The 57,671-nt window shown below is 61.0% G+C and carries 44 protein-coding genes and 2 pseudogenes (1 of these 46 running past the window's edge); 21 read left to right on the top strand and 25 right to left on the bottom strand.

Going from position 1 to position 57,671, the window contains the following annotated elements; genetic code table 11:
* The 7 genes from murG to lpxC form a co-directional block, all read left to right on the top strand.
* On the top strand, nucleotides 1–682 hold the 3' portion of the coding sequence (gene murG, locus SNL23_RS22125; protein WP_318303518.1) for an undecaprenyldiphospho-muramoylpentapeptide beta-N-acetylglucosaminyltransferase. 389 nt of this gene lie to the left of the window's left edge; 682 of the gene's 1,071 nt are visible here — the last part of the coding sequence; its start codon lies beyond the left edge, outside the window; the stop codon is at nucleotides 680–682.
* Entirely contained in the window at nucleotides 675–2,120 is a 1,446-nt protein-coding gene (murC, locus tag SNL23_RS22120; RefSeq protein ID WP_003216219.1) for a UDP-N-acetylmuramate--L-alanine ligase, read from the top strand. Before murG ends, murC begins: the two co-directional genes overlap by 8 nt.
* The gene (locus tag SNL23_RS22115) at nucleotides 2,117–3,073 is read left to right on the top strand and encodes a D-alanine--D-alanine ligase (RefSeq protein ID WP_076014383.1); all 957 of its coding nucleotides are present in this window, start codon (nucleotides 2,117–2,119) and stop codon (nucleotides 3,071–3,073) included. The genes murC and SNL23_RS22115 overlap by 4 nt, the downstream gene beginning before the upstream one ends.
* 4 nt (nucleotides 3,074–3,077) lie before the next feature.
* Nucleotides 3,078–3,944, top strand: coding sequence for a cell division protein FtsQ/DivIB (locus SNL23_RS22110; RefSeq protein WP_029615882.1), 867 nt, complete (start codon nucleotides 3,078–3,080; stop codon nucleotides 3,942–3,944).
* 15 nt (nucleotides 3,945–3,959) lie between these two features.
* Nucleotides 3,960–5,222 (top strand): cell division protein FtsA, encoded by a 1,263-nt coding sequence (gene ftsA / locus SNL23_RS22105; protein ID WP_003216224.1) that lies wholly within the window; start codon nucleotides 3,960–3,962, stop codon nucleotides 5,220–5,222.
* Between the two features lie 65 nt (nucleotides 5,223–5,287).
* Nucleotides 5,288–6,484 carry a cell division protein FtsZ gene (gene ftsZ / locus SNL23_RS22100; protein WP_003216225.1) on the top strand — a complete coding sequence of 399 codons (1,197 nt, stop codon included), beginning with the start codon at nucleotides 5,288–5,290 and terminating at the stop codon, nucleotides 6,482–6,484.
* Between the two features lie 112 nt (nucleotides 6,485–6,596).
* Complete coding sequence (lpxC, locus tag SNL23_RS22095) at nucleotides 6,597–7,508, top strand: UDP-3-O-acyl-N-acetylglucosamine deacetylase (protein WP_003171886.1); 912 nt, start codon at nucleotides 6,597–6,599, stop codon at nucleotides 7,506–7,508.
* 155 nt (nucleotides 7,509–7,663) lie between these two features.
* On the opposite strand, the gene SNL23_RS22090 is transcribed toward lpxC, so the two are convergent.
* The 3 genes from SNL23_RS22090 to SNL23_RS22080 all read right to left on the bottom strand — a co-directional run bounded on the left by SNL23_RS22090 (nucleotide 7,664) and on the right by SNL23_RS22080 (nucleotide 12,117).
* Nucleotides 7,664–9,163, bottom strand: a complete 1,500-nt coding sequence (locus tag SNL23_RS22090) for a GGDEF domain-containing protein (RefSeq protein ID WP_318303514.1) — start codon at nucleotides 9,161–9,163, stop codon at nucleotides 7,664–7,666.
* A gap of 51 nt (nucleotides 9,164–9,214) precedes the next feature.
* On the bottom strand, nucleotides 9,215–10,708 hold the full coding sequence (locus SNL23_RS22085) for a sensor domain-containing diguanylate cyclase (protein WP_318303512.1): 1,494 nt from the start codon (nucleotides 10,706–10,708) through the stop codon (nucleotides 9,215–9,217).
* Between the two features lie 86 nt (nucleotides 10,709–10,794).
* Nucleotides 10,795–12,117 (bottom strand): OprD family porin, encoded by a 1,323-nt coding sequence (locus SNL23_RS22080; RefSeq protein WP_076014380.1) that lies wholly within the window; start codon nucleotides 12,115–12,117, stop codon nucleotides 10,795–10,797.
* Between the two features lie 348 nt (nucleotides 12,118–12,465).
* On the opposite strand from SNL23_RS22080, the gene SNL23_RS22075 reads away from it, so the two are divergent.
* The 4 genes from SNL23_RS22075 to SNL23_RS22060 all read left to right on the top strand — a co-directional run bounded on the left by SNL23_RS22075 (nucleotide 12,466) and on the right by SNL23_RS22060 (nucleotide 15,859).
* Nucleotides 12,466–13,440: a 2-hydroxyacid dehydrogenase gene (locus tag SNL23_RS22075; RefSeq protein WP_076014379.1), complete on the top strand. Its 975-nt coding sequence runs from the start codon at nucleotides 12,466–12,468 to the stop codon at nucleotides 13,438–13,440.
* Between the two features lie 178 nt (nucleotides 13,441–13,618).
* Entirely contained in the window at nucleotides 13,619–14,521 is a 903-nt protein-coding gene (locus SNL23_RS22070) for a chemotaxis protein CheV (protein ID WP_063027220.1), read from the top strand.
* A 3-nt stretch (nucleotides 14,522–14,524) separates the two neighbouring features.
* Nucleotides 14,525–15,007 (top strand): GNAT family N-acetyltransferase, encoded by a 483-nt coding sequence (locus SNL23_RS22065; RefSeq protein WP_076014378.1) that lies wholly within the window; start codon nucleotides 14,525–14,527, stop codon nucleotides 15,005–15,007.
* Between the two features lie 108 nt (nucleotides 15,008–15,115).
* Nucleotides 15,116–15,859, top strand: coding sequence for a YkgJ family cysteine cluster protein (locus tag SNL23_RS22060; RefSeq protein WP_076014377.1), 744 nt, complete (start codon nucleotides 15,116–15,118; stop codon nucleotides 15,857–15,859).
* 166 nt (nucleotides 15,860–16,025) lie between these two features.
* On the opposite strand, the pseudogene SNL23_RS31645 reads toward SNL23_RS22060, so the two are convergent.
* From SNL23_RS31645 to SNL23_RS22045, 4 genes and pseudogenes are all read right to left on the bottom strand, one after another.
* Nucleotides 16,026–16,631: pseudogene (locus SNL23_RS31645) on the bottom strand (methyl-accepting chemotaxis protein); the annotation flags it as partial.
* 285 nt (nucleotides 16,632–16,916) lie between these two features.
* Nucleotides 16,917–17,600 (bottom strand): annotated as a pseudogene (locus SNL23_RS31640) (PAS domain-containing protein); the annotation flags it as partial.
* A 107-nt stretch (nucleotides 17,601–17,707) separates the two neighbouring features.
* Nucleotides 17,708–18,499 carry a transporter substrate-binding domain-containing protein gene (locus SNL23_RS22050; protein ID WP_076014375.1) on the bottom strand — a complete coding sequence of 264 codons (792 nt, stop codon included), beginning with the start codon at nucleotides 18,497–18,499 and terminating at the stop codon, nucleotides 17,708–17,710.
* A 167-nt stretch (nucleotides 18,500–18,666) separates the two neighbouring features.
* A complete protein-coding gene (locus SNL23_RS22045) occupies nucleotides 18,667–18,909 on the bottom strand; it encodes a hypothetical protein (RefSeq protein WP_003216247.1) in 243 nt (80 codons plus the stop codon).
* 214 nt (nucleotides 18,910–19,123) lie between these two features.
* Here SNL23_RS22045 and SNL23_RS22040 point away from each other — a divergent pair, with 214 nt between their 5' ends.
* The 4 genes from SNL23_RS22040 to SNL23_RS22025 are packed head-to-tail and all read left to right on the top strand — an operon-like array spanning nucleotide 19,124 to nucleotide 25,445.
* Nucleotides 19,124–20,290 carry an efflux RND transporter periplasmic adaptor subunit gene (locus SNL23_RS22040; protein ID WP_318303508.1) on the top strand — a complete coding sequence of 389 codons (1,167 nt, stop codon included), beginning with the start codon at nucleotides 19,124–19,126 and terminating at the stop codon, nucleotides 20,288–20,290.
* The gene (locus SNL23_RS22035) at nucleotides 20,287–23,382 is read left to right on the top strand and encodes a multidrug efflux RND transporter permease subunit (RefSeq protein ID WP_318303507.1); all 3,096 of its coding nucleotides are present in this window, start codon (nucleotides 20,287–20,289) and stop codon (nucleotides 23,380–23,382) included. The genes SNL23_RS22040 and SNL23_RS22035 overlap by 4 nt, the downstream gene beginning before the upstream one ends.
* A 31-nt stretch (nucleotides 23,383–23,413) precedes the next feature.
* Complete coding sequence (locus SNL23_RS22030) at nucleotides 23,414–24,091, top strand: heavy metal response regulator transcription factor (protein ID WP_003216255.1); 678 nt, start codon at nucleotides 23,414–23,416, stop codon at nucleotides 24,089–24,091.
* On the top strand, nucleotides 24,081–25,445 hold the full coding sequence (locus SNL23_RS22025) for a heavy metal sensor histidine kinase (protein ID WP_318303505.1): 1,365 nt from the start codon (nucleotides 24,081–24,083) through the stop codon (nucleotides 25,443–25,445). The genes SNL23_RS22030 and SNL23_RS22025 overlap by 11 nt, the downstream gene beginning before the upstream one ends.
* Nucleotides 25,446–25,458: 13 nt before the next feature.
* On the opposite strand, the gene SNL23_RS22020 is transcribed toward SNL23_RS22025, so the two are convergent.
* The gene (locus tag SNL23_RS22020; RefSeq protein ID WP_003216257.1) at nucleotides 25,459–26,427 is read right to left on the bottom strand and encodes a LysR family transcriptional regulator; all 969 of its coding nucleotides are present in this window, start codon (nucleotides 26,425–26,427) and stop codon (nucleotides 25,459–25,461) included.
* Between the two features lie 191 nt (nucleotides 26,428–26,618).
* Here SNL23_RS22020 and SNL23_RS22015 point away from each other — a divergent pair, with 191 nt between their 5' ends.
* The 4 genes from SNL23_RS22015 to SNL23_RS22000 are packed head-to-tail and all read left to right on the top strand — an operon-like array spanning nucleotide 26,619 to nucleotide 31,382.
* Nucleotides 26,619–28,130 (top strand): efflux transporter outer membrane subunit, encoded by a 1,512-nt coding sequence (locus tag SNL23_RS22015; RefSeq protein WP_318303504.1) that lies wholly within the window; start codon nucleotides 26,619–26,621, stop codon nucleotides 28,128–28,130.
* Between the two features lie 10 nt (nucleotides 28,131–28,140).
* The gene (locus tag SNL23_RS22010) at nucleotides 28,141–30,324 is read left to right on the top strand and encodes an FUSC family protein (RefSeq protein ID WP_318303503.1); all 2,184 of its coding nucleotides are present in this window, start codon (nucleotides 28,141–28,143) and stop codon (nucleotides 30,322–30,324) included.
* Nucleotides 30,314–30,514, top strand: a complete 201-nt coding sequence (locus tag SNL23_RS22005) for a DUF1656 domain-containing protein (protein ID WP_076014369.1) — start codon at nucleotides 30,314–30,316, stop codon at nucleotides 30,512–30,514. Before SNL23_RS22010 ends, SNL23_RS22005 begins: the two co-directional genes overlap by 11 nt.
* Before the next feature lie 10 nt (nucleotides 30,515–30,524).
* Nucleotides 30,525–31,382, top strand: coding sequence for an HlyD family secretion protein (locus SNL23_RS22000; RefSeq protein ID WP_318303502.1), 858 nt, complete (start codon nucleotides 30,525–30,527; stop codon nucleotides 31,380–31,382).
* A 198-nt stretch (nucleotides 31,383–31,580) separates the two neighbouring features.
* On the opposite strand, the gene SNL23_RS21995 is transcribed toward SNL23_RS22000, so the two are convergent.
* Complete coding sequence (locus SNL23_RS21995) at nucleotides 31,581–31,982, bottom strand: DUF4440 domain-containing protein (RefSeq protein WP_076014367.1); 402 nt, start codon at nucleotides 31,980–31,982, stop codon at nucleotides 31,581–31,583.
* Nucleotides 31,979–33,169 (bottom strand): MFS transporter, encoded by a 1,191-nt coding sequence (locus SNL23_RS21990; protein ID WP_318303501.1) that lies wholly within the window; start codon nucleotides 33,167–33,169, stop codon nucleotides 31,979–31,981. The genes SNL23_RS21995 and SNL23_RS21990 overlap by 4 nt, the downstream gene beginning before the upstream one ends.
* Before the next feature lie 111 nt (nucleotides 33,170–33,280).
* Here SNL23_RS21990 and SNL23_RS21985 point away from each other — a divergent pair, with 111 nt between their 5' ends.
* Nucleotides 33,281–34,144 (top strand): LysR family transcriptional regulator, encoded by an 864-nt coding sequence (locus SNL23_RS21985; protein ID WP_076014365.1) that lies wholly within the window; start codon nucleotides 33,281–33,283, stop codon nucleotides 34,142–34,144.
* 164 nt (nucleotides 34,145–34,308) lie between these two features.
* On the opposite strand, the gene SNL23_RS21980 is transcribed toward SNL23_RS21985, so the two are convergent.
* Nucleotides 34,309–35,121, bottom strand: a complete 813-nt coding sequence (locus SNL23_RS21980; RefSeq protein WP_167662868.1) for an SDR family oxidoreductase — start codon at nucleotides 35,119–35,121, stop codon at nucleotides 34,309–34,311.
* 17 nt (nucleotides 35,122–35,138) lie between these two features.
* Nucleotides 35,139–35,603 (bottom strand): multidrug transporter, encoded by a 465-nt coding sequence (locus SNL23_RS21975; RefSeq protein WP_167663427.1) that lies wholly within the window; start codon nucleotides 35,601–35,603, stop codon nucleotides 35,139–35,141.
* Between the two features lie 197 nt (nucleotides 35,604–35,800).
* Here SNL23_RS21975 and SNL23_RS21970 point away from each other — a divergent pair, with 197 nt between their 5' ends.
* The gene (locus SNL23_RS21970) at nucleotides 35,801–39,181 is read left to right on the top strand and encodes a dermonecrotic toxin domain-containing protein (protein WP_318303500.1); all 3,381 of its coding nucleotides are present in this window, start codon (nucleotides 35,801–35,803) and stop codon (nucleotides 39,179–39,181) included.
* A 103-nt stretch (nucleotides 39,182–39,284) separates the two neighbouring features.
* Here SNL23_RS21970 and SNL23_RS21965 read toward each other — a convergent pair whose 3' ends face one another.
* The 13 genes from SNL23_RS21965 to yaaA all read right to left on the bottom strand — a co-directional run bounded on the left by SNL23_RS21965 (nucleotide 39,285) and on the right by yaaA (nucleotide 57,514).
* Nucleotides 39,285–40,736: a mannose-1-phosphate guanylyltransferase/mannose-6-phosphate isomerase gene (locus tag SNL23_RS21965; protein ID WP_076014362.1), complete on the bottom strand. Its 1,452-nt coding sequence runs from the start codon at nucleotides 40,734–40,736 to the stop codon at nucleotides 39,285–39,287.
* A gap of 217 nt (nucleotides 40,737–40,953) precedes the next feature.
* Nucleotides 40,954–41,610 carry an alginate O-acetyltransferase AlgF gene (locus tag SNL23_RS21960; RefSeq protein WP_318303498.1) on the bottom strand — a complete coding sequence of 219 codons (657 nt, stop codon included), beginning with the start codon at nucleotides 41,608–41,610 and terminating at the stop codon, nucleotides 40,954–40,956.
* A gap of 16 nt (nucleotides 41,611–41,626) precedes the next feature.
* Nucleotides 41,627–42,814: an alginate O-acetyltransferase gene (locus SNL23_RS21955; RefSeq protein WP_076014360.1), complete on the bottom strand. Its 1,188-nt coding sequence runs from the start codon at nucleotides 42,812–42,814 to the stop codon at nucleotides 41,627–41,629.
* A gap of 11 nt (nucleotides 42,815–42,825) precedes the next feature.
* Nucleotides 42,826–44,391: an MBOAT family O-acyltransferase gene (locus tag SNL23_RS21950; RefSeq protein WP_076014359.1), complete on the bottom strand. Its 1,566-nt coding sequence runs from the start codon at nucleotides 44,389–44,391 to the stop codon at nucleotides 42,826–42,828.
* 217 nt (nucleotides 44,392–44,608) lie between these two features.
* A complete protein-coding gene (locus SNL23_RS21945; protein ID WP_318303497.1) occupies nucleotides 44,609–45,718 on the bottom strand; it encodes a mannuronate-specific alginate lyase in 1,110 nt (369 codons plus the stop codon).
* A gap of 8 nt (nucleotides 45,719–45,726) precedes the next feature.
* Nucleotides 45,727–47,175 carry an alginate O-acetyltransferase gene (locus SNL23_RS21940; RefSeq protein ID WP_318303566.1) on the bottom strand — a complete coding sequence of 483 codons (1,449 nt, stop codon included), beginning with the start codon at nucleotides 47,173–47,175 and terminating at the stop codon, nucleotides 45,727–45,729.
* 11 nt (nucleotides 47,176–47,186) lie between these two features.
* Nucleotides 47,187–48,779 carry a mannuronan 5-epimerase AlgG gene (gene algG, locus SNL23_RS21935; protein ID WP_076014357.1) on the bottom strand — a complete coding sequence of 531 codons (1,593 nt, stop codon included), beginning with the start codon at nucleotides 48,777–48,779 and terminating at the stop codon, nucleotides 47,187–47,189.
* Entirely contained in the window at nucleotides 48,779–50,266 is a 1,488-nt protein-coding gene (locus tag SNL23_RS21930) for an alginate export family protein (RefSeq protein WP_318303495.1), read from the bottom strand. Before SNL23_RS21930 ends, algG begins: the two co-directional genes overlap by 1 nt.
* Complete coding sequence (gene algK / locus SNL23_RS21925) at nucleotides 50,263–51,687, bottom strand: alginate biosynthesis TPR repeat lipoprotein AlgK (protein ID WP_412104254.1); 1,425 nt, start codon at nucleotides 51,685–51,687, stop codon at nucleotides 50,263–50,265. The genes SNL23_RS21930 and algK overlap by 4 nt, the downstream gene beginning before the upstream one ends.
* Before the next feature lie 90 nt (nucleotides 51,688–51,777).
* Complete coding sequence (locus tag SNL23_RS21920) at nucleotides 51,778–52,947, bottom strand: alginate biosynthesis protein Alg44 (protein ID WP_167662864.1); 1,170 nt, start codon at nucleotides 52,945–52,947, stop codon at nucleotides 51,778–51,780.
* Between the two features lie 36 nt (nucleotides 52,948–52,983).
* Complete coding sequence (alg8, locus tag SNL23_RS21915) at nucleotides 52,984–54,465, bottom strand: mannuronan synthase (RefSeq protein ID WP_167662863.1); 1,482 nt, start codon at nucleotides 54,463–54,465, stop codon at nucleotides 52,984–52,986.
* Nucleotides 54,466–54,549: 84 nt separating this feature from the next.
* Nucleotides 54,550–55,866, bottom strand: coding sequence for a nucleotide sugar dehydrogenase (locus tag SNL23_RS21910; protein WP_076014352.1), 1,317 nt, complete (start codon nucleotides 55,864–55,866; stop codon nucleotides 54,550–54,552).
* An 868-nt stretch (nucleotides 55,867–56,734) separates the two neighbouring features.
* A complete protein-coding gene (gene yaaA / locus SNL23_RS21905) occupies nucleotides 56,735–57,514 on the bottom strand; it encodes a peroxide stress protein YaaA (RefSeq protein ID WP_318303494.1) in 780 nt (259 codons plus the stop codon).
* Nucleotides 57,515–57,671 lie beyond the last annotated feature (157 nt).

Below are 57,671 nucleotides of genomic sequence, written 5' to 3'. Positions count from 1 at the left end.
CAACCGCCTGCTGGTGCCTTTGGCTGCCCGGGTGTGCGAGGCCTTCCCGAAGACCTTTGGTGCTGCGGACAAGCTGCGCACTACCGGCAACCCGGTGCGTACCGAGCTGTTCATTGACATTGCCCGCCAGCCGTTGGCCGGCCGCAAGGCGCACCTGTTGATCCTGGGCGGAAGCCTGGGCGCCGAACCCTTGAACAAATTGCTGCCTGAAGCGGTGTCGCAACTCCCTGAAGAATTGCGCCCCGAGATCTTTCATCAGGCCGGCAAGAACCACGATGAAGTGACCGCCACGCGCTATCGCGAAGCGGGTGTGGAGGCGAATGTGCAGCCCTTCATCAAAGACATGGCCCAAGCCTATGGCTGGGCCGACCTGGTGGTCTGTCGCGCAGGTGCGTTGACCGTCAGTGAACTGGCCGCCGCCGGTCTGCCGTCCTTGCTGGTGCCTTTGCCCCACGCGATCGACGATCACCAGACCCGCAACGCCGAATATTTGGCCGGGGAGGGCGCTGCCTTCCTGCTGCCGCAAAGAACGACTGGCGCCGCCGATTTGGCCGCACGCCTGACCGAGGTTTTGATGCAACCGGAACGACTGAACAGCATGGCGAGCACCGCAAGCCGCCTGGCCAAACCTGACGCAACCCGCACCGTGGTCGATATCTGCCTGGAGGTGGCCCATGGTTGAGAATCAGAAAGCCATGCCACAGCCGGAAATGCGCCGCATCCGTCGCATCCACTTCGTCGGTATCGGCGGCGTGGGCATGTGCGGAATCGCCGAAGTGTTGCTGAACCTGGGTTACCAGGTGTCCGGCTCCGACCTGAAAATGTCGCCGGTCACCGAGCGCCTGGAATCGTTTGGCGCGAAAATCTTTATCGGCCACCGCGCCGAGAACGCTGCCGAAGCCGATGTGCTGGTGGTCTCCAGCGCTGTGAACACCTCCAACCCGGAAGTGGCCACTGCCCTTGAACGTCGCATTCCCGTGGTGCCGCGCGCCGAGATGCTGGCCGAGCTCATGCGCTACCGCCACGGCATTGCCGTCGCCGGTACCCACGGCAAGACCACCACCACCAGCCTGATCGCCTCGGTGTTCGCTGCCGGTGGCCTGGACCCGACGTTCGTGATCGGTGGCCGCCTGAATGCAGCCGGCACCAATGCACAGCTCGGTACCAGCCGCTACCTGATCGCTGAAGCCGATGAAAGCGACGCCAGCTTCCTGCACCTGCAACCGCTGGTGGCCGTGGTGACCAACATCGACGCCGACCATATGGCGACCTACGACGGTGACTTCAACAAACTGAAGAAAACCTTTGTCGAGTTCCTGCACAACCTGCCGTTCTACGGTCTGGCCGTGGTGTGTCTGGACGATCCGGTGGTGCGTGAAATCCTGCCGCTGGTCAAGCGTCCGACCGTGACCTACGGCTTCAGCGAAGACTGCGACGTGCGCGCAATCAATGTGCGCCAGCAGGGCATGCAGACCTTCTTCACCGTGCTGCGTCCTGACCGCGAGCCGCTGGATGTCTCGGTGAACATGCCGGGCAACCACAACGTACTCAACTCCCTGGCGACCATCTGCATCGCCTCCGACGAAGGCGTCAGCGATGAAGCCATCGTCGAAGGCCTGTCGGGTTTTGCCGGCGTAGGTCGTCGCTTCCAGGTCTACGGCGAACTGCCGGTGGACGGCGGCAACGTGATGCTCGTGGACGACTACGGTCACCACCCGACCGAAGTCGCGGCGGTGATCAAGGCCGTACGCGGTGGCTGGCCGGAACGCCGCCTGGTGATGGTGTACCAGCCGCACCGCTACAGCCGTACCCGTGACCTGTACGACGATTTCGTCAATGTACTGGCGGATGCCAACGTGTTGCTGCTGATGGAAGTCTACCCGGCCGGTGAAGAGCCGATCCCGGGCGCCGACAGCCGCAAGCTGTGCAACAGCATCCGTCAACGCGGCCAGCTGGATCCGATCTACATCGAGCGCGGTGTGGACCTCGCGCCAATCGTCAAGCCGCTGCTGCGCGCCGGCGACATCCTGCTGTGCCAAGGTGCCGGTGACATCGGCGGCCTCGCCCCTAAATTGCTGGCAAGCCCGCTGTTTGCCGCCGCGCAGGGGAAGTCGAAATGACCACTGACTACGGCTCGCTGTTCTCCACCATCCAACCTGCCGACTTCGGCCGCGTCGCGGTGCTGTTCGGCGGCAAAAGTGCTGAGCGTGAAGTGTCGCTGAAGTCCGGCAACGCCGTACTGGAAGCGCTGCAAAGTGCCGGTGTGAATGCGTTCGGCATCGACGTGGGTGATGACTTCCTGTCGCGCCTGCAGGCCGAGAAAATCGACCGGGCCTTCGTCATTCTTCACGGCCGTGGCGGTGAAGACGGCAGCATGCAAGGCCTGCTGGAATGCCTGGGCATTCCGTACACCGGCAGCGGCATCCTCGCTTCGGCGCTGGCCATGGACAAGTTGCGCACCAAACAGGTGTGGCACAGCCTGGGGATTCCGACCCCGCGTCACAGCGTGCTGTGCAGCGAAGACGATTGTATTTCTGCAGCCAAGGAACTGGGCCTGCCTTTGATCGTCAAACCAGCCCATGAAGGCTCCAGTATCGGCATGGCTAAAGTGAACTCAGCCGCCGAATTGATTGACGCATGGAAAGCGGCCAGTACCTACGATTCGCAAGTGTTGGTGGAACAGTGGATTCAAGGTCCCGAGTTCACCATCGCTACGCTGCGTGGCCAGGTATTGCCGCCTATCGCATTGGGCACGCCCCACACCTTTTATGACTACGACGCCAAGTACGTGGCTTCCGATACTCAGTACCGGATCCCGTGTGGCCTCGACGCAACCAAGGAACAGGAATTGATGGACCTCACGGCGAAAGCCTGTGAGGCGCTGGGTATCGCCGGTTGGGCGCGGGCAGACGTGATGCAGGATGACCAAGGGAATTTCTGGTTCCTTGAAGTCAACACCGCACCCGGGATGACCGATCACAGCCTGGTACCTATGGCCGCTCGTGCAGCCGGTTTGGATTTCCAGCAGTTGGTGCTGGCGATCCTGGCCGCAAGCATTGAGCCCCGAGGCTAAGACCATGAACGGCGCATCGCTTCGTCATCAGCAACCCGCTCCCGGCCGCAAGCCGGTACCGCGTGGTGCCAGCCGAATGGTGGCTAAAGAGCCGATGTCGGCGCGCATGCCGAAAGCCAATTTTGGTTTTCTGAAGGCGCTGTTCTGGCCGGTGATTCTGGTGGCGTTGGGGTTTGGTACGTACGAAGGCGCCCAGCGTCTGCTGCCGTATGCCGACCGGCCGATCACCAAGATCAGCGTGCAGGGCGACTTGAGTTACATCAGCCAGCAAGCCGTGCAGCAGCGAATCGCCCCGTTTGTGGCGTCGAGCTTCTTCACCATCGACCTGGCAGGCATGCGTTCCGAGCTGGAACAGATGCCATGGATTGCCCACGCCGAAGTTCGTCGCGTGTGGCCGGATCAGGTAACGATCCGCCTGGAAGAACAGCTGCCTGTAGCCCGTTGGGGCGATGGACAGTTGTTGAACAACCAGGGCCAGGCATTTGCGCCCCGCGAAGTGGCGAATTACGAGCACCTGCCGCAGTTGTTCGGGCCGCAGCGGGCGCAACAGCAAGTGATGCAGCAGTACCAGGCGTTGAGCCAGATGCTGCGGCCGTTGGGTTTCTCGATTGCGCGACTGGAGTTGCGCGAGCGGGGCAGCTGGTTTTTGACCACGGGCGCAGGCAGTTCCGGCCCGGGCATCGAGTTGTTGCTGGGACGCGGCAACCTGGTGGAAAAGATGCGCCGTTTTATCGCCATCTATGAAAAGACCTTGAAAGAACAGATTACGAACATTGCGAGCATCGACCTGCGTTACGCCAACGGCCTTGCCGTCGGCTGGCGGGCCCCTGCGGCGCCCACGGCAGCGCAACCTGCTGTCGCGAAGAATTAAGAAGAGGCAGGACCCATGGCAAACGTGCAAAGCGGCAAAATGATCGTCGGTCTGGATATCGGCACCTCCAAGGTGGTGGCGCTGGTAGGCGAGGTCGCGGACGACGGCACGCTGGAAATCGTCGGAATCGGCACGCATCCGTCCCGGGGCCTGAAGAAGGGCGTGGTGGTGAATATTGAATCCACCGTGCAATCGATCCAGCGCGCCATCGAAGAAGCGCAGCTGATGGCCGGTTGCCGGATTCACTCGGCATTTGTCGGTGTTGCCGGCAACCACATCCGCAGCCTGAATTCCCACGGAATCGTGGCGATTCGCGACCGTGAAGTCAGCTCGGCTGACCTGGAGCGGGTACTCGACGCAGCGCAAGCCGTGGCGATCCCGGCTGACCAGCGCGTGCTGCACACGCTGCCGCAGGACTACGTGATCGACAACCAGGAAGGCGTTCGCGAGCCCCTGGGCATGTCGGGCGTTCGTCTGGAAGCCAAGGTTCACGTGGTGACCTGCGCCGTCAACGCTGCACAGAACATTGAAAAATGCGTGCGTCGCTGCGGCCTGGAAATCGACGACATCATTCTCGAGCAGTTGGCTTCGGCTTACTCGGTACTGACCGACGACGAAAAAGAACTGGGCGTGTGCCTGGTGGACATCGGCGGCGGCACCACAGACATCGCGATCTTCACCGAGGGTGCGATCCGTCACACCGCCGTGATCCCGATTGCCGGTGACCAGGTGACCAACGACATCGCCATGGCGTTGCGCACACCGACCCAGTACGCCGAAGAAATCAAGATCCGTTACGCCTGCGCTCTGGCCAAGCTGGCCGGTGCCGGTGAAACCATCAAGGTGCCGAGCGTGGGCGACCGTCCACCGCGCGAACTGTCGCGCCAGGCGTTGGCCGAAGTGGTCGAACCGCGCTACGACGAACTGTTCACCCTGATCCAGGCTGAACTGCGCCGCAGTGGCTACGAAGATTTGATCCCGGCCGGCATCGTGCTGACCGGTGGCACCTCGAAGATGGAAGGCGCGGTCGAGTTGGCCGAGGAAATCTTCCACATGCCTGTCCGCCTGGGCGTGCCCCATGGCGTCAAGGGCCTGGGCGACGTAGTGCGCAACCCGATTTATTCCACCGGTGTGGGCTTGCTGTTGTACGGGCTGCAAAAGCAGACCGACGGCATTTCCCTGTCGGGCCCGAGCAACCGCGACAGCTACAGAAGCGACGACGAAGCGAAAGCGCCGTTGTTCGAGCGGTTGCAGGCTTGGGTGAAAGGCAATTTCTAAAGATTTACCGCAACACCGTTTCAAGTAGTAGGCGAAAAAACTAGAGAAATGAAAGGAGAGGGAAAATGTTCGAACTCGTAGACAACATCCCCGCAAGCCCGGTCATCAAAGTGATCGGCGTCGGCGGTGGAGGCGGCAACGCTGTCAACCATATGGTCAAGAGCAACATTGAAGGCGTTGAATTCATCTGCGCCAACACTGACGCCCAGGCCCTCAAAAGCATCGGTGCACGCACCATCCTGCAATTGGGCACAGCCGTGACCAAGGGCCTGGGTGCCGGCGCGAATCCGGAAGTCGGCCGTCAAGCCGCTCTGGAAGACCGCGAGCGCATTGCTGAAGTGCTGCAAGGCACCAACATGGTGTTCATCACCACGGGCATGGGCGGTGGTACTGGTACCGGTGCTGCGCCGATCATTGCCGAAGTGGCCAAGGAAATGGGGATCCTGACGGTTGCCGTCGTGACTCGTCCGTTCCCGTTCGAAGGTCGCAAACGCATGCAGATCGCCGATGAAGGCATCCGTCTGCTGTCCGAAAGCGTCGACTCGTTGATCACCATTCCCAACGAGAAGCTGCTGACCATCCTCGGTAAGGACGCAAGCCTCTTGTCGGCTTTCGCCAAGGCTGACGATGTACTGGCCGGTGCCGTTCGCGGTATCTCCGACATCATCAAGCGTCCGGGCATGATCAACGTCGACTTTGCCGACGTACGTACCGTTATGAGCGAAATGGGCATGGCGATGATGGGCACTGGTTGCGCCAGCGGTCCGAACCGTGCACGTGAAGCCACTGAAGCGGCCATCCGCAACCCGTTGCTGGAAGACGTGAACCTGCAAGGTGCACGCGGCATCCTGGTGAATATCACCGCCGGTCCTGACCTGTCCCTGGGTGAGTACTCCGACGTGGGTAGCATCATCGAAGCCTTCGCTTCCGAGCACGCCATGGTCAAGGTCGGTACTGTTATCGATCCGGACATGCGCGACGAACTGCACGTGACCGTTGTTGCTACCGGCCTGGGTGCAAAAATCGAGAAGCCTGTAAAGGTGATCGACAATACCGTCCATACCAGCCACGCCAGCCAGCAAGCTGCCGCTCCAGCGCCTTCGCGCCAGGAACTGCCGTCTGTGAACTATCGTGACCTGGATCGTCCGACCGTGATGCGCAACCAGGCTCAGGCCGGTGCTGCTGCGTCCCGTAGCCCGAATCCGCAAGATGACCTGGACTACCTGGACATCCCGGCTTTCCTGCGTCGTCAGGCCGATTAATGGAATGTATCAGGGCTATGAAGGTGATTGGTGTTCAGCAAAGGTCTGGTCTGCTATTATCGCCAGCCTTTGTTGATACCAGTTCGCAATTTGCGCTGAAGCGGTCCAAGCCATGATTAAACAACGCACCCTGAAGAATATTATCCGTGCCACAGGTGTAGGTCTGCACTCCGGGGAGAAGGTATACCTGACCCTCAAGCCCGCACCTGTCGACACCGGCATCGTGTTTGTTCGTGCCGACCTGGACCCTGTGGTGCAGATTCCTGCTCGCGCGGAAAATGTTGGCGAAACCACGATGTCGACCACGTTGGTCAACGGTGACGTCAAAGTGGACACGGTGGAGCACTTGCTCTCGGCCATGGCCGGTCTGGGCATCGATAACGCCTACGTCGAGCTCTCCGCGTCCGAAGTCCCAATCATGGATGGCAGCGCCGGACCCTTCGTATTCTTGATTCAATCTGCCGGCCTGGAAGAACAGGACGCAGCCAAGAAGTTCATTCGCATTCTGCGGGAAGTGACAGTAGAAGACGGCGACAAGCGCGCCACCTTCGTCCCGTTCGAAGGCTTTAAAGTGAGCTTTGAGATCGATTTCGATCACCCGGTATTCCGTGACCGCACACAAAGTGCAAGCGTGGATTTTTCCAGCACTTCGTTCGTAAAAGAAGTCAGCCGCGCCCGTACCTTTGGTTTCATGAGTGACATCGAGTACCTGCGCAAGCACAACCTCGCACTCGGCGGCAGCGTTGAAAACGCCATTGTGGTCGACGCGGATGGTGTACTGAACGAAGACGGCCTTCGCTATGAAGACGAATTCGTGAAGCACAAGATCCTCGATGCAATCGGTGACCTCTACCTGCTGGGCAATAGCCTGATAGGCGAGTTCAAAGGCTTCAAGTCGGGCCACGCCCTTAACAACCAGCTGCTGCGCAAGTTGATTGAGCAGACAGATGCTTGGGAAGTCGTGACCTTCGAAGATGCCAGCACCGCACCGATCTCTTACATGCGTCCCGTCGCGGCGGTGTAAGTAACAACTCTCTTTCCTTTTGTTTTTAAAGGCTGCCTTCGGGTGGCCTTTTTTTATGTGCGCCAGGCATGGCGCGTTTTGATCATTCCCACGCTATGCGTGGGAATGCTGCCAGAGACGCTCCGCGTCTCGCTTTATTGACACGCTTGCCACCATCACAGCGTGGCAGCATCAACAACGCGATTGCGCCCGGTGTGCTTGGCTTCATACAGCGCCTGGTCGGCGCTCAGCAGTAACTCCTCCAGTGTGATACGGCTATTTTTGGTCCAGGTACTCAGGCCAATGCTGACGGTAATCGGCACAGTATCCCCGCCCACCCGCGGCAGGTGCTCGACGCTGCTGCGGATATGTTCAGCAATCAACAACGCGCCCTGGCTGTCGGTATGCGGCAGCACCACCGCAAATTCTTCGCCACCATAGCGAGCCGCGAGGTCAGCAGGGCGGCGGATATTGCCGTCGATTACCTGCGCCACCGTGCGCAATGCCTCGTCGCCACCTTGATGGCCATGTCGGTCGTTGAAGGCCTTGAAGTGGTCCACATCGATCATCAGCACCGTCAATGGCTCGCCTGAACGCTGGGCGCGGTCCCATTCCAGGCGCAGGCGCTGGTCCAGCGTGCGGCGGTTGGCCAGGCCGGTGAGCGCATCGGTGGCTGCCAGTTCTGACAGTACCTGCTCGGCGCGATGGCGCCTGCGCAGCTCCATGCAGAGCATCCAGGTCAGCCATAACAGGCCAATGCACAAAACCCCGGTAGCGCCGCTGATCAGCAGCGCTGCACGCTTCCAGGGCGCGAATATTTCCTCTGTCGACAAGCCTACGACGACGACCAGCGGTAAATCCCCCACAGTCGAGAAGGTGTAGAGGCGTTTTTCCTCATCCACACTTGAGGTACCACGAAAGTTGCCGTCGCGCTCTTGCAGGATGCGAGCGACGTTGGGGCGCTGACTGAGGTCCTTGTCGATCATGTCCCGTTCCAGCAACGGCTCTTGGGCCAGCAGGATGCCCTGCTGGTTGATCAGGTTGATGGTGCTGTCGTTTCCAATATTCAGGCTGCGGAACAGTTGCTGGAAATACGACAGGCGCATGGACGCCACGGCAACCCCGAGGAATCGCCCGTCAGGCCCGGAAACCCGACGGCTGAATGCGACGCGCCATTGGTCCTCACACACGCAGCGCGCCATGAAGGGCCGGCTGATAAACAGGCCCAGGTCGGGGTTCTGTCGGTGAGCCTGAAAGTAATCACGGTCGGCGAAGTTGGCGGCTTTAGGCGTCAGCAACGAGGAATCGGCAATCACCTCGCCGGCCTTGTCCAGCAGCAGGATGTCGCCCTTGTACGGCGCTGCTTCCGAACGGTCGAACAGCACCAAGTGGCGGATGCTCGCCGATACACCTGCCAAATCACTGCGTTCGGTCGCTGCGATCAGGCCCTTGATCGATAAGTCGTACAGCTCGACGTTGCGCAGTACGTCGGCGTCGATCAGTTGGGTGATGTTATTGGCGCTGCGCTGGGCCGCCTGCAAGCTGTTGGCGTGTTCGCGGGTCAGCAACACGGCGACCACCAGCATGATCAGCAGCACCGTGACACAACTGCCGATGATCAGCAGCAGCTCCGGGCGGTAGGTAGGACGGGGCGGACGGGTGGTGCTTGGGCTCATCGGGCGTACTTCTGCTTCGAGGATGCCTTTAGCGTAGTTGCTGATAACGGCTCATGTGGTCTGGCTGTGAACGGTGCGGTTGCGCCCGGAGTGCTTGGCGTCATACAGCGCCCGGTCGGCGCTCAGCATCAACTCTTCGAGTGAGCCACGGCTGCGTTTGTCCCAGGTACTGAGGCCGATGCTGACGGTGACTGACAGCGCGTCCCCGTCCGCCGGTGGCAAGTGCTCCACCGCGCTGCGGATATGCTCGGCGATGATGCTCGCGCCTTCGTCGTCGGTATCCGGCAGGATCACCGCGAACTCTTCGCCGCCGTAACGGGCCGCAAGGTCGGCGGGGCGACGAATATTGCTGCCGATGACCCGGGCTACGTTGCGCAATGCCTCGTCACCGCCTTGATGGCCATGGCGGTCGTTGAAGGCCTTGAAGTGGTCGACGTCGATCATCAGCAATGCCAGTGGTTCGCCCGAGCGTTGCGCGCGCTCCCATTCCAGGCGCAGGCGCTGGTCGAGGGTGCGGCGGTTGGCCAAGCCGGTGAGGGCGTCGGTGGCCGCCAGTTCCGACAACACCTTCTCGGCGCGATAGCGGCGGCGCAGTTCCCGGCGCAGCATCCAGGTCAGCCACAGCAGGCCTATACACAGCACACCGGTGGCGCCACTGATCAGTACGGCGGCACGCCTCCAGGCGGCAAACACATCATCGCTGGACAGCGCCACCACCACAATCAGCGGCAGCGCGCCGACGCTGGTGAAGGTGTACAGCCGTTGCGTGCCACTGACGGTGGAGATGGCGCTGAAACTGCCGCTGCCTTCACGCAGCATTCTTTTGAAGTTAGGCCGCGCGCTCAGGTCCTTGTTGATCATGTCGCTTTCGAGCAGGGGTTGCTGGGCAAGCAGAATGCCGTCGTTGTTCACCAGGTTGATGCTGCTGCCGCTGCCGATGGTGAGGCTATTGAACAACTGGTCGAAATACGCCAGGCGCATGGTCGCCACCGCCACACCGGCAAATTCGCCGTTGGGCCCGGGCACCCGGCGGCTGAATGCGATGCGCCAGACTTGATCGCAGTCGCAATGGATCTTGAAGGGCCGGCTGATGAACAGACCCGCATCGGGGTTCTGCTGGTGGACCTGGAAATAGTCGCGGTTGGCGAAGTTGCGCGACGTGGGGGTCAGCGTCGAGGAGTCGGCGGTGACCGCGCCGGCCTTGTCCAGCAGCAGGACTTCACCTTTGAAAGGCGCAGCAGTGGACTGGTCGAACTGCACCATATGCAGCACTTCGGCGGAAACCTGCGGCAAGTCATGGCGGGTGGTTGCGGTGATCAGGCCGTTCAGGGCCAGGTCGTAGAGCTCGACGTTACGCAATACGTCGGCGTTGATCAGTTGGGTGATGTTGCTGGTGGAGCGCTTGGCCGCCTGCAGGGCGCTGGCGTGTTCGCGAGTCAGCAGTACGGCAACGATGATCACGATCAGGATGACGGTAAGGCCACTGCCCAGAATCAGCAAAAGCTCCGGGCGTGCAGGCTGGGTAAAGGCGCGGCGTTCACTCATGGGACTGGCTTCGGCACTCAAGATGCTGGCAGTTTAGTTCCATGCTGTGAAAAATAAGTCGTCGCCGCTAAAAGAAAACTTGAAGGTTAAAAAACGTCAATCGGGTAGTCGACGATCACGCGGTATTCATCCACGTCCCGGTCCACTGCCGCGTAGCCATTGCCGCCGCGATTGGTTGCCCACTGCAGGCGTACAGCCAGGTCCTTGGCCTTGCCGCCTTGCACCACGTACTTGAGGTCGATGTCCCGTTCCCAGTGCTTGGCGTTCTTGCCGTCGGCGCTGTACCAGGATGAGTAACCACGGCTGTCCGGGTCGACGGTGGTCAGGTCGGTCTTGCCGCTGATATACGACACCGCCGAGGTCAGGCCTGGCAGGCCCAGCCCGACGAAGTCATAGGCGTATTTGAGCTTCCACGAGCGTTCGTTGGGGCCGTTGAAGTCTGAGTATTGCTGGGAGTTGTCCAGGTAAACGCTGTCGCCCTGGCTGATGTAGTCGAACGGGGTGTTGCCGTTGACCCGCTGGTAGGCGGCGGTCACGGTGTGATTGCCGACGCCGACTGTGAAATGCAGGCTGTAGGTGTTGTTGTCGATGTTACCCAGCAGGGCTTTGCCGGTGTCCTGGGTGTGGTAGTAGTGCAGGCCCGGGTTGAGGCTGACCAGTTCGTTCAGTTGCCAGGTGTAGTCCAGGTCGTAGTAGTACTGGTTCCAGATGTCCTTGAGTTCGGACGCGTACAGGTTGCTGGTCAGTCCCGGCAGGCCGCTGAAGGACACGCCGGCCCAGTCCATGTGCTGGCTGTCTTCACCGTTGGGCAGGGCGCCGTAGCTGGTGCCGATGCGCCGGTGGCCGCTCTGGTTGTAGAGCTTGGTGAAGCTGGCCTGGCCGCCTTCGAACATCCAGCCGTCCAGGCTGTGGTTGGTCAGGCTCACACCGCGGAAGGTCTGCGGCAGCATGCGGGTCATGCCGCCGGCAATTACCGGGTTGTTGAGGAACAGGTCGCCGGCTTTCAGTTCGGTGTCGAAGGCACGCATTTTCAGGGTCGCGCCGGCGGTGGAGAACGAGCCAGGCGCTTTACCATTGCCGGAGCTCACCGGCAGGATGCTGGAACCGTCGGTGCCGCCACCGCCGTCGAGCTTGAGGCCGAGCATGGCGTTGGCGTCCAGGCCGAAGCCGACGGTGCCTGGGGTGTAGCCTGATTCGAAAATGCCGATGATGCCCTGGCCCCATTCCTTGCTGTCATCGGTGTGAATGTCGCGACGGTCGCGGTTCATGTAGTAGTTGCGAGTGTTGATCTTGAAGCTGGAACCTTCGACGAAACCGTCGGCGGTCGGGGTGTCTGCCGCGTGGGCAAGGGGAACGATCGTTGCAGCAATCGCGAGGAATAACGGGGTGAACGTCAGCGAGGTTTTCACCGGTGGAGCTCCTTTGGGTCAATCGAAACCGGCCAGTGTTGTGGGGTTCCTGGCCTTTTTTCAGCGCAAAAAAAAGCCGCTGAACTCAGCGGCTTTAAGACAGATTCCCAGTGTAGAGCCCTGGAAATAAGTCGAGGGAAATCGGGGGAGAGCGGGTCGGTCTTAACCGCTGCGCTCATCGATGCGACAAATTAGCGCAGGTGAGCGGTGCGATACAGAGTGTAACAAGATAATGACTGTTGCCCAAATCGCAACAGTCTGGTGGTGTGGACGCGGGGCGTCCTGACAACCCCACGCAAGAATGTTAGCGTGCTTGCCATTCCCACGTAGTCGATGAGCCCGCCTTCCATGAAAAAGACTGTCCTCGCCTTCAGCCGCGTCACCCCGGAAATGATCGAACGCCTGCAACAGGATTTCGACGTTATTGCGCCTAACCCAAAGCTGGGCGACATCAATGCCCAGTTCAATGAGGCTTTGCCGCACGCCCACGGGCTGATCGGCGTAGGCCGCAAATTGGGCCGCGCGCAACTGGAAGGCGCGAGCAAGCTGGAAGTGGTCTCCAGTGTGTCGGTGGGCTACGACAACTACGACCTGGCGTACTTCAATGAGCGCGGGATCATGCTCACCAACACTCCCGATGTGCTCACCGAAAGCACCGCCGACCTGGCCTTCGCCCTGCTGATGAGCAGCGCCCGCCGGGTCGCCGAACTGGATGCCTGGACCAAGGCTGGCCAGTGGAAAGCCAGTGTTGGCGCGCCGTTGTTTGGCTGTGATGTACACGGCAAGACCCTGGGCATCGTCGGCATGGGCAACATCGGCGCGGCTATCGCCCGTCGTGGTCGCCTGGGCTTCAATATGCCGATCCTGTACAGCGGCAACAGCCGCAAGACCGAACTGGAACAGGAACTCGGCGCGCAATTGCGCAGCCTCGACCAGTTGCTGGCCGAAGCGGATTTCGTCTGCCTGGTGGTGCCGTTGAGCGAGAAAACCCGCCACCTGATCAGTCATCGCGAGCTGGGGTTGATGAAGTCCAGTGCGATCCTGGTGAACATCTCCCGTGGCCCGGTGGTGGATGAACCGGCGCTGATCGAGGCCCTGCAAAACCAGACCATCCGTGGTGCCGGCCTGGATGTGTATGAGCAGGAGCCGTTGTCGGAGTCGCCACTGTTCCAACTGAGCAACGCCGTGACCCTGCCGCACATCGGCTCGGCCACTAACGAGACCCGCGAAGCCATGGCCAACCGTGCCCTGGAAAACCTGCGCAGTGCGCTGCTGGGCCAGCGTCCGCAGGACCTGGTGAACCCGCAGGTGTGGAAGGGCTGATCACGGCTTGTTGTGTGTAGGAGCGAGCTTGCTCGCGAAGAACTTGAAGGCGATGTATTTATTCAGGCTGCCCGCGTTATCGTTGACGTTTTTCGCGGGCAAGCCCGCTCCTACAGTTTTCAGCGTGCAAGTCGATAACGGTCTATAGATCGTCATCCCTGATCCACAGAAGGTTTTTATGTCCACCACCAAAGCCCGCGCAGACTCACTCTCGCTTCTGCTCTTTACCTTGCGCAGCGGCAAGCTGATGGCGATCAACCTGTTGAAAGTCAGTGAAATCATTCCCTGCCCGCCGCTGACCAAGCTGCCGGAGTCGCACCCGCACGTTAAAGGCATCGCCACCTTGCGCGGCGCCGCCTTGTCGGTGATCGACCTGAGCCGGGCGCTGGGGGAAATGCCCCTGCAAGACCCGGATGGTGGCTGCCTGATCGTCACCGATGTAAGCCGTTCCAAGCAGGGCCTGCATGTGCAGGCGGTGAGCAAGATCGTGCACTGCCTGACCACCGATATTCGCCCACCACCGTTTGGCTCCGGTGGCACGCGTTCGTTTATCACCGGTGTGACCCAGGTCGAAGGCGCCTTGGTGCAGGTACTGGACATCGAAAAAGTCATCCACGGCATTGCCCCGGCGCAGATCGAAGCGGCGCCCACCGACCTGACCATGGAAGAAGCCGAAGTGCTGGGCAACGCCCGAATCCTGGTGGTGGACGACAGCCAGGTGGCCCTGCAGCAATCGGTGCACACCCTGCGCAACCTCGGCCTGACCTGCCACACCGCCCGCAGCGCCAAGGAAGCGATCGACCGTTTGCTGGAGCTGCAAGGCACTGTCGAGCAAATCAACGTGGTGGTCTCGGACATCGAAATGTCCGAAATGGATGGCTACGCCTTCACCCGCACCCTGCGGGAAACCCCGGACTTCCAGGACCTCTACGTGCTGCTGCACACCTCCCTGGACAGTGCGATGAACAGCGAAAAAGCCCGCCTGGCCGGTGCCAATGCGGTGCTCACCAAGTTCTCCTCCCCCGAACTGACCAAGTGCCTGGTGGTGGCGGCCCAGACCGTGGCGCAACAAGGCCTGTGATCGGTGGGTGAATACTTCCAGTTGCTGCGCCGTGACCTCATCGGCAGCCTGCCCGCGCCGCAATGGCCGGCAGATATCCAGCTGGATCATTACCACGAAGCAATGGCTCCGGCGATCCACGCGGTATTGAGCCTGGCCCAGGAACAAGGCGGCGGACGCGTCGGCCCCCTTGAACACTGGCGCCAGCAGTTCATCACCGACGCCGAGTTCGACCCGAAGCTGTGCCTGGTGGCCAGTAATGCCAGTGGCATCCTCGGCGTGTCCCAATGCTGGACCAGCGCCTACATCAAGAACCTGGCCATTCATCCGTGTGCCCAAGGCATGGGGCTGGGCCGGGCGTTATTGCTGCACACGTTCCACGTGTTCAAACAACGCGGCGAGGCGTTTGTCGACCTCAAGGTGCTGGAGTCCAATCGGCGGGCCCGGCACCTGTATGAAAGTGCCGGCATGGTGTTTGTACTTCGGGACCTGGTGCCCGAGGAATAGAAGCACTGGCGCATAACTTGCTTTGCACAGAGGCAGAACGGTAAACAGAGGCAAAAACCCGCCGCCGTTCATGAGCGCCTTCAGACCTTGCCTGGTGACAGATCCTCCATGAATACCCACTTTTCCTGCGTCGGTTGCGGTAAATGCTGCACCGACCACCATGTGCCCCTGACCCTCGAAGAAGCCCGCAGCTGGGCGGCTGACGGCGGCAATGTCATCGTGCTGGTGGAGGGTTTCCTGGGCACTGGGCTTGGGCTGCCCGAGTTGCAGCGCGAACACGCACAACGGCGTTCCGCCATCGTGCCCAGCGGCAACACCGAGGCGTATGTGGCAATCACCTTTGCCGCCTATAACGCCGGGCGCTGCCGGAATCTTGACGAAGACGACCGTTGCCGCATTTACGAGCGGCGGCCGTTGGTGTGCCGTATCTACCCGATGGAGATCAACCCGCACATCCCGTTGAACCCGGGCGCCAAGGATTGCCCGCCGGAATCCTGGGAGCAGGGGCCGGCGCTGATCGTGGGCGGCGAGTTGATGGACAAGGAGCTGGCCGAGTTGATCCGCCGCTCACGCCAGGCTGACCGCGACGACATCCAGGCCAAGGAAGCCGTGTGTGGTTTGCTGGGCATCCATACCACGGCGCTCAAGGGCGATGGGTTTACCGCGTACCTGCCGGATATGAGCCTGTTTGCCCAGGCGATCGAGTTGGCGACGCAAGAGGACGTGCAGGCCAATGAGTGGGTGTTCCATGTGTCCGGGATGGACATTGCCGAGCAGTTGCTGGACGCCGGCGCCCGGATTGCCACCGAGGTGCCGGCGAACTATGCGTTCATTTCGTTGCGCGCGGCTTGAGTGAATGTAAGCCTGTGGCGAGGGGGCTTGTCCCCCGTTGGGCTGCGAAGCGGCCCCAAAATCAGCGACGCCGTTCTGTCTGAAACACCGCACTGACCTTGCTGGGTCTGCTTCGCAGCCCAACGGGGGACAAGCCCCCTCGCCACAAAGACAGCTCATGCCGCTACTAGCGCCGCTTACTCCAGAACTCCTCCGCCAACCGCCGCAAATCCTCCGCCAGCCCCGCCACATCCCCTGAGCTGAGCTGGCTCTGCTGGCCGGCGCTGACTGTCACCTCTGCGGCATTGCGAATGCCGATGATGTTGCGGTTGATGTCCTCGCTGACCGCGCTTTGCTCTTCCACCGCCGCCGCGATCTGCTGGCTCATGGCAGTAATCTGGGTCACCCGCTGGCTGATGCCATCCAGTGCCGCTGCGGCGCGCTGGGCCTGGTCGACACTGGCCTCCACATGCTGGCTGCTTTGCGCCATGGCTTGCACCGCATCCCGGGCGCCGCCTTGCAGGGTGCTGATCATGCGCTGGATTTCATTGGTCGAATCCTGCGTACGCTGGGCCAGCCCCCGCACTTCATCGGCCACCACGGCGAAGCCGCGTCCCTGTTCCCCGGCCCGCGCCGCTTCGATGGCGGCATTGAGCGCCAGCAAGTTGGTCTGTTCGGCAATCGCCCGGATCACTTCCAGCACCCCGGAAATATCGCCGCTGTGGCTTTCCAGTTGATGGATCACTTCGGTGGCCCGTGCCAGTTCCTGGGACAAACGCAGCACCGCATCGCGGCTTTCATCCACCCGCTGGTGGCCTTCCCGGGTCTCGCTGCCGGCCTGGTCAGCGGCCTTGGAAGCCTGCAACGCGTGCTCGGCGACTTGCGCCACGCTGGCGGCCATTTGATTGATCGCGGCGGCAACCTGATCGGTCTGGGTCTGTTGGCCGAGGCTGCTGCAGTGGCTGCTGTCCAGCTGCTCTACCAGCGCCGCTGCATGCCCGGATAGACGTTGCGAGGCGTCACCAATCCGGCCGACCACCGCACCCACCTGGGCTTCCAGCATCTGCATGGCAAACTCGATACGCCCGAACTCATCCCCGCGTCCGGTGTAGATCGTCTGGCTCAGCGGGTTGTCAGCAATCAGCCGCGCCCGCTGGTTCAACTGCGCCAGCGGCCGTAACACAGCGTGCACGCCCGCTACCCCCACGGCACATGTCGCCGTCAGCGCCAGCAGTTGCCAGGCCACGGGATAGGTCGCCAGTCCAAGGCCCAAGGCCCACGTTACGACGCAACCCCCCAGGACCCACGCCGACAACTTGAGGGTCACTCCCACTACCGGCGGCGCCCGCCGGGTGCCGGCACGCAAGCGGGCATAGGCCCGTTCGGCCAGTTGCACCCGCCGCGCATCGGGCTTGGTGCGCACCGACTGATACTCCACCGTGACGCCGTCCCGCGTGACCGGCGTGGCGTAGGCGCTGACCCAGTAATGATCGCCGTTCTTGCAACGATTTTTCACCATGCCCATCCACGAACGGCCGCTTTTCAACACCTGCCACATGTGCGCAAACGCAGCGGGCGGCATGTCCGGGTGACGCAGCAGGTTGTGCGGGGTACCCAACAACTCCTCGCGGGTGTAGCCGCTGATATCGATGAAGTCCTGGTTGGCGTAGGTAATTGCGCTGGTCAGGTCGGTGGTCGAGAGGATATTGGCGTCGGGGGCAAAATCCACATTTCGACCGGTGACCGGCAGATTGATCTTCATGAAAACGCGCGCTCGTGATTGTTGGGGGAGTCGGCAGGGCGTCGACTCTAAGCGCACGGGTTTGGTAAATACTGATCCAGCTCATGATCGGTGCAATTAATTGGCCATTACGGCCTGGCGGGCGGTGCATCAAGACGGTAGGGCTGGACGATGCGCTGGTATTCGCCACTCTGCATCAGTTGCTCGAGGGCGCAGTTAAGGTCATTGCGCAACGCGGTGTCGGGCTTGCGCAGGGCAATTGCCACGCCGTTACCCAGCAGATCGGTGGAGACGGCGGGGCCGAGGAAGTCGAAAATCTGGCCGTCGGCGGTGTCGAGCAGCGCCTCACGGATTTCCACCGTGCCTTGCAGCGTCGCATCGATGTCGCCGGCCAACAGGCTGCGGACCAATTCGTCATTGCGCCAGAAACCCTTGACGATCACGCCCTTCGGCGCCCACTTCGCCAGGGCAAACGCCTCGCGGTTGCTGCCCACCAGCACGCCCACGCGCTTGCCCTTCAGCGAGCGAGGGGTCGGCATCAAGCCTGATGTCTTGCGGGCCACCAGGCGCGTGGTCATCGGATAGAGGTCATCGGTGAAATTCACTCGCCGGTGCCGTTTCGACGTAGGGGCGATGCCCATGATTGCGTCGAATTGCCTGGCTTCAAGGGCGGTGAAATTTTCCACCAGGATCTGATCGACCCAGGTACATCGCATATTGAGCTGTATGCACAGGGCGTTACCCAATTCGATGTTCAGACCTACAAGTTGGCCTTGTTGATTGCGGCTTTGAAAGGGCGGGAACTGCGCGGCCACGGCAAAACGAATTTCGCTGCGTGGTTGATCACCGGCCGCAGCGATGGAGACGACACCGTCTATCAGCGACAAGCCCAGCACAACACAGGTGCGTATAAGAACCACAGGGACGTCCTATTCCGGAAAACCAGCTGCACCACGTCCAGCCCAGAGCGAAAAAGTCGGGGCTGGCGGGTGCGTGCAAGCTTTCAAGAATTGGCCGCAGGCCTACAAGGCGAAACGTCAGTAACTGTTGTAGGCATAAATCTCCATTGCGAAGGATTTATTACCGGTCAGCGCTTGCCCATGGAGCGACGGGTGCCGGGCGGTGCCATGCCCGGGCTCTTGGTGTGGCCGTTCTTCGCGCCGTTTTTGTACCACGGCTGGCTGGCGTTTTTTGCCCCGGCCAGTTCGCCCGGCTTGAACGGAAACTTGAATGCCGGGATCTCGGCCTTGGTTTCGCCTTCGACGCTGTCAGGATTGGCCTGTTGGTCGATGTCGACCGCTTCAACAGCGGGTTGTGTCGGGGAATTCATGGAAGCTCCGGGGAGTACTGAAAATGACGCGGGCCCGACTTGCAGGCCACACCGTCGGGCAGTATACCTGCGTGCCTCGGATCTTTAACCACTGCTCGTACGAATGGTCGGACTTTACTGACGGCGCTGTCAGTTAGCAGTCACTTTGCTGACCGGGTTGGCGGGCTATAAAGAACCTTCATTCTTCCGATCCTTTGCCCTGGCGCCTCACCCCATGCACATTCAACGAAAAACGGCCTTGATCGTGGGCGTCCTTGTGGTATTGGCCGTGGTTACCTGGGTGGTGACCCGCCCGGCCAAGACCAAACTGACCGCGTCGGCAGCGATTCCGGTGCGTGTGATCAGCGTCAAACAGCAGGACATTCCGGGTTTTGTCAGCGGCATTGGTTCGGTGCTGTCGTTGCACAGCGTGGTGATCCGCCCGCAAATCGACGGCATCCTCACCAAATTGCTGGTCAAGGAAGGTCAACTGGTGAAGACCGGTGACCTTCTGGCGACCATTGATGACCGCTCGATCCGCGCCAGCCTGGACCAGGCCAAGGCGCAACTCGGGGAAAGCCAGGCGCAACTGCAAGTCGCGCTGGTCAACCTAAAGCGCTACAAGGAACTGAGCATCGACGACGGCGTATCCAAGCAGACCTATGACCAGCAACAAGCCCTGGTCAACCAGCTCAAGGCCACGGCCCAAGGCAACCAGGCCGCTATTGATTCGGCGCAGGTGCAGCTTTCATACACCCAGATTCGCTCTCCGGTCACCGGTCGCGTCGGGATTCGCACGGTGGATGAAGGCAACTTCCTGCGCATGAGCGACACCCAGGGCTTGTTCTCCGTGACCCAGATCGACCCGATTGCCGTCGAGTTTTCCCTGCCGCAACAAATGCTGCCGACTCTGCAACGCCTGATCACCGCGCAACTGCCCGCCGACGTCAACGCCTACATGGGCGCCGACACCGACGGCCAGACCGGCGACCTGCTGGGCGAAGGTCGCCTGAGCCTGATCGACAACCAGATCAGCGGCACCACCGGCACCATCCGCGCCAAGGCCGAGTTCAGCAACGGCGCGCAAAAACTCTGGCCGGGGCAACTGGTGACAATCCGGATCCAGACCGCCCTGCACAAGAACGCCCTGGTGGTACCGCCCACCGTCGTGCAACGCGGGCTGGATTCGCACTTCGTGTACCGGCTCAAGGGTGACAAGGTAGAGGTGGTGCCGGTGCAGGTGCTGTATCAGAACAGCGACATGAACATCCTCCAGGGCGTGCAGGCCGGCGACGTGCTGGTCAGCGACGGCCAGTCACGGCTCAAGGCAGGCGCTCAGGTCGACGTGCTCAAGGAGCCGCCGCAGGTGATCCAGACCGTTGATGCCAAGGTGCAGCCATGAGTGGCAGTCGTTCGCCGTCGGCCTGGTGCGTCGACCATCCGGTCGCCACTTTGCTGCTGACCTTCGCCCTGGTGTTACTCGGGATGATTGCCTTCCCACGACTGGCCATCGCCCCACTGCCGGAAGCTGAATTTCCGACGATCCAGGTCAGCGCCACGCTGCCCGGCGCCAGCCCGGACACCATGGCGTCCTCCGTGGCCACGCCGTTGGAAGTGCAATTCAGCGCCATCCCCGGCATGACCCAGATGACCTCCAGCAGTGCCTTGGGCTCCAGCCTCCTGACCCTGCAATTCACCCTCACCAAGAGCATCGACACCGCCGCGCAAGAAGTGCAGGCGGCGATCAACACCGCGTCCGGCAAACTGCCCAGCGACATGCCAAGCCTGCCGACCTGGAAGAAGGTCAACCCGGCGGACAGCCCGGTGCTGATCCTCAGTGTCAGCTCCGACAGCATGCCCAGCACCGAACTGAGCGACTACGTGGAAACCCTGCTGGCCCGTCAGATCAGCCAGATCGACGGCGTAGGCCAAATCAACATCACCGGCCAGCAACGCCCGGCCATCCGGGTGCAGGCGTCAGCCGATAAACTCGCGGCCATCGGCCTGACCCTGGCGGACGTGCGCCTGGCGATCCAGCAATCGAGCCTGAACCTGGCCAAGGGCGCGATCTACGGCGAAAACAGCGTGTCGACCTTGTCGACCAACGACCAGTTGTTCCATCCCGAGGATTACGCCCAACTGATCGTGTCCTACAAGGACGGGGCGCCCGTGCAACTGCGGGATATCGCCAAAGTCGTCAACGGTTCGGAAAACGCCTACGTGCAGGCCTGGTCCGGCGACACGCCAGGGGTCAACCTGGTGATCTCCCGCCAGCCCGGGGCGAATATCGTCGAGACCGTGGACCGCATTCAATCCGAGCTGCCACGCCTGCAAGCCATGTTGCCGGCCTCGGTGCAGGTCAGCGTATTGACCGACCGTACCAAGACCATCCGCGCGTCCTTGCATGAAGTGGAAGTGACCCTGCTGATCGCCATCCTGCTGGTGGTGGCGGTGATGGCGCTGTTCCTGCGCCAGTTGTCGGCCACGTTGATTGTGTCCAGCGTGCTCGGTGTGTCGCTGGTCGCCAGTTTTGCGCTGATGTACCTGATGGGCTTCAGCCTGAACAACCTGACCCTGGTGGCGATCGTGATCTCCGTGGGGTTTGTGGTGGACGATGCCATCGTGGTGGTGGAAAACATTCACCGCCATCTGGAGGCGGGCCTCGACAAGCGCGAAGCGGCGATCAAGGGCGCGGGGGAAATCGGCTTTACCGTGGTGTCCATCAGCTTCTCGCTGGTGGCGGCGTTTATTCCGCTGCTGTTCATGGGCGGTGTGGTCGGGCGGTTGTTCAAGGAGTTTGCACTGACGGCCACCTCCACCATCCTGATTTCGGTGGTGGTCTCACTGACACTGGCGCCCACCCTGGCCGCGTTGTTCATGCGCGCCCCGACCCATCACGGCCACGACAAACCCGGCTTCAGCGAACGCCTGCTTGCAGGCTATGCGCGCAATCTGCGCCGCGCGTTGGCCCACCAGCGCACCATGGCCGCGATCTTCATGGTGACCTTGGCCCTGGCCGTGGTCGGCTACGTGTTTATCCCCAAGGGGTTCTTCCCGGTACAAGACACCGGCTTCGTCCTCGGTACCAGCGAAGCGGCGGCCGACGTGTCCTTCCCGGACATGGTCGCCAAGCACAAGGCGATCGCCGAGATCGTCAAGGATGACCCGGCGGTGGAAGCGTTTTCCCATTCGGTGGGCGTGACCGGCAGCAACCAGACCATCGCCAACGGCCGGTTTTGGATCGCTTTAAAAGATCGCGGAGATCGCGACGTGTCGGCCAGCCAGTTTATCGACCGGATCCGGCCGAAACTGGCGAAAGTGCCGGGCATCGTGCTGTACCTGCGGGCCGGCCAGGACATCAACTTAAGCTCCGGCCCCAGCCGCGCCCAGTACCAGTACGTGCTCAAGAGCAACGACGGCCCGACCCTGAATACCTGGACCCAGCGCCTCACCGAAAAACTGCGGGCCAACCCGGCGTTCCGCGACCTGTCCAACGACTTGCAGCTGGGTGGCAGCATCACCCACATCAGCATTGACCGTCAGGCCGCTGCGCGTTTTGGTCTCACCGCCACCGATGTGGACCAGGCGCTGTACGACGCCTTCGGCCAGCGCCAGATCAACGAGTTCCAGACCGAGATCAACCAGTACCAGGTGGTGCTGGAGCTGGACACCCAGCAACGCGGCAAGGCCGAAAGCCTGAACTACTTCTACCTGCGCTCGCCGCTGACCAACGAGATGGTGCCGCTGTCGGCGGTGGCCAAGGTCGACCCGCCTACCGTCGGGCCATTGTCCATCAGCCATGACGGCATGTTCCCGGCGGCCAACCTGTCGTTCAACCTGGCGCCGGGCGTCGCGTTGGGGGATGCGGTGATCATGCTCAACCAGGCCAAGAACGAAATCGGCATGCCGACTACCATCATCGGTAACTTCCAGGGCGCGGCCCAGGCGTTCCAGAGTTCGTTGGCCAGCCAACCCTGGCTGATCCTCGCGGCACTGGTGGCGGTCTACATTATCCTGGGTGTGCTGTACGAGAGCTTCGTGCACCCGCTGACGATCATCTCCACCTTGCCGTCGGCGGGTTTGGGCGCGTTGATCATGCTGTCCCTGATGGGCCAGGACTTTTCGATCATGGCCCTGATCGGCCTGGTGCTGCTGATCGGGATCGTGAAGAAGAACGGCATCCTGATGATCGACTTTGCCCTGGATGCCCAGCGCGTACGCGGCTTGCCGCCTGAAGAGGCGATTTATGAAGCCTGTGTCACGCGGTTCCGGCCGATCATCATGACCACCCTCGCCGCGTTGCTGGGTGCGGTACCGCTGATGCTGGGCTCCGGCCCCGGTGCAGAAATGCGCCAGCCACTCGGTATCGCGGTGGTGGGCGGGTTGCTGGTGAGCCAGGCGCTGACGCTGTTCACCACGCCGGTCATATACTTGTACCTTGAGAAGTTTTTCCATAGACCCAAACCAGCTCCCCAGCTGGCAACCACACTCTGAGGCTGAGGCCCCGTCCTGGAACAAAAGGCTCATGCGTGTACTGATTATTGAAGACGAAGAAAAAACCGCCGACTACCTGCATCGCGGCCTGACGGAGCAAGGCTATACCGTCGACGTCGCCCGTGAAGGCGTCGAGGGTTTGCACCTGGCCCTGGAGAACGATTACGCGGTGATCGTGCTCGACGTGATGCTGCCCGGCCTGGATGGCTTTGGCGTGTTGCGTGCACTGCGGGCGCGCAAGCAAACGCCGGTGATCATGCTGACCGCCCGCGAGCGCGTGGAAGACCGCATTCGCGGCCTGCGCGAAGGGGCGGACGATTACCTCGGCAAGCCATTCTCGTTCCTCGAGCTGGTGGCGCGCCTGCAGGCCCTGACCCGTCGCAGCGGCGGGCATGAGCCGGTGCAGGTGACCATCGCCGACCTGTGGATTGACCTGATCAGTCGCAAGGCCAGCCGCAACGGCGTTCGCCTGGACCTGACCGCCAAGGAGTTCTCGCTGCTCAGCGTATTGGCTCGGCGCCAGGGTGAAATCCTGTCCAAGACCTCGATTGCGGAAATGGTCTGGGACATCAATTTCGACAGCGACGCCAACGTGGTGGAAGTGGCGATCAAGCGCCTGCGGGCCAAGCTCGACGGGCCGTTCGAACAGAAACTGCTGCACACCATCCGCGGCATGGGTTATGTGCTGGAGAACCGCAGTGTCGGCTAACTCCATCGCCCTGCGCCTGAGTGGCATGTTCACGTTGGTGGCGCTGCTGATCTTCCTGTTGATTGGCGGCGCGCTGTACCAGCAGGTGGACAAAGGCCTGGGCCTGTTGCCCGGTGCCGAGCTGGATGCGCGTTACAGCGTGCTGGAGTCTTCGGTGAACCGTTTTGGTACGCCGGATCACTGGGCGAAGATCACCGCCAAGCTCAAGCTGTTGGGTGAGGAAGACAAACGCATCCGCTTCTGGGTGGTGAGCAGCGATCCGACCTACGAATATGGCAACCCGGACGCGCAGATTCGGGCCTTCGCCGAAGGCCCGACCGGCAAGCGCGATTTGCACCTGCCGGGCCATCATCATCCGTTCAGAGTGCTGGTCAGCCAGTTCCCGGCCAAGGACCAGCGTCCGCCGCTGCGCTTCATGATCGGGGTCGACACCGAGAACTTCCGCGCCACCCAACATCAACTGTTGGTGGCGCTGATCAGCCTGGCGTTTGTCGGCGTGGTGTTGGCGTCGCTGCTGGGGTTTTGGGTCGCACGTATCGGCCTCAAGCCGCTGATCAAACTGTCGGATGAGGCGCAGAAACTCGCGCCGCCGAAACTCTCCGGGCGCCTGCAACTGTCGCCGTTGCCGCCGGAGCTGAAGCAGTTCGTCAATTCCTTCAACTCGACCCTCGACCGGGTGGAGCAAGCCTATTCGCGCCTGGAGTCGTTCAACGCCGATGTGGCCCATGAACTGCGCTCACCGTTGACCAACCTGATTGGCCAGACCCAAGTGGCACTGACCCGTGGGCGCTCGGCCGAGCATTACTTCGAGGTGCTGCAATCGAACCTCGAAGAGCTGGAACGGCTGCGTTCGATCATCAATGACATGCTGTTTTTGGCCAGCGCCGACCAGGGCAGCAAGGCCACCAAGTTGATCAGCAGTTCACTGGCGGACGAAGTGGCGACCACCCTGGACTACCTGGACTTCATCCTCGAAGACGCCCAGGTGCAGGTACGCGTGAGCGGCGATGCCCAGGTGCAGATAGAGAAGGCGCATTTGCGCCGGGCGTTGATCAACCTGTTGAGCAATGCGGTGCAGCACACACTGCCTGGGCAGGTGATCGAGGTGAAGATCGACGTGCTGGAAGATCACGTGGCGATCGGGGTGACCAACCCGGGTGATGAGATTGCCGGTGAGCACCTGCCCCGGTTGTTCGAGCGGTTCTACCGGGTGGATGCGTCTCGCAGCAATAGCGGGGCGAATCACGGATTGGGGCTGGCGATCGTCAAGGCGATCGCGCTGATGCACGGCGGGGATGTGTTTGTGCGCAGCGAGGGCGGCGGCAATACCTTTGGCATTACGCTGCCGGTGTAACGGCTGATCACCCTCAGTTACTCAGCCGAACCCCGCCCAAACTGCCACTTAGCTCATAGGCCGCCAGTTCCGCCTGATGCGCGGCCATGATCTCCGGCAGGGAACTGCGCAGGTATTCCACCCACGTCTTGATCTTCGCATCCAGGTATTGGCGCGACGGGTAGATGGCGTACAGGTTCAGTTCCTGGGAGCGATAGTTGGGCATCACCCGCACCAGCGTGCCGTTGCGCAACCCTTCAATTGCCGCATACACCGGCAACAGGCCAACGCCCATGCCGCTGGTGATGGCGGTCTTCATCGCGTCTGCCGAGTTCACCAGGAACGGTGAGCTGTTGATGGCGACACTTTCCTGGCCTTCAGGGCCGTTGAATGACCATTTATCCAGCTGAATCACCGGGCTGACCAGGCGCAAGCAGGCGTGGTTAAGCAGGTCGCTGGGCCGTTGTGCACAGCCATTGGCCTTGACGTAAGCCGGCGACGCACAAGCGATGCTGTAAGTTATCCCCAGGCGTTGCGAAACAAAACCCGAATCCGGCAGTTCGCTGGCGAGCACGATGGACACGTCGTAGCCCTCGTCCAGCAGGTCCGGCACGCGGTTGGCCATGGTCAGGTCAAAGGTCACGTCCGGGTGGGTGCGGCGGTAGCGGGCAATCGCATCGATCACGAAGTGCTGGCCGATGCCGGTCATGGTGTGCACTTTCAGTTGCCCGGCCGGGCGGGCGTGGGCGTCGCTGGCTTCGGCCTCGGCTTCCTCGACGTACGCCAGGATCTGCTCGCAACGCAGCAAATAGCGCTTGCCGGCCTCGGTCAGGGCGATGCGGCGGGTGGTGCGGTTGAGCAAACGGGTTTGCAGATGGGCCTCAAGGTTAGAGACCGCGCGCGAGACGTTGGCCGTGGTGGTGTCCAGTTGCACGGCGGCGGCGGTAAAGCTGCCGGCTTCGGCCACACAACTGAAGGCGCGCATGTTTTGCAAAGTGTCCATGGGGTGCTCTCTGGGAGATGGCAAATTGTGACACGAAGTTTCTTTTTTTTGCAGAGCGAATAATGAACCTACGAACGGATTATCGCCTGAACGGTAACAAAGATTCACAAGAATCCCACCTTATCGCCATCCGGCCCGGCCCTTAGAATTGCGCCACCTTCCCCGCAACACCCTCTCAGGAATTCGCAGCAGTGCCGCGTCGCATCAGCAGAGAGCTGAAGACTCTCAGTGTTTGGGCCTTATCGTTAGCAATCAGCGGCTGCATCGGAACCGGAGGAATTGCCCCTCAAGGCCAGTCACTCGTCGCCAATTCATTGGCCACCGACGAAGCGATCAAAACCGCCGCCCAGGACGCCCACTGGCCCACCGCGCAATGGTGGCAAGCCTACGGCGACCCGCAACTCAACCACTGGATCGACCTCGCCGTGCAAGGCAGCCCGAACATGGCCATGGCCGCCGCTCGTGTGCGCGAAGCCCGGGCCATGGCCGGGATCGCCGAGTCGGCCGAGTCGTTGCAGGTCAATGGTGACGCCACGCTCAAGCGCCACAACTGGCCGAGCGACCAATTCTACGGCCCGGGCGCGCTGGACAATTCCACCACCTGGGACAACAACGCTTCCCTGGGCTTGAGCTATGCCCTCGATCTCTGGGGCCGCGAAAGCAATGCCACCGAGCGTGCCGTGGACATGGCCCACATGAGCGCCGCCGAAGCGCGTCAGGCCCAGCTCGAATTACAGAACAACGTGGTGCGCGCGTATATCCAGCTGTCGTTGCACTTCGCCCAGCGCGATATCGTGGCCGCCACCCTGGCCCAGCAACAACAGATTCTCGACCTGGCGCAAAAGCGCCTGAATGGCGGGATCGGCACCCACTTTGAAGTCAGCCAGGCCGAGACGCCACTGCCGGAAACCCATCGGCAACTGGATGCTTTGGATGAGGCCATCGCCCTGAGCCGTAATCAACTGGCTGCGTTGGCGGGCAAGGGGCCGGGGGAGGGCGCGCAGTTGCAGCGGCCCACGCTGTCCCTTGGTGCACCGCTGAAATTGCCGTCGACCTTGCCCGCCGAACTGCTCGGCCAGCGCCCGGACGTGGTTGCCAGTCGCTGGCAAGTCGCGGCCCAGGCCCGTGGCATTGACGTGGCTCACGCCGGTTTCTACCCCAACGTCGACCTGGTGGGCAGCCTCGGCTACGTCGCCACCGGCGGCGGGATGCTGAGCTTCCTCACGGGTAAAAAGCTCAACTACAGCGCCGGCCCGGCCATCAGCCTGCCGATCTTCGACGGCGGCCGCCTGCGCTCGCAGTTGGGTGAAGCCAGCGCCGGCTACGACATCGCCGTCGCGCATTACAACCAGACCCTGGTCAATGCACTCAAGGGCATCAGCGACCAGTTGATCCGCCGCGAGTCGATGGACAAGCAGCAGGCCTTCGCCGCCGAATCCGTGGCTTCCGCGCAGAAGACCTACGACATCGCGATGATCGCCTACCAGCGCGGCCTCACCGATTACCTCAACGTTCTGAATGCCCAGAGCCTGTTGTTCCGCCAGCAGCAGGTGCAGCAACAGGTGCAGGCCGCGCGCCTGAGTGCCCATGCCGAACTGGTGACCGCATTGGGCGGCGGCCTCGGTGCCGGCAGCGACGTACCCTTGGACAGCAAGACTCTTCCGAGCAAGACCCCGGCGGCCCTCGCCGTGTTTGATCACTGAGTAGGATGCAATGACTCCCTTGCCTGCACCGCTGCGCTGGTTGCACTCCCTCGAGTGGCGCCGTGGTTTTTTCGATTGGGCACGCAGTGACGGCGTGACCTGGGTCTATATCTTCAAGGTGCTGATCGCGGCGTTCCTGACGCTGTGGCTGGCCATGCGCCTGGAACTGCCGCAGCCGCGCACCGCGATGATCACGGTATTTATCGTGATGCAGCCGCAGAGCGGCCAGGTATTCGCGAAGAGTTTTTACCGCTTCCTTGGCACCCTGGCGGGCTCGGCGGTGATGGTGTTTCTGATCGCGTTGTTCGCGCAGAACACTGAACTGTTCCTCGGTTCGTTGGCGATCTGGGTCGGCATCTGCACTGCTGGCGCTACCCGCAATCGCAACTTTCGCGCCTATGGTTTTGTGCTGGCCGGCTACACCGCCGCGATGGTCGGCTTGCCAGCCTTGGCTCATCCCGACGGCGCGTTCATGGCGGCGGTGTGGCGGGTCCTGGAAATTTCCCTGGGGATTGTCTGCTCCACGCTGGTCAGCGCAGCGATCCTGCCGCAAACCGCCAGCGCCGCCATGCGCAACGCCTTGTACCAGCGCTTCGGTGTGTTTGCGTTGTTCGTCACCGACGGCCTGCGCGGTCGCAGTGAGCGTGAAGGGTTTGAGCGCAGCAACGTGCGCTTTATCGCCGAAGCCGTGGGCCTGGAAGGGCTGCGCAGCATCACCGTGTTCGAAGACCCGCACATGCGTCGGCGCAATGGCCGGCTGACGCGCTTGAACAGTGAGTTCATGAGCATCACCACTCGCTTCAACGCCTTGCACCAGTTGCTGGAACGCCTGCGCAGCCAAGAGGCCGATCACGTGGTGGCCGCTATCAAGCCCGGCCTGCAAGACCTCGCGGAATTGCTCGATGGTTTTTCCGGCCGCGCCCTCACCAGCCCCGATGCGGCGCGCCTGGCCAATCAGTTGAACGCCTATAAGGAAGGCCTGCCCGCCAAGGTGCGCAGCCTGCGGACGAGCTTCCAGGAAAGTCAGCCCAGTGACGCCGAGCAGCTGGATTTTCACACTGCCTATGAGCTGCTGTACCGTTTCGTCGACGACTTGCACAACTACGCCCAGACCCACGCGTCCCTCGCGGATCACAGCCATGAACGCGAACACTGGGACGAGCCCTATACCCCGAAAACCAACTGGCTGGCCTGCGCCGCCTCGGGGATTCGCGCTTCATTTATCCTGATCGTCCTCGGCAGTTACTGGGTGGCCACGGCCTGGCCCAGCGGCGCCACCATGACCCTGATCGCCGCGGCCACGGTGGGCTTGTCGGCCGCCACGCCCAACCCCAAGCGCATGGCGTTTCAAATGGCCTGCGGCACCTTGATCGGGGCGCTGGTGGGCTTTGTCGAAATGTTCTTCGTGTTCCCCTGGATCGACGGTTTCCCGCTGCTGTGCGTGATGCTCGCCCCGGTGATCATCTTCGGTTCGTTCCTGGCTTCACGCCCGCAGTACGCCGGGGTCGGCGTCGGGCTGCTGATTTTCTTCAGCACCGGCTCGGTGCCGGACAACCTCACGATCTATAACCCCTACACCTTCATCAACGACTACATCGCGATGGTCATCGGCATGCTGGTGTGTGCGGCGGCGGGCGCGATCATCCTGCCGCCCAACAGCCGCTGGTTGTGGCGCCGGCTGGAGCAGGACCTGCGCGAGCAAGTGGTGTTCGCCATCAGCGGCAAGCTCAAGGGCCTGGCGTCAGGTTTCGAAAGCCGCACCCGCGACCTGCTGCACCAGGCCTACGGCTTCGCCGCCGGGCAACCCCAGGTGCAACGCAACCTGCTGCGCTGGATGTTCGTGGTGCTGGAAGTCGGCCACGCGATCATCGAATTGCGCAAGGAACAGGCGATCTTGCCGGTACACCCGGCGTATGCCGAATCCCAGCCGTGGCGCCAGGCGATCCGGGTGATGGGCCGCTCGTTGGTGCGGCTGTTCCTGCAACCCAGCGCCAGCAACCTGGAGCGCAGTCTGATCGCCGTGGACCATGCGATCAGCCGGGTGCAGGCCACCGACGAACCCTTCGCCCCGCACTTCGACACCTCGGCCCTGCGCCGGGTGAAAAGCTACCTGCACTTTATCCGCACCTCATTGCTGGACCCGCAATCACCCCTGGCTGCACTCAAGTCCGAAGGACCCGCTCATGCCTCGTGAAATCGCCTTCCACGGCGTCTATATGCCCACCATGACCCTGATGTTCTTTATCGCGGCGGGCGTGGCCTGGGCCCTCGACCGGTTTCTGGCCGGCTTTGATCTGTACCGTTTTTTCTGGCACCCGGCGCTGCTGCGCCTGAGCCTGTTCGCTTGCTTGTTCGGCGCCCTGGCGCTGACCGTCTACCGTTGAGAATGCCCCGATGAAAAAATTTTTCAGCCTGCTCGCGACCGTGCTGGTACTGGCCCTGGCGATCTGGATTGGCCGTACGCTGTGGGTGCAGTACATGGAAACCCCGTGGACCCGCGATGGCCGCGTGCGCGCCGACATCATTAACGTCGCTGCCGACGTTACGGGCGAGGTGGTCAATGTCCCGGTGCGTGACAACCAGTTGGTGAAAAAGGGCGACCTGCTGATGCAGATCGACCCCGAGCACTACCAGATTGCCGTCAAGCAGGCGCAATCGCTGGTGGCTTCCCGCAAGGCCACCTGGGAGATGCGCAAGGTCAACGCCCACCGTCGCGCCGACCTCGACGCCTTGGTGATCTCCAAGGAAAACCGCGACGACGCCAGCAACATCGCCGACTCGGCCCTGGCGGATTACCAGCACGCGTTGGCGCAACTCGAAGCAGCCGAACTGAACCTCAAGCGCACCCAGGTTGTGGCGGCGGTGGACGGCTACGTCACCAACCTCAACGTGCACCGTGGCGACTACGCGCGTATTGGCGAGGCGAAGATGGCGGTGGTGGATATGAACTCGTTCTGGGTGTACGGCTTCTTCGAAGAAACCAAGCTGCCCCACGTCAAAGTCGGCGATAAAGCCGACATGCAGTTGATGAGCGGCGAGACCCTCAAGGGCCACGTGGAAAGCATCTCGCGCGGGATCTACGACCGGGACAACCCGGAGAGCCGCGAGCTGATCGCCGATGTGAACCCGACCTTCAACTGGGTGCGCCTGGCCCAGCGTGTGCCGGTGCGGATCCACATTGATGAAGTGCCGGAGGGCGTGCTGTTGGCGGCGGGGATTACCTGCACCGTGATCGTTAACGACGACCTTTGATACACCCTCAATTCCCTGGCAGGAACCGGATCAATGTGGGAGCGGGCTTGCTCGCGAAGGCGGTGGATCAATCGCCACATGTATTGACTGGCACACGCCTTCGCGAGCAAGCCCGCTCCCACAACTTGATTCAGTGCTTTCAGGTGTATCGAGGTGCATCGCAGGCAGCCCCACAGTTGATTTCTGTTGTTTGGGAAGTCAGGCCTGGCAGTAGGTCTCGTGCAAGTGCCGCCATAGCAGGGCGCCGCTGGCCAGTTTTTCGAATACTACGGTGGCGCGGCGGTCGGTCTGGGTGCCGCTGTCATCGATCTGATGCTCGCGATACGTCACGGTCGCGCCACGTGCATGACGGTCAATGCCAGTCAGTTCGCTCAAGGTTATCTTCAGCCCCGGACGCTGGCCACCCAGGCGGGTGAACAGGTAATTGACCCCGGCCGCGTTCATCCGAGTCCCGGTGGACGGCGCAATCATGCTGAAGTCGGGGGAGAAGCGCGCCAACAAGGTGTTCAGTGTTCCCTCGGGCGCAACGCCTGCAAACCATTGTTCGATCTCGACATGGGTCTGGATCACTTCATCAAAAAAATCACGGTAATCAATCATTGTGTGGGCTCGCTGGCAGGGTGAAGCAGTGTCCGTACTTTGGATGCATCCAGGCACAGTACTGCAAATAAGGGGATGAGGGTCAACGCTGCGGCAATCGCGAAGGTCGCGGTGAAGGAGTCCAGCGCAGCCAGCACCCCGCTGAGCACGGCGGCACCGAGGCAAAAACTCAATTGCCGATTGATATTCCACAAGGCGCTGGCATGCCCCATGCGCTCGGCCGGAATGTCGAGAAAGGCCAGGGTTTGCGCGGTGCTGCTGCACAGGCTGCCGCCCAGGCCCATCAGGATGTAGGCGAGCACCACGACTATCGGGTGTGGCTCGATCAGCAACAGGATGCCGATGGATTGCAGCAGCATGCCTGCCAACAGCAACGGCCGAGGCCCGCAGCGATTGAACAGTTTTTTGCTCAAGGCAATCGCCAGCCCCGAGGCCAGCGCCCACGGCAGCATCAGCGCGCCGATGTGGCTGGCGCTAAACCCGAGGCCGTGCAGATAAAGAATCGCCACCAGGCTGGTGCCGATAAACACGCCCGGAATGAACAGGTAGACCAACATCGCGACCCGTAGCATTGGCCGGCGAATCTGCGCGAGCACCGCGCCGAGATCCAGAGTTGGGCGGGTGGCAGCGGGCGTGTCCGCCTCCAGCCAGCTCAACGTCAACATCAAGGTGATCAGCGCCAGCGGCAGGTTGGCGAAAAAGATCCAGCGCCACGACACACTGTCCACCACCAAGCCGCCCAATGCTGGCGACAACGCCGGAATCAGTAACGCCACCAGCATGACTTTGGCCGTCAGTTGGCTGCGTTCTGCCGGGGCAAAATGCCGATAGGCCAAGGCTTGGCCGACAGGAATCAACAAGCCACCGCCCAGGCCTTGCAGCAGGCGCCAGCCGATCAACGTTTCAATCGACGCGGCCTGGCCCACCAGCACCGAGGCCACACCGAACAGCAGCAGGCTTACGGCAATCAAGCGTCGTTCGCCCAACAGGGCCGCCAGCCACACGCTCAGGGGAATCACCACGGTCAGGCCGAGCATATAGGCGTTGCCGATCCACGCCAGTTGCGTGATCGAGGCGTGTAACTCCCGGGCGATATCCGGGTAGGCGATGGTGGCGACAAACATGTTCACCAGGTCGAGGGCGAAGCCCAGTAGAAAGATCCAGGTGACTTTCGAGCGGTAGGTCATTGCGCTGTTCCTGCGGTGGATGGCGGCAGGGTAGGCGGGTGCAGGTACTTGGGAAACAGCAGTTTGACTGTTAGTTTGTCAAAAATATTTTGACAAAGGAGGGTGTGGCCCATGGTCAGCCTGGATCGATTCGACACCTTCAAGGCCGTGGTCGAGGCTGGTTCATTGACCGCAGCCGCTGACTTCCTCGGGCAAACGCGGGCGGTGGTGAGCTTCAACCTCAAGCGCCTGGAGGCCGAACTGGGTGTCACCCTGCTGACCCGCAGTACTCGGCAACTGGCACTGACCGATGCCGGTGAACGCTTTTACCTGCGCTGCACGCGGATGCTGGAAGAGGCACGGCTGGCGGTCGAGGAAGCCCGTTCGGAACACAGCCAGCTCAAAGGCACGTTGCGTATCACCACCACCGTCGAATACGGATTGGCCGTGGTGGTGCCGGCACTGGAAACTTTTCGCGGCCTGCACCCGGAATTGAACGTCCAGTTATCCACATCCTCCAGCCACGCTGACCTGATCTCCGAGCGGTTTGATGTAGCCATTCGATTGGGACGGATGCTCGACTCCAATCACCGGGCGGTGCAGCTGTCGAGCTACGAGATTTTTGCCGTGGCCGCGCCGGAGTTTGCCGGGGTCGCCACGCTGGATGAATTGGAGCAATTGCCCAAGCTGGGCCATGGGCGGCTGACGGAGTTGGCGGTGGTTGATCCGGCTGGTCTCGAGCGCCTGTATCGCCCGGGGCCTGGCAAGGCTTCATTGGTTGCGGACAGCGCCGCCATTCTCCAGGCCTTCGCCGTGCGCGGGCATGGTGTGGCGATCCTGCCCCAGTGGCTGGTGCAGGAAGACCTGGAGGCCGGGCGTTTGGTTCGTCTGCTGCCGGGTCATCGATTTGCGCCACAGGGGGTGTATGCGTTGTACCCGGATACTCGGCATTTGCCGCTGAAAGTGCGGGCCTTCATTGATTTCATGAAAGGCTGATCAGTCGAGAAACCGTGTGGCGAGGGAGCTTGCTCCCGCTGGGGTGCGAAGCACCCCTGAAAAGGTCAGCGCATTCTTTCAGGAATACTCGGGCGGATGGTTTTGGGGCTGCTGCGCAGCCCAGCGGGAGCAAGCTCCCTCGCCACGGGTGAGGCGGGGGGCTCTTACAGCTGGCCGCTTAGGCCAAAGCGTTTTTTCAAGACGGTCTCCAGCAAACCCTTGGGCAGCAACGCCGCCATCAACGGCAATGCCCGGCAGCCATTTCCCGAGCGTAACAGGCGCGGCGGTGTTGTCTGTTGCACGGCCTTCAATACATCCGCGGCAAAATCGCGGGCGGGCGTAGGCCGATCCTGGGAGGCCTTGGCCCGGGCGCGGATGCTTTCGCGCAGCGGCCACCAAGGCGATTTTTCATTGATCAACAGCTCGGCCTGGGTGCCGGCGTTTTTCGCAAAACTTGTATCGATGGCGCCCGGCTGTACCTCCATCACCCGTACGCCGAAGGGCGCGAGTTCCATGCGCAACGCATCACTCAAGGCGTGCACTGCCGCTTTCGAGGCGCAATACGCACCGGCAAACGGTGTGACCAGCACGCCGGACACGCTGCCGATATTCACCACTAACCCTTTACGACGACGCAGGGCCGGGAACAGCGCCTGGGTCACCCCGACCACTGAAAACACGTTCGTCTCGAATTGCTGCTGCATCGCCTGAGTGCCGCCGTCGAGCAGCGGGCCCATGGCGCCGTAGCCGGCGTTGTTGATCAGCACATCCAGCTCGCCGATCTGGCCGGCCAATTGAGCGAGCGCGGCGCTGTCGTTGACGTCCAGTTGCACGGCGTTGAATCCGGCGGCGCGAAGTGCCGTCACATCATCAGTGCGCCGGGCGCTGGCCCACACGTCAAAACCGGCTTGCTTGAAGGCATCCGCCAGGGCACGGCCAATACCACTGGAACACCCGGTGATGAGTACGTTGGGCATGGATCAGTCCTTTGTTGTTAGTCGGAGAAGCTGCCTTGCAAATGCTCGGCGCGAAATTCCAGGGTTTGCGGGCGATAGCCGGGGCGCAGTGGCGGTACCGGCAGGCAGTCTTCCCAGGTGGCGCCGGCTTGCAGTTCGCCGGGGCCGCGATAGCGTGGGGCAGCGTAGACGTTGTCGGCCAGGTTGACGGTGTCGCCTGGTGCATAAGCTGCGACGCGCCAGCGCAGTTCGGTCAGTGGCACATCGTTGCCGTTGTTCAGAGTGAGTTTGAGTGGCCGGTCTGCCGGGCATTCTTGAGGCGCGTAGACGGTGCGTAATTCCAGGCGTGCCAATTGTTGGGCCTCACGCTTGTCCAGCCACACTACGCCTACCGCGACCAAACCCAGGCCGATGGCGGCCGCAAGGGAAACCGGCAACGCCTTGGCCGGATAGCGCAGCAGGAGGATCAACCAGGTGATGATCAGTAGAACGCCGATGAACACGATAAAACCCTCGCTTGCCATGAGCATTCATCGTAGCTGAGCCCGGGGGCCAAGCCTAATCACTTGCGGTAATGCATTGCACTTTACCCACCGGAACCCGCTGGCGCTCTTACACCACGGATTGATTCATCACTGGAGTGATATCTCTTTTACAAGGGTAACAATGGACTAACTCCCTTTTGCACAGGGTCCATTCAATGATTGTTAAACGTCATACCGAGTATCAGCCCGATCTTGCCCCTCCTTCAGCTTTAAACGGCCAGCGAGCCGCTGAAAACCAGACGCCTCAGCTCAGTAGCGCGGCGTCATTTTCTGGCCAGGCCGTCCCTGGTGCACCTGCTATACCGGTCGCTCGGAGCATTCGTCCGGCCACTGTCGCCGAGTATGCTTTTGGTAGACCCGCCTCTGCTCAACAGGGTTATTTCAGCCAGCACAATTCACTCAACATTCAAATCAACCGGTTGATCAGCCAGCAGCCCACCTATGAGCAATTTGTGCAGGAGTATCAGGAGTACGTTGCCAAGACGCCTGGCGCCGTAGGGCAAATTGGTGAGCTGTTTGCCAACGCAGTCACTCGATTCTGGACGTCTCCCCGCCCCACCGAAACAGACCCCAGCCCGCCTCAAGACCAACTGATCAACCTGCACCGCCAAATGCTCTCCACTCAAGCGGCCCTGCGCGTGGAGGACGGTACCCTGAGCCAGGCGAGCAAAGCGCTGATCGACAAAGCGTTCCGTTATCCGACCCTGGCGTCCCGGGAAAGCGCTTTCCCCAACGGTGCGCGGCCCGGTGTATATCCGCTCACGGTTGATGACACGACGCTGAACGGCGCGCGCCTGGCCGGGGCCTTCATGATTACCGCCTCCGATGGCTCCCTGCAAACCCAGCCTCACTGGCCCAACGGCAACAAAAACATGCTTGCCAACCAAGACAACGGACCTGTGGTGCTCTACACCCCCGGTGAGGGCTTTGAGGAGTTCGCGACCCCTGCCCAATTGCAGTCGACGCTGATGCAACGAATTGACAAAGGCGGCGTTCGCGCAGAGCTGCTGTCACAGAGCTTGCCCTTGTCGGCGGAAAACCTGCGCAAGCCTTTACGCGGCGAAGACCTGATGCTCAGTTTCGCTCCCACCTCAGGGGACTTGATTGCTGAAGCGATTCCTCAGCTTCTGGAGCGACAAAAAGCCGAACTGAATGCACTGACTCACTCAGACACCAGCGACATGAACGGCCCACAAATCGCCTTGGCCATGAACAACGCCGCCAATTGGTCTACTCAACTGGACGGCAGCAACGCAATGCTTGCCCGGGGAGAAAGGCTTGAAGACAAACAACAGCCGCAGTGGCTGAAAAACCTGTCGCGCATGAACGAGGGCGAATACAAGTCTCTGGAGGCGAGCGAGCAGCAATCCCTCCAGCCACTGGTGCCGTTGCTGGAAGCGATTCCTTCACTGCAGGGCTTTGCCCATGACAAATTGGCGGCGGCGCTCAGGAAAAAATACCCCACGGTAAATATCGACCCGGACAAGATCGTGGTCACCACCACCACACAATCCAGGACTCATACCGGTCGGCAAGGCGCTTACGTTGCGCGCAATGTCAGCAGGCAGCACAGCTCATTGATTGAGCTTGCTCTGAAAAACCCTACTGCATGGCCCGCCGCAGAAAGCCACCAGCATGTTGAGGTGAAATTCGCCGCAACGCTGACCGATGTTTCAGGCAAGCCGGTGCTCGGGGCAGATGGAAAACCTGTGGTGTTGGGAACCGAGGAACTCAAGACTCTGGTGAATGAGCTGGATGTGGGCGGTAACTACATCACCCTGCTCAAGGAACGAATGGCGCCTGACGCCCAGACGGGAGCACCGGGGAAACTCCGCTCGGCATGGAAAGCCAACCTGTCGGATGTCATGCAGAAGCAGGCGTTTCTGGGGCAGTTGAATCCGCAGGCTTATCCACAAGGCTCCTCGGGACCTGAATGGGTCCGGGCCGTGCTCGATTTTCCGGACGCTGCCACGCGGCCCCAAGTGGATGGAAAGACCGTTGTCGCAAACACCGTCAGCCACTACGGTCAGGAGCTTCAGGGTGTGGTCGCCATTGGCAACGGCCAGGACGGGCCGCTTGTGCTGTATAGCCCGGATGCGCCCGACGGGATCTCCTTTCGGGAAGTCGCCAATCAGGCGGCGCTCAGTGCGCTTTTCAAAGAACCGGGATGGCGAACCTACGCAAGTAGCAAAACATCGCCGCTCAATCCGGACGGTTTGAGTGCAATCGCCCAGGGGAGCATTGTTGAAAATGTGGGGCGGCTGGGACGGGTGAATGAGTTGGGTAGCAACGCCTACCTCACGCCTATCCAGGGCAATTTACAGGACACTCTGTACAAACAACTGACGGAAATACTGATCGATAAGGCGGACGTCGGATCTGTCAGCTCAGATGAAGTAGCTAAAGAATCGAGATACAACAAGACCCTGTTTGGCATCGAGGTCGCCACGATGTTCATGGACCTGCTGCCCATTGTCGGAAAGGGCGTTTCGACCGCGACCCGCCTGACCAAGGCGGGGCTGCGTGTCATCCGGGCACCGGGACAATCCATCGTCAACGTACTCAACAAACCCAACCGCCTTGCCATGATCTATGCCCGGTATGGCGACGGCAGCGGCATGGCCGCGGGTAGCAAGGCCAGCCCAATTATGCGCCCGGTCCTTAACCCGGCGCCGGCAAGTAGAGTCGTCGTGCCGCTGACGACCACGCCGGCGGCACACCAGGTACCGGCAGGGGGCGTCTCAGTCCGCTCATTGCCAGACATCAGCGCCCATTCCGTGCCTGACAGCCTGCTCAGCGGCCGTACGATGCGGGGCGACGGCACTTATCAAGTCGGCGAGCAGTTTTATGTGCGTTACACCGATGGCAGCGGCGTCAGCAAACCGTACGAAATCAGCTCCGTGTACAAGGTCGAGGGTGGATATGTACGGGTCATTGACCCGCAGACCAAAAAGACCGTGGCATTCCTGCAGCCGGCGGGCGACGGCGAATGGCGATTGAACCGGTTGCCGGGTGGCGTCAAGTCAGGATTAGGTCCAAAGAAGACTGGCAAGCCTCAGGCGCAAAAGCTGCTGGGCCAGCCAGGCAGCTCTGCTCCACTCTCTGCAACGAATAAGCAACTGGTCAATCATCCAGATTGGCAGTCGGCAGTGGATTCGGGCACGCACAACGGGCAACCCGTTTATATCCACTACACCAGCAAGGAAGGCGCTGAAGCGATTGCTCAAGGGCAAGGTATTAACGATCTGGCGCGCGGTGAAACGCGCGCGGGTTCGAAGGGCGGCGTGTACGTTAACCCCCCCGGCCAGCAATTTAATGGTGAAAACGTCGAAAACCTGTTGTTCCTGGGGAACGAACGCTATGTGGGCAGGGGCGACTACATGGTGATATTCAGCACGGATCAGGTTCCGCAGGATCTGGGTTCCATCACGGCGGGCAGCCCGTTCGTTGAGCTGAAGATGAACAAAGAAATCAAGTTGAACCCGTCGAACTTCCTGTATTTGGGGCCGAATCAGTTTCCCGACTATTTCGGTTGAGCGCGTTTGAAAGCGCTGGGGCATTGATCTGAAAAAGCCCCCGACCCACCGGCTGCGGATAGGGGACGCAGTCGGTGTGACGGGGGCTTCTTGTGCCGCTCTTTTACTGCGCGATGGTTTTCACCGACACGCCACGCTCGATCGGCGTAGACCGACCGTAGATATCTTCAAAACGCTCGATATCGTCTTCACCCAGGTAGCTGCCGGACTGCACTTCAATGATCTCCAATGGGATCTTGCCCGGGTTGCGCAAGCGGTGCACCGAGGCGATCGGAATGTAGGTGGACTGGTTTTCGGTGAGCAGGAACACGTTCTCGTCACAGGTGACTTCGGCAGTGCCGCTGACCACGATCCAGTGTTCGGCGCGGTGGTGGTGCATCTGCAACGACAGGCACGCGCCCGGCTTGACCGAGATGTGCTTGACCTGGAAGCGGCCGCCCATGTCCACCGAGTCATACGAGCCCCACGGACGGTAGACCTCGCAGTGGTTCTGGGTTTCGCTGCGGCCCTGTTCGTTGAGAGTGTTGACCATCTGCTTGACGCCCTGGACCTTGTCCTTGTGGGCAATCATCATCGCGTCCTTGGTTTCTACCACCACGATGTTTTCCAGACCGATCACCGACACCAGCTTGCCGTTGCCGTGGATCATGCAGTTCTTGCTGTCCTGGATCACCACGTCGCCTTTGCTGACGTTGCCGTTGGCGTCTTTTTCATTCACGTCCCACAGCGATGCCCAGCAACCCACGTCGCTCCAGCCAGCGGTCAATGGCACCACGCAGGCCAGCTGGGTTTTTTCCATCACGGCGTAGTCGATGGAGTTATCCGGGCAGCAGGCGAAAGTGGCTTCGTCGATGTCGATGGTGTCGGCGCTGTGGTTGCTGCGTTCCAGGGTCAGCAGGCAGGTGTCGTAGATGTCCGGATCGTGCTTTTTCAGCTCTTCCAGGAAGCGGCTGGCGCGGAACAGGAACATGCCGCTGTTCCAGAAGTAACCACCGCTTTTGACGAACTCGGTGGCGCGTTTTTCATCGGGTTTTTCAACGAACTGTTGCACGCGGCTGACGCCTTCGGGCAGCAGCGAATCGTTGGTCGACTTGATGTAGCCGTAGCCGGTTTCCGGACGGGTGGCCGGCACGCCGAACAGCACCATTTCACCACGCTCAGCGGCCACAGTGGCCAGGGCCAGGGCACGTTGCAGGGCTTTCTGGTCGTCCAGCACGTGGTCGGCCGGCAGCACCAGCATCAGCTCGTCACGGCCTTCGTTGACCAGCATCATTGCCGTCAGGGCCACGGCCGGCGCGGTGTTACGGCCGAACGGTTCCATCAGGATGCGCTGGGTTTCCAGTTTGCGGGCGGCCAGTTGCTCGTTGACGATAAAGCGGTGGTCTTTGTTGCAGACCACGATGGGTGCATCCATGCCGTCGAACACCAGGCGCTCCAGGGTTTGCTGGAACAAAGTGTGCTCGCCGGTCAGGGCCAGGAACTGCTTGGGAAACTGTTTACGCGAAAGCGGCCAAAGACGTGAGCCGCTACCACCGGAAAGGATTACTGGGATCATGTGTTTCTCCTTGAATCAATATGGGTTAGAGCTACTGCGTTCTGTCGTTTCACTCTTGTTTTTGTCTCGGTCCGGGCTGGCCGCTTAATCCTGTAGGAGCGAGCTTGCTCGCGAAAAACCAGAGAGCGCCGGGATAAACCGGGGGCGCTGCGTCATCGTTAGCGTTCTTCGCGAGCAAGCTCGCTCCTACAGGGGGTGCGGTCCGTCCGGTAAATAGTTAGCGGGTCGACACGGGGCGCTTGACCCACACTGGCGACAGGTTGGCGCCGCTGCCGGTGACGTACAGCACTGCGGCCTCACCACGCTCCAGGGCTACCGGCTTCACGTCGCCGACTTTCTTGTCGCCTTCGTACAAGGCCAGGCTGACCTTCACCGGGTTGATCTCGCGCTCGCCACGGCCCTTGGCGGCCACGGCCTGGACCACGTCGGTCTTGCCGTCGGCGGTTTTCAGGGTCAGCGACTTGTCACTGAGGTTCTGCACGCGCACCAGGGATTTCTGCTTGTTCTTGAACGGCGGTTCTTCGATCAGTTGCGGCTGGCCGCTGCCGCTGCTGACCAGGGTGTAGTAGTGGTCGGAGGCGAGCTTGACCGGCAGGGTCTGGCTGCCGACCTTGGCGCTGTAGTCACCGCCCGGCATGAAGCTGAAGTCACTGCTGGCCAACGGGGCAACCTCGTTGAGGTTGGTGCTGCCGACGGTGGCGCTGACTTCCTGGTTGCTGGCGTTGTATACCCGCACAAAGCTCGAGCCTTTTGGCGCGACCGGGCCGTAGAGGGCGGCGTCGCCACCGGCGAAGGCGGACATCGAAATAACGCTCATGCCTGCAACGAGGGCAAAGGTTTTTGCGAGACGACGCGGAGTAGTAGTGAAAGTCATGTGAGTTACCTCTCTTTCAGTTTTGCGCCCGGTTGGGCGTCTCGGAGTTCATGTTTTTAACGGCGGGGGTGTTGATAGCCATGTTCTGTTGGCGCGCACCGGCTTGTTTGAGCTGCGCAACCCACTGCGGGTCGGCATCGCCGATTTCGTTGTTCACAGGCAGATAACGTTCAGGAAACTCCCAGATCAGCACCTGTGGCGGGCTGTTCTTGAAGTCGTCGCTTTTCAGGTAGCTGAGCATCGGCAGGATCGGGCCGTGGCCGTCTTCGGAGTAGTTAATGACGTCGCTGCCCAGCGCTTGCTTCAGCGCGCCGACAAAGTTCCAGTTCGGGTTGGCGCTGTAGCTGGTGCCCACCAGGGCCACCGGGGTTTCGCTGTCGGTGAACAGGGCGTCGTCGCCTTTGGTTTCAGCCAGGTGAGTCACGCGTTTTTGCAGCGGCTCCTTGGGTGGCATCAGGTTTTCGAACAGCGGGTCCAGGGGCAGGAACAGACGCAGGTCGCCCTTGTGTGGCTCGGTCTTCTCGGCTTCGGTGACGAAGCGTTGAGGCTCGCCGCTCAGGGGCGTTTTGTTGGCAATTGTCTTGGCCAATTCTTTGGCCGCCACTTCAGCGCCGTCCGGGGTCCAGTGGGTGTCGGTGCGCAGGAACACTTGCTGGCCGTGCAGCTTGGCCTGTTGCAGCGGGCCCATCAGGTCGGGAGCGACGATCTTGTCGGCGGCCATGCGGGCATGGAAGTCCTGGTACAGACCTGCGTGGATACTCGCCGGCTGCACTTCACCCAGGTGTTCCGGGTACAGGCGCACCTTGGCCGGCACGATCGCCATCACCAGTTGGATGCCTTGGGCCTTGAGCTTCTGGCGCACGCCTTCCACCAGGGCGTAGTTGCCTTGCAGGTTCTGGTCTTCGTTGACGATGGGGTTGAATTCCTCGTCGCTGTAGAGCCAGTGATCGCGGCCAATCACCACGCCAGGGCGGCCTTCATTGAACAGCTTGTAGTCCAGGGCTGCCCAGAGGTTGGTGCCCAGGCGCTTGATCGGGAACTGGTCGTCGTAATGGGTCTCGACGGCCTTGGTCCAGCGACCGTTGAGCACGGTAGCGTCGGCGTTGGTGCTGAAACCGAAGAAACTGCGCATCGACCAGGCGCCCAACGCCAGCAGCACGGCCATGAACAAGGCGATATAGAGGACGCGTAATGAACGGGTCATGGTCGGCTCCCTCAGAACTGGAAGTAAAGGAACGGCGAGAAGCTCTGCGCCGAAAGTTTGAGAATCGACGCCACGAACAGCAGCAGTACTGCGGCGCGCATGGCGTAGCGTGGCCAGGTGGCGGTCCAGTAGGCCGGTTGCACGGTGGCCTCGGTGCCAACGGTGTAGCCGGGCTCATGGATGCTGCCCGGGGTGTCGCCCGGTACGGCCTTGATCAAGCCAGGTTGTGCAGTCGCCGGGCCATCGGCCTGGGTGTTGACCGCAGGCTTGGTTTTTTCCGGTGGGCGGTTGTTGTAGAAGTCCCGCAGGCCGAAAAACGCCAGGGTTGCGTATGCCACCACCAGGGTTGCCACTTGCAGGCCGGTGAGGCTGGCGCGATTGAGTTCCGAGAGTGACCACTCGCCGAAGCTGAACATCGCGCCGTACATACGGCCGGCGACGTGCAGGTTTTCCGAGCGGAAGATCACCCAGCCCATTACCACCAGCAGGAAGGTGAAGGCCCAGCGCACGACGTTGAAACTGCGCGGTGCGGTGTTGAGGCCGATGGCTTTTTCAATCGCCAGCCACATGCCGTGCCAGGCGCCCCACACGATGTAGGTGATGTTTGCACCGTGCCACAGGCCACCGAGCAGCATGGTCAGGAACAGGTTGCGGTAGGTGGTCAGCGTGCCTTTACGGTTGCCGCCCAGGGTGATGTAGAGGTAGTCACGCAGCCAGGTGGACAGGCTGATGTGCCAGCGCCGCCAGAACTCGGTGATCGACTGGCTGATGTACGGTTGCTTGAAGTTTTCCATGAAGCGGAAACCCATCATCAAGCCCAAACCGATGGCCATGTCGCTGTAGCCGGAGAAGTCGAAGTACAGCTGCGCGGTGTACGCCAGCGCGCCGAGCCACGCGTCGCCGGTGGTGGGGTTTTGCAGGGCGAAGCAATGGTCGGCGACCACCGCCAGGGTGTCGGCGATGAACACCTTCTTGATGAAACCCTGCATGAACCGCGTGCAGCCCTCGGAGAATTTATCGAGGGTGTGGGTGCGGTTGTTGAACTGGTCGGCCAGGTCGCGAAAGCGCAACACGGGGCCGGCAATCAGGTGCGGGAAGATCGCCACGAACGCCGCAAAGTCGATCAGGTTGCGGGTGGCCGGGGTGTCGCCGCGGTACACGTCGATGATGTAGCTGATGGACTCGAAGATGTAGAACGAGATACCGATCGGCAACAGCACGTGGGTCAGGATGAAAGGCTCAAGCCCCGCCGACTTCATCATCAGGTTGATGCTGTCGACGCCGAAGTTGGCATACTTGAAGTAGCCGAGGATGCACAGGTCGACCGCCACGCCCAACAGCAGCCAGCGCTGGGCCGGCTTGGTGCGCACGCCTGCCGCACCGACCTTGAGGCCGATCCAGTAGTTCCACAGCGTCACGGCGGCGAACAGCGCCAGGAAGTCCACTCGCCACCAGGCGTAGAACACATAGCTGGCAACCAGCAGCAGCAGATTGCGATAGCGTTGCCCGCTCAAGTAGTACAAGCCGAGGAAGATCGGCAAGAACAAAAACAGGAACACATTGGACGAGAAAACCATCCCGATCTCTCCATGTTTAACCAACAGTCAAGGGCCAACGGCCCCCCCAAACCCCCCACCGAAAACGGAGAGGGGCGGTATTACATTCCCACTGACGAAACCGGCTCAAAATGTGGGAGCGGGCTTGCTCGCGAATGCGGTGTGTCATTCAACACAGACGGCGACTGTTACACCGCCTTCGCGAGCAAGCCCGCTCCCACATTTGAATTGCGTTTCGTCAGGAGCCTTTGTTGCCTTTCTCGTGCGCCGGGTCGAAGACCTTGGTCAGGTCACCCCCGAGACGGAACGTCTTGAACGGCTGCATCCCGTGCTTGCGCTCGATCACATCCGGCGCGCAGGTGTAGAGGGTGCAGAAGGGCTCAAGCCAGGCAAATTTCATGTCTTCCTTGAGGTCCTTCATGTCTTGTTCCTTGCCGTTCTTCTTCTCGAAGATCTCCGGGTCTTTCACCCCGGCCAGCACGTTGTCGCCCAGGCGTTTCAAGGCGCCGTTGTTTTCCTGGCGCAGGTCAACACCGTTGACCAGGGCAAAACTGGCGATCATCGCCAGCGGCGGCAGGGCATAGTTGTGGTACGACAAAGCCCGTTGCTGACGCTTCAATTCGTTCGGCAGGAAGCCCTGCGCATCGACCTGATTGGCGCCGACCTTGTATTCCTTCACGGCCCAATCAAACAGGTCGCGACGGTTGGTGGCGATGGAGGTCGCCATCACCGACCAGGCGGCCCAGTAGGAGTGGTTGTTGGTTTTATCCAGCGGCAGGTTGTCCCAGTCGCTCACCACCTGGTCGGCCATTTTGCTGAACCAGGCCTCGATCAACTGCGACTCCTGCTGGTGGTTGGCCAGCGGGTGGGAGTCGGAGAACTTCAGGCGTACATAGGCCGAGGCCATGCTGCCCAACGCCCATTTGCGCATGGACTTGCCGGTGTGGTTGAAATCCTTGGACATCAACGCATCCGCCTTGGCCCAACTCGTCAGCCAGTTCAGCGTACATTCCAGCTGCTCCGGGCGACCGTCGCGCATGAATTGCATCACGCGTTTGCTGGTGTCTTTTTCCAGCTTGGTGATGTCGGCGGTGCTGTCGCGAAAGGCTTTTTCGGACTGCACGTTCAACGTGGAGCGAGCCTTGTCCGAACCTTCGTACTTGCTGCGAAACTGCAGCGAACCGGTGTACGGCGCCGGCATGGTGTCGCAGTCATTCTTGAAGTCGCCGGTCTTGAATGCTTCCACCGGGGCGAAATAACCCTGGGGTGGAAGCAGTGGCGCGGCGGCATTGACTGATCCGGCGAAGATCGCCATGCCCAGTAATGTTGGAATCAATAGCTTCTGCATAAGTAACCTCATTGCCCGGCAGATGCGGTCTGTTGACCACCGGCGGGGAATACGTTGCGTGTGCAAATTTTCGCTTCGACTTTCTGCGCGGCAGTGCCCGCTTCAGGGCCCTGCACTTCCACGGCCAGCAGGTTTTGCGTGGCCCAGTCTTCATCGGTGCGCAGTTCAAAGGCGAAACGCCCGTCTGTATCGGATGTTTCGGGTTTGTCGATCTTGATGTCCTCGTGGCGCCCGTTCATGTACCAGAGGGTTGCTTGCAGGGTTTTCACCGAAGGGTCGGCGAAGCGGATGTCGACCTGATGGCTGGCGTTGCGCAGGTCTTTGTTCGAACTGTTAACCAGTAATTCGTTCTTGCCGGGTTTCAGCGTGGTGCTGGCGCTCATCTGGGCGGTCTTGCCTTCGCAGCCGTTGTCCAGCAGCGACATCATCTGGCGGTAGATGGTCTCCTGGTCCAGGCGATACAGCGGCGAGAATTCCCAGATCAGGATCTTCGGCGGGGTCTTCTGGAATTCGTCGCTGCCCAGGTACTGGATCATCGAGCCTTCGAGACCACCGCCGGGGAAGGCGACGTTGAGAATGTCGGCACCGATTTCCTGTTCCAGGAAGCCGGCGAAGTTGTAGTTCTTGCCGCTGTGGCTGGTGCCCACGAGGGTGATCTGCGGGTTGCCGGAATCACCGAACAGGTCGCCGTCCGCCGCTTCGCCCTTGGGCTCGGTGGTGAACTGGTCCATGTACTGGATCGCGTAGCTGGTGCCACACAGTTGCCCGGCCATGTTGTGCAGGGTGCCGGTCTTACCCATGCGCCCGGAACGTTTGGTCTCGAATTCACGCTGCGGGATGCCGGCAAACTCGGGCATCGCGCGCACTTTCGCGCCGACGATTTTGGCGGTGCGCTGGGCGCCGTATGGCGTCCAGTGTTGGTCACCGCGGAAGTAGAAGTCGTGGGCCGGTAATTCATCCGGCAACTGCTCGTTGGTCAGCGGCGACAGGTCCGGCACGACATAGCCCATCTTGGCGAAACGCCCGAGCATGGTTTTGTAGTTGCCCAGGGCCTTGTCGAAATCGAACTTGGCTTTCTCTTCAGGGTTGAGCTTGTTGCGGTTCACCAAACCACGGGTTGGCTGGTAGACCACCACCAGTTCCACGCCCTTGCTCTTGAACGCATCGTGCAGCTGTTGCATGCGTTTGTAGCCGGCGGGGCTGGTGTCGAATTCGGTGCGCAGGTCTTCCTGGGTACGGAACAACCAATCGCCCTGGGCTTGCACCAGGGTGGTGAAGTTCTGCTGGTAGCGCGTGGTGTAGTTCTTCGCGTCGTGGGCAGCCGGGCACAGGCTGCAGCACGGTTCGGCGCTGAATTTCGGGGCCTGTACTTCGTCGGCACGCACGCCCTGGCTGGCCGCGAGCAGGCCGAGGGTCAAACCCGAAAGGCTGAGCAATTTGATCATGTGTGGGTGCATAAAGGTCATCCTCAGTCCTGCATTTCGGTCTGGCGTTCGACAGGGTCGATCAGCACGGCTTTCTTCTGGCGTACCAGCAAGTCGAGGATCTCTTCCTGGCGATCGCCAAGAACGCCCGAGAAGCTGATGCCACTGGATTTGGTCGGCGCAAGCATCGACACGCGGTACAACTCGACGCTCAAGGGCGAGTCGATGGACAGCGGCCCGCTGCCGTTGGCGGCCAATTCACCGCCCACCACAATCAGCGAGACCTTGGTGTCGAACGGGTCGAGGGCGATGTCGCGGTCGGTGTCGGTCAAATCCTTGATGTGGCCGTACACGCCGGTCAGCCCGTTGGCCATGGCAATGTTCTCGTACAGGCGAATGTTCACGCTGTTACGCACGCGGATGCCGTGGCGACGGTTGCTGATCACCTTGTTGCCCCACAGCAGGTTATCGCCGCTCTCATAGAGGGTGATGCCGTCGGTGTGGTTGCGGTAGATCTCGTTGTCGGCGATCAGGTTGTTGACGCTGTTACGGTCGATCACCAGGCCCGAGAGTTTGTTGTCGAAGCTGCGGTTGTTGAAGATGAAGCTGTCGTTCACTTCCCGGGAAATGATGATGCCGTGCTTCTTCTTCGTGCCGTAGACGGTGTTGTCAGTGATGATCAGGCCGTGTGAACGGTCGTGGGGGTCAATGCCGTAGACGATGTTGTCTTTGTAGGTATTGCCCTTGAGCACAAAGCCGGTGGTTTCGTAGCAGTAGAAGCCGTACCACATGTCCGAGAACTCGGAGTCGACGATCCAGCCCGTCGGCTCGGGGCGCTTGAGCACCTTGGCCATGTTCGGCGTGTACTGGGAAATACTCACGCCATACGACTTACTGTTGGCGTAGCCGAAGCTGGCCATCTTGCTGTTGGCGATGTAGGTCTCGGTGCCGCCCCAGGCCAGCAGGAACGGACGGAATTCCTTGGGCGACTGGAAGGTCGCCGGGCCGTTGGTCTTCTCGCGCCAGCCGGTGATTTTGGTGTCACGTACGAACAGTTGGCCGTCGTTGATCAGGAACGAACCGGCTTCCTGGGACAGGCGCAGCTCTTGAGTCTGCTTGTCGATTTCGAGGATGCCTTTACGGCCCACCACGATCGGCAACTTGGCGAGGAACACACCCGGCGAGGTTTCGCTCAAGTACTGCTTGGGCACTTTCTTCAGCAGGTCCTTGAGGTTCATGTAGCCGTCGTCGACAAAGATCGCCTGGGGAATACCGTGCTGGCGCACTACCCATTCGGCCATCTTGTTGTCGCCGCCGATGAAGTCCTTCAGGGCGTCTTCCTGCATCATCCGGCGGATGCTGACTTTGCCAGGTTTGGTGCGCACAATTTTCTTGGCGATATTGGCCGCGGTGTAGCCGGACACGTCCGGCAGCGCAGGCTTGGCCATCTCCAGCGGCGCGGTCGGCGGGCTGGAGATGGTGTAGGTCTTGGCCTGTTGCAGCTCTTTGGCGATGGTCGGCGCCTTGACCTGCTGCGCGACATCGGCGAAGGCCGAAGTGCTGGCCAGCAGCATCGCTGCGACCAGCAGGCTGACCGAGCCTTTGAGGGCTTGAGGGTTCATTGCGCAGGCTCCCATCAGAACTTCCAGATCACGTCGACAAAGGCGCGATGCATGTACGAGTCGACTTGGCTGCCATAGGCGTCGCCCGGTTTGAACACGCCTGCACGGAAGCGCACCAGAGCCGACGGTTCGTCGATCGACTGGCTGAGCCCGGCCGGCAGCAGGCCTTTCTTGAAGTACTTGGTGACCACCAGGTCCATCTCCTGGCCCAGGTCTTTCTTGCCATCTTCAAGCGGCAGGGACGTGCTGGACAGGATCGCGCCGGTCACGTCATCGGTGTTGTTCTGCACGGCGTCGATGCCGTTGCTGCCCACCGGCTTGTTGCCGTCGACGCGCCAGAACTTGTGGTACACCAGGCTGGCGTCATAGTCCTCGCGCAGCTGCCACGAACCGAACAGGCTCATGGCCTGCATGTTGTTCATCTCGCCGCGAAACGCTTCGCCGAAACGGTGGACGCGGGACTGGGTACCGGTCCAGTTCGAACGGTTGCTTTGCAGGCCGTTCTGCTCGTATTCGGCGCTGGCGCGGGAGTAGGCGGCGCCCACTTGCCACTGCGGGTCGAGGCGCAGGCGCACACCCAAATCGGTGGCCCAGCCATTCACGTCATCGCTGCGCTTGGCATTGGTGGGACGGGTGCCGTCGGCGTTCAAGGCGTTGACCGTGTCGCGGTCGCCCTGCATGCCGGTGACGCTCGCCCAGTAGTTGACGGTGTTGGTGTTGCGCCAGTTGTAGGCGTCGCTGTTGGCTTCGATGCCGAGCCAGGTCAGGTCGCCGTTCTCGCGCTTGTCCAGCGAATCGGTGGCCACGCCCGGTTCCGGGAAGTCGAGCTTGCCGTCGTCATGGGTGTGGTGAGCGCGCAGGCCGATCCACTGGCCTGGCGTCCACTGATAGGCGGCGTCGGCGTAAAGGTGCTGACGGTCCTTGTCCTTGGGCGACAGTTCCTTGAGGTCGGTGCGGTATTCGCTGAAACGCTCGGCGACGCCGACATTGGCCTTGAGCAAGGTGGTGTCGAAGGTCCAGTTCAGCGCTTCGATATTGGTGTCGCGCCATTGGCCGTCGTCGTTGCGCAGGCGTTGGCGACCGAGCTTGAGGATCTCGCCGGGGTAGGGCGTGAAGCCGCCGTAGGCGACCCAGAACTCGCGCATCGCCAGGTAATTCTTCTTGCTCTTGCGGTCGTCATTGCTGGTCTGTTGGGTGGCGTCATCCGAGGACTGTTGCAGGGTGTCGGTCTCGATGATGTCGCTGGAGGTCACGGCCTGGCCCATGGCGTAGGCGCTCCAGTTGCCGCTCTCACCGTAGATCCAGGGGCGCAGGTCAAGGCCGATGCCGTTGACGTCGCCGCCTTTCTGGGTGCCCAGGTCGCGGTCATCTTCGGACTGGCCGGTGACTTTGACTTCCAGGCCGAAGTTCTTGGCTTCAGTCAGCGCGGCCAGGGTCGGACACGACCACAGCAGGGCGAAGGTCAGGCCGATGCCGGCCTTGACGAATGGATTGAGCTTCATAGGGATTCCTCGCCGTCTTCTTCTTGCAGGGCGTGCAATTGCAGCGTGCTTTGGGCCAGGGTGCCGCGCACGGCCAGTTCCTGTTGCACCAGGCGTTGGCCTTCGGCGCGTTGTTCCGGGGGCAGCGGAGCTTCGAGCTGGGTCGCCAGGTCGTTGGCTTCCGGCGTGTCCTGGGCCTTGGCCAACTGGCTGAAGACATAGGCGTTAAGCGGGTCGGGCTTGGTGCCCTTGCCTTGGGAAAACAGTTGGGCAATCGCGAAGTCGGCGCTGTTCTGGCCGTTGCGCGCAGCGGTCAGCAGATGGTCCAAGGCCTTTTGCGAATAGACCTTGCCCAGGTAGCCACGGCGGTAAATCTGGCCGAGGTAGTAATCGGCAGCCACTTCGCGGCCGACGGCTTTCTGGAAGTGTTCTTCGGCGGCCTTGGCATCTGCCGGGACCCACTTGCCTTCGTAGTAGAGCTTGCCCAGCAACAGTTCGGCGCGGGGCTGGTCGGCGGCGCGGCCGTTGTCCAGGTACTTCATCATCTGGTCGACGTCACCCAGTTCCGGGAAGTCGTAGAGCAGTTGCGCCAGGCTGACCCAGGAGGCCGGGTAAGCAGGGGCGATTTTTTCCAACAGCGCCTGGGCGGTTTTTTCGTCAGTCTTGCCCAGGCTTGCATCACCCAGTACGCGAGCGACGCTGTCGACCCGCTGGGCGGTGACGGTGCCATGGCTGTAGCCGGCTTCCATCTGCTTGAGCAGTTCGGCCTGTTTTTCCGGCTCGGCTTTTTTCTGGTAGACCGTGGCCAACTCGACGTAGCAGATATCGGTGGTGTTCAGCGCGGCCTTGCAGATGCTTTCCACTTCATCCAGATGCTGGTCGTAGGTGTCCTGGGTGCGATACAGCAGCACCTGGGCCAGGCCGGCTTCCGGGTAACCCGAGGCGCGCCATTTGCTGATTTGCTGCTGGGCGTTGATGTTCGGGAAATCATGCGGGTATTGCAGGTACAGCATTGCCAGCGGAATCAGGGTGTTGCCTTCGCCATTGGCAAAGGCTTTTTTCAACAGGCCTTCGGCTTCATGGTGCTCGGCTTCAGTAGCTCCCGGCTTGGCCACCAGCAGGCGACCCAGGCGTGCCTGGGCACGGGGCGAGGTATCGGCGGCCGCGCGATACGTCGCTTCGGCCTGCTTGATTTGCTCGGGGTCGCGGGTGCCGACCTGGATATCCGCCAGGCCCACCTGGGCCTCGCTGTAGCCCAGGTCTGCCAGTTGCTGGTAGTTCTGCTGCGCGGTGACCGTGTCACCACGCTTGAGGGCTTCATTGGCCAGGCGTTGGTCGGGCAGGCCGGCGCAACCGGCGAGGCTGACCGCAACAGCCAGCAACGCCGCAGTTCCCATGTGGGAGCGGGCTTGCTCGCGAAGGGGCCCTGTCAGTTGATGCATGTGTTGGCTGACACACTGCTTTCGCGAGCAAGCCCGCTCCCACAGGGATTGCGGTGTTTTTGAGAGAGTCATCACAGGCATGTCCTCTGCTTACAGACCGTTGGCCATGGCTTTGTCGATCAGCCAATTCAGGGATGGGCCGCGGTCGCTGGTCACTTCAACCGGGCGGCCGGCGTAGGTGCTGTCCAGCGGGGCATCGGGTTTGATCTGCACGCGAATATCGGAAGACATTTCGCTGCTGTTGAGGCTGGTGCTGCTGACGATGGTGCCGGTACGCACCTGCTCTTCATCCGCCACCTGGAAGTTCACGCGGGTACCCGGGCGAACGTCGGCAAACTGGCGATAGGAGAAGCGTGCATCAACGTTGGCCTGGCTGCCGCGCGGTACCAGTTGGAAGATCACATCGCCCTTGCTGGCGTACTGACCGTCGGCGACCAATTGCTGGGCCACGACGCAGTCGCACGGGGAGGTGAGGGTGCCGGTCATTTGTTTGCCGAACAGCTCTTCAACCTTGGCCGGTTGCAGTTGGTCTTCGTCCAGATGGCCCTTGAGCACATCGAGCATGCTGGTGCTGAACGTCGCCAATGGCGCGCCCTTGGCAGCGACCGCGTCACCTTTGATCAGGCTCTGCACGGTGCCGTCGCGAGGCATGGTCACGTTCATTCCGGGCACGCTCACCAGGCCGGACGTGGCGTGGCTGACGAAGTACATGCCGTACACCGATTTGACCACGAAGCCGAATGCCGCCAGGCCCACCACGAAGATCCCGAGGCTGAAGGTCACGGCCCGCAGGCGGCCGCCGACGCTCATGTTGCTGCCGCTGTCCTTGACCTTGCGCGCCTTGGTGAAGTTGTCGCGTTGCAGGGTCGCCAGCACGTCGCCCATGGTCACGATGTCGCCGGACAAGTGCGAGGTGATCAGGTGGCGCAGGGTGGAGATGTCTTGTGCATCGAGGTTCTGGAACTGGCAACCGGTGCGGCCGGTCTGGCGGTCGTAGGAACGAATCTGCAGCTCGACGTCCATCGCCAGGCCCAGGTTATCGATCACGAACTGCAGGCGACCCTTGTGCACATCGCCGACTTTCAGCGGCTGTTGCGGGGCGTTGAACGCCAGGCCGCCGGCGGACAGGTCGATGACCCGCACTTCCATCGGCGTGTGGTCGGCGCCGAAGAAGCGCAGCTTGGCCGGGATTTTTACCCGGGCGTGCTGGCGCTGGGCTTCGGATTCGTGGACAACGTTGGCGTTTACTTGGCTATTCATGGTGTTTAGTTCCTAGTTAATTCAGGCTTGGCAGGGTCAAACCATCATCAGCAACACGGCGACGAAAATGCTGCCGGCGGAGAAGGTCATGGTCCGAGACGACCAGGTGTTGAACCAACGTTGAAAGCTGGCCAAATCGCGGGTCAGTTTGGTGTCCTGGCGTGTCCAGGACTGTTGATCAAGGCGGAAGAACACGTAGATCTTCACCAGCGCGCCCATGATCTGGTTGTAATAGAGAATCACCGGGTAAGCCGGGCCGATCCGGTGACCGGAGCACGACAGCAGCAGGGTCAGAATCAGGCGGGTGATGCCGATCCACAGCAGGTAGGCGAGGATGAACGCGCCGCCGTATTTGAAGGTGGCGATGATCGCCACGGTCAGCCCCAGCAGGGAGGTCCACATCGACACGCGTTGATCGAACAGCACGATGCTGGTGAACAGGCCGAGGCGACGCATCCCCAGGCCCAAGGCACGTGAGTTCTGGCGCAGGTTGTTGCCGTACCAGCGGAACATCAGTTTGCGGCTGGCCTTGATGAAGCTCTTTTCCGGCGGGTGTTCCACGGTGTGAATCGCGGCATCCGGTACGTAGAAGGTGTCGTAGCCCAGGCGCATCAGGCTGAACCAGCTGGACTTGTCGTCACCGGTCAAAAACTTGAAGCGGCCCAGGCGCCAGTGTTGCAGCGAGTCGCTTTCCACGTCGGCGATAAAGCCAGGGTCGGTGACCACGTTGGCGCGGAACACCGACATGCGACCGGTCATGGTCAGCACGCGTTTGGACAGGGCCATGGAGCACATGTTGATGTGGCGCTGGGCGAAGCGCAGCTTGTGCCACTCGCTCATGATGTAGCCGCCGCGTACTTCGCAGAACTCGTTGGTGGTCAGGCCGCCGACATTGCCGAACAGCTGGAACCACGGCACGGTCTTGCGCACGACGCCCTCGGCGAGCACGGTGTCGCCATCGATCACGGCCACTACGGCGCGGTCGTCCGGCAGGTGGCGGGAGATGGCGCGAAAACCGAAGGCCAGGCCGTCACGCTTGCCGGTACCGGCGATACGCACGAAGTCCAGCTTGACGTGGTCCGGCGGGTTCATCTTGGCCCAGAGGCTCTTGACCAGCAGCTCATCGGACATTTCCACCAGGGAGCAGACCACGGTGGTAGGGAAGCCACATTCGATGGCCTCGCGAATCACCGAGCTGTAGACCTGGGCAGTGGTCAGCGCATCGATTCTGAAGCTGGTGACCATCAGGAATACGTGGGACGGGTCTGCCGCTTTGCCCAGCTTGCGCACTTTGCGCCGCAGGTGCGGGTAGACCACGTACAGGAACAGCATGCCGCGAAAGAAATGCGTAGCACCCATCGAGTAGCGCCAGATACCGACGGCACCAATCAGGAAAATAAAATTCTTCGACTCGGAGTCGAACGTACTCGCCGGCAACAGCAGGGCGAGACCCATCAGCAGGCTCAGGAAAAACAGCCAGCCGGCGGATTGGAGGAGTACGTGTTTTAACTTGGACATAGGCGTCATTCCGCAGGTGAAGGAGGCTTCGAGCGGCAAGCGTCGGGGATCAGGACGCTTGCCGCTGGAAACTTGCCGTTGCTGTTACCAGCAAATGCCTTCGGTACGACCGCTCACGCTGGTGGCCTTGGACATGAAGCCCACCAGGTCGACCACTTGCTTGCCGTGGGGTGCGTTATGCGCCAGGGCACGGAACTTCTCATCGCGGTTGCCCAGGATGATCACGTCGGAGTTGTTGATCACTTCGTCGAAGTCCGAGTTGAGCAGGGACGACACGTGAGGGATCTTGCCTTCGATGTAGTCCTTGTTGGCGCCGTGGACGCGAGCGTATTCGACGTTACTGTCGTAGATGCTCAGGTCGAAACCCTTGCCGATCAGCATTTCTGCCAGTTCCACCAGCGGGCTTTCGCGCAGGTCATCGGTGCCGGCCTTGAAGCTCAGGCCCAGCAGGGCGACTTTGCGTTTGTCATGGCTGGAGACGATGTCGAAGGCGTTCTGCACCTGGGACTCGTTGCTGCGCATCAGCGAGTTGAGCAGCGGTGCATCCACGTCGAGGGAGCCGGCGCGGTACGTCAGGGCGCGCACGTCCTTGGGCAGGCAGGAGCCGCCGAAGGCAAAGCCTGGGCGCATGTAGTACTGGGACAGGTTGAGAGTCTTGTCCTGGCAGACCACTTCCATCACTTCGCGACCGTCGACACCTACCGCCTTGGCGATGTTGCCGATCTCGTTGGCGAAGGTCACTTTGGTCGCATGCCAGACGTTGCAGGTGTACTTGATCATCTCGGCGACGGCGATGTCCTTGCGGATGATCGGCGCGTCGAGTTCTTCGTACAGCGACTGCAGGACATCGCCGGAAGCGGTGTCGAATTCGCCGATGACGGTCATTGGCGGCAGGTCGTAGTCGGCAATGGCAGTGCTTTCACGCAGGAACTCAGGGTTTACCGCAACGCCGAAGTCGACGCCGGCTTTCTTGCCGGAGCAGTCTTCGAGAATCGGGATCACCACGTTCGCCACGGTGCCTGGCAGCACAGTGCTGCGGACCACGATGGTGTGGCGGGTGGTCTTGTCACGCAGGACAAACCCGATTTCGCGGCACACCGATTCGATGTAGTTGAGTTCCAGGTCGCCGTTTTTCTTGCTCGGCGTGCCGACGCAAATCATCGACAGGTCGGTATCACGGATAGCGTCGGCGAAATTGGTAGTGCCGCGCAGTCGGCCGGTCTGGATACCCTGGCTCAACAGTTCGCCCAGACCCGGTTCAACGATGGGCGATTTGCCCGCGTTGATCAGGTCGATCTTGTCCTTGGAGATGTCTACGCCAATGACCTCATGGCCCCGTGCAGACAGGCAACCGGCACATACCGCGCCGACGTAACCCAAACCAAATATGCTGATGCGCATCGCATTTACCTCATTGTTAATCGTGCCACTAGATGGCCGGAGTTCATGTTTTGAAGCGTCACTCAGGCACTGGAAAGTGCGACGAGTAAACGTCGGTATATCCAGTGCAGGCATACTAAAAGTCGAGTGACTAACTAATGCACTCAAGTTGTGCGCAACGTGGCCTTATTGTTGGGGCTTGCCCTGAAATGCAGCCAGCCTTCCTGGGGAAGGGCCTGGCGCCAGTGCCGCAAGGCGTTGATAGGGGTTTTTAGCCCTTATATATCAACAACTTGGGTTGTCTCACTGACCCATACAGGTGAGCTCAGCCTTGGCCTTGTCGGAGAAAGTAGTGAAAACTTTTCGTCCGCCTTCAACTAATCAGTTGATGATTTGACCATTGAGTCAAAGCTGTATGACAACTTTGCTACTTCCGTTGGTCGCCACGTAAGTCATCTCTTACATCTGCAGAGATAATCGTTACCGGTGGTATGAGCGGTGCTTTAGGACATAGTTCCTGTCCACTCATCCTGTTTCCGGAAATTTCTTGAAATATTAGAAAAGATGGCACTAGTACTATTGTGATAGCACTTGCTATTTGGGCCAGTAGTTGCGGGGAGTTGCGAGGGTTAAATAGTTTTGTGCCACTACTCCTTGAAAAAAGTGGTGCCACTACGAAAAAAATTGACGAATGTCGAGTGAAATAAATGTTAGGGATTCTGAAGAATTATTTTTGACGCCAAATAAATGACGAATTCGGAGTTGGAATGCAAACAAAATGTGGGAGCGGGCTTGCTCGCGAAAGCGGCGTGTCAGGCAACAAAAGCATCGACTGAACCACCGCTTTCGCGAGCAAGCCCGCTCCCAAATTTGGATCTTCGTTGTCAGGTTATTCCGGGGCGTGATCGCGCAGGAACACCAGGTTATCCGGCTTCGACTGCTCCGCATTGAAGCGATACCCCTGCACGTCAAACTCCTTGAGTTTGGCCGGGTCGTTGATGCGTTCTTCAATCACAAAACGGCTCATCATGCCCCGGGCCTTTTTGGCGTAAAAGCTGATGATCTTGTACTGGCCGTTTTTCAGGTCCTTGAACTCGGTGTTGATGATCCGCGCGTTCAGTGCCGGGCGTTTGACTGCCGAGAAGTACTCGTTGGAGGCCAGGTTGAGCAACACGTCATCGCCTTGTTCGGCCAGGGCTTCGTTGAGCCATTCGCTGATGCGGGTGCCCCAGAAAGCGTACAGGTCCTTGCCACGGGCGTTGGGCAGCTTGGTGCCCATCTCGAGGCGGTACGGCATCATCAGGTCCAGTGGGCGCAGCAGGCCGTAGAGGCCGGAGAGCATGCGCAGGTGATCCTGGGCGTAGGTGAAGTCGGCGTCCTTGAAGGTTTCGGCGTTGAGGCCGGTGTAGACGTCGCCCTTGAAGGCCAGCAGGGCTTGCTTGGCGTTGGCGGGGGTGAAGGCTGGGGTCCAGCTGCCGAAGCGTGCGGCGTTGAGGCCGCCGATTTTGTCGGAGACGTGCATCAATTCGCTGATTTGCGCCGGGCTCAGTTCGCGCAGTTGTTCGATCAGCTCCTGGGAGTGGTCGAGGTATTGCGGTTGGGTGAAGCACGGGGTGACCGGCTTTGACTCGAAATCGAGGGTTTTGGCGGGGGAAATCACCGTCAGCATGAAGTCGTCTCCTTTAATCGTGGGGGGATTCTAGGGGGTAGGGCGGTTTGACTCCACCTATGAAGGTGATAGATGGCTGGGGGTTTGGGTGTATATCCGTTATTTAGGTAACGGCGGCTTAGGGTTCCGCTCTTACAGCGGGTCACTTTTGGCAAAC

Source organism: Pseudomonas sp. SED1 (assembly GCF_034044025.1).
In the GTDB taxonomy this organism is placed as follows: domain Bacteria; phylum Pseudomonadota; class Gammaproteobacteria; order Pseudomonadales; family Pseudomonadaceae; genus Aquipseudomonas.
Note: the sequence above shows the minus strand (reverse complement) of the source record. Positions and strands in the feature narration are given on the sequence as shown.

Coding starts and splice junctions, on each gene's coding strand:
- SNL23_RS22075 (WP_076014379.1), top strand. CDS start 12,466: ATGAAAAAGACTGTCCTCGCCTTCAGCCGCGTCACCCCGGAAATGATC.
- SNL23_RS21995 (WP_076014367.1), bottom strand. CDS start 31,982: ATGATTGATTACCGTGATTTTTTTGATGAAGTGATCCAGACCCATGTC.
- SNL23_RS22010 (WP_318303503.1), top strand. CDS start 28,141: ATGACTCCCTTGCCTGCACCGCTGCGCTGGTTGCACTCCCTCGAGTGG.
- SNL23_RS22045 (WP_003216247.1), bottom strand. CDS start 18,909: ATGAATTCCCCGACACAACCCGCTGTTGAAGCGGTCGACATCGACCAA.
- SNL23_RS22110 (WP_029615882.1), top strand. CDS start 3,078: ATGAACGGCGCATCGCTTCGTCATCAGCAACCCGCTCCCGGCCGCAAG.
- yaaA (WP_318303494.1), bottom strand. CDS start 57,514: ATGCTGACGGTGATTTCCCCCGCCAAAACCCTCGATTTCGAGTCAAAG.
- SNL23_RS22035 (WP_318303507.1), top strand. CDS start 20,287: ATGAGTGGCAGTCGTTCGCCGTCGGCCTGGTGCGTCGACCATCCGGTC.
- algK (WP_412104254.1), bottom strand. CDS start 51,687: ATGCATCAACTGACAGGGCCCCTTCGCGAGCAAGCCCGCTCCCACATG.
- SNL23_RS21960 (WP_318303498.1), bottom strand. CDS start 41,610: ATGACTTTCACTACTACTCCGCGTCGTCTCGCAAAAACCTTTGCCCTC.
- SNL23_RS21920 (WP_167662864.1), bottom strand. CDS start 52,947: ATGAATAGCCAAGTAAACGCCAACGTTGTCCACGAATCCGAAGCCCAG.
- ftsZ (WP_003216225.1), top strand. CDS start 5,288: ATGTTCGAACTCGTAGACAACATCCCCGCAAGCCCGGTCATCAAAGTG.
- algG (WP_076014357.1), bottom strand. CDS start 48,779: ATGGGAGCCTGCGCAATGAACCCTCAAGCCCTCAAAGGCTCGGTCAGC.
- SNL23_RS22040 (WP_318303508.1), top strand. CDS start 19,124: ATGCACATTCAACGAAAAACGGCCTTGATCGTGGGCGTCCTTGTGGTA.
- SNL23_RS21930 (WP_318303495.1), bottom strand. CDS start 50,266: ATGAAGCTCAATCCATTCGTCAAGGCCGGCATCGGCCTGACCTTCGCC.
- SNL23_RS22070 (WP_063027220.1), top strand. CDS start 13,619: ATGTCCACCACCAAAGCCCGCGCAGACTCACTCTCGCTTCTGCTCTTT.
- SNL23_RS21940 (WP_318303566.1), bottom strand. CDS start 47,175: ATGCACCCACACATGATCAAATTGCTCAGCCTTTCGGGTTTGACCCTC.
- SNL23_RS21910 (WP_076014352.1), bottom strand. CDS start 55,866: ATGCGCATCAGCATATTTGGTTTGGGTTACGTCGGCGCGGTATGTGCC.
- SNL23_RS21990 (WP_318303501.1), bottom strand. CDS start 33,169: ATGACCTACCGCTCGAAAGTCACCTGGATCTTTCTACTGGGCTTCGCC.
- murC (WP_003216219.1), top strand. CDS start 675: ATGGTTGAGAATCAGAAAGCCATGCCACAGCCGGAAATGCGCCGCATC.
- SNL23_RS21970 (WP_318303500.1), top strand. CDS start 35,801: ATGATTGTTAAACGTCATACCGAGTATCAGCCCGATCTTGCCCCTCCT.
- lpxC (WP_003171886.1), top strand. CDS start 6,597: ATGATTAAACAACGCACCCTGAAGAATATTATCCGTGCCACAGGTGTA.
- SNL23_RS21950 (WP_076014359.1), bottom strand. CDS start 44,391: ATGGTTTTCTCGTCCAATGTGTTCCTGTTTTTGTTCTTGCCGATCTTC.
- alg8 (WP_167662863.1), bottom strand. CDS start 54,465: ATGTCCAAGTTAAAACACGTACTCCTCCAATCCGCCGGCTGGCTGTTT.
- SNL23_RS21965 (WP_076014362.1), bottom strand. CDS start 40,736: ATGATCCCAGTAATCCTTTCCGGTGGTAGCGGCTCACGTCTTTGGCCG.
- SNL23_RS21955 (WP_076014360.1), bottom strand. CDS start 42,814: ATGACCCGTTCATTACGCGTCCTCTATATCGCCTTGTTCATGGCCGTG.
- SNL23_RS21945 (WP_318303497.1), bottom strand. CDS start 45,718: ATGCAGAAGCTATTGATTCCAACATTACTGGGCATGGCGATCTTCGCC.
- SNL23_RS22115 (WP_076014383.1), top strand. CDS start 2,117: ATGACCACTGACTACGGCTCGCTGTTCTCCACCATCCAACCTGCCGAC.
- SNL23_RS22060 (WP_076014377.1), top strand. CDS start 15,116: ATGAATACCCACTTTTCCTGCGTCGGTTGCGGTAAATGCTGCACCGAC.
- SNL23_RS22090 (WP_318303514.1), bottom strand. CDS start 9,163: ATGAGCCCAAGCACCACCCGTCCGCCCCGTCCTACCTACCGCCCGGAG.
- SNL23_RS22000 (WP_318303502.1), top strand. CDS start 30,525: ATGAAAAAATTTTTCAGCCTGCTCGCGACCGTGCTGGTACTGGCCCTG.
- SNL23_RS21985 (WP_076014365.1), top strand. CDS start 33,281: ATGGTCAGCCTGGATCGATTCGACACCTTCAAGGCCGTGGTCGAGGCT.
- SNL23_RS21980 (WP_167662868.1), bottom strand. CDS start 35,121: ATGCCCAACGTACTCATCACCGGGTGTTCCAGTGGTATTGGCCGTGCC.
- ftsA (WP_003216224.1), top strand. CDS start 3,960: ATGGCAAACGTGCAAAGCGGCAAAATGATCGTCGGTCTGGATATCGGC.
- SNL23_RS22085 (WP_318303512.1), bottom strand. CDS start 10,708: ATGAGTGAACGCCGCGCCTTTACCCAGCCTGCACGCCCGGAGCTTTTG.
- SNL23_RS22020 (WP_003216257.1), bottom strand. CDS start 26,427: ATGGACACTTTGCAAAACATGCGCGCCTTCAGTTGTGTGGCCGAAGCC.
- SNL23_RS22030 (WP_003216255.1), top strand. CDS start 23,414: ATGCGTGTACTGATTATTGAAGACGAAGAAAAAACCGCCGACTACCTG.
- SNL23_RS22005 (WP_076014369.1), top strand. CDS start 30,314: ATGCCTCGTGAAATCGCCTTCCACGGCGTCTATATGCCCACCATGACC.